Here is a 57,671-nt window from a genome sequence, read left to right on the forward strand (position 1 = left end):
TCAATCATGGGATCCTCACGACGACTAGCCCATACCGCATAGGCAGCTATCAGCATGACTCCAACCGTCCAGTAAGGCCATACAGACGAGAAGAACCATCCGGACTGAGGCCCCTTTGAGGCGCCGTAAGACAGTCCTGCCAAACCGATAGAGAGCAAAATGAACCCGGGTGCATCGAAGTGTGCCTTACCGCTCTCCTGATGGGCGAACGTGCCAGGCAAACGCTGTATTCCCATGATCGCCAGGATGCCAACGGGAACATTGACCAAAAAGATCGTTGACCAGCCTGCAACATGGACGAGAACGCCGCCTAGAGAGGGCCCAACCGCAGGCGCCAGGAAAAGGATCAGTCCGGCGGCAGCCGACATCTGATTCCCTACTGACCCCTTGCCTAGGAGCATGTTCATGGCCAAGGGTACGAGCGGAGCACCAAAGACACCCTGTACCACGCGGGCACCAATCAGCGTCCATATACTCGGTGCAACTGCACAGAGCACGGATGACACCGTGAATCCTATCAAACTCAGCAGATAAATCTGCTTCGTGCCGAACCGTTTGGCCAAGTATGCTGTGCCGGTGAGCGCCATGCCCAATGCCAGTAAGTAAGCGCTCGCGACCCACTGAACGGTTGCCAGGGAGCTGTGCAGCGCCTTGGCCATGTCTGGCAGAGCCACGTTCACGACACTGCTATCCAGCATGGACATAAAGGGACCGGCTAACAACCCGATCTGCACCATGACGCCAAGGCGTTCGGTCTCGGCGACGTGGGTATCCGCAATTTGGGTCTGGTTCATCCCTCGATCTCCCTTCCATGATTGTCGAAGCTCATTATTGACTGACCATACAGTCGATATTTGGGCAAATGAAACATCGGCTCGTCACAGGACTCGCGTCACCTAGTCTGAGTAAACAGCCGTACCAGGCTGTCGGCAGTGGACACAGACGGCAGGGGCATTGCCATGGCCTTGGCAACGGCCAATCCTTGGATGCATGACCCCAACAGAAATGCCAAGTGTTCCGGATCTCCCTGGACAATCTCCCCGTCTTTTTGTCCGTCGGCGATGAATTGCGCGGCGATGGACCCGATCTCGGCGGCCAACGTCGAGACAACATGACGCGCCTCCTGAGGCACAGCGTCACTCACAAACGCCTGAAGAACCACCATGAACACGTGCGGCTGCTCGGACAAACCGACGACCACCTGTTCAATTAACCATCGCAGCCGCTCGGCGGCGCTCCCAGGCAACCCAAACGCGTGCTGGTAGAGGTGAATGGTCCCCCGTACGGCCCTGTCGACAAGGGTGTTGAATATCTCTTCTTTCCCGCCGAAGTAGTGGTAGATCAGGCCCTTGCTCACCCCCGCCGCAGAAGCGATGTCATCGACTCGCGTCCCGACAAACCCGTTCCGAGCGAATACTTTTGCTGCCGCCGCGAGAATTTGTTCCTTCCGCTCATCGCGAATCTGTTGGTTGACCTTCTCGGTGCGCGGGATAAGAACCACCTCTTTGACTGAACGATAAGTCAACGATAACACAATGCCAGCTGCAGATCAACAAATCATTGTGCCCAACCGCTTGAGCCGGACCAAGAACCGGGTTCCCGTATGGATACGGTAAAAGCCCCGGACCGCCGGGGCTTTCGGAATGTCGGGTCAAGCCTGCGTGACGGGCGCCCCCAGCTTGTTCAACGTTTCGCGGATAAACGCCGGTTCGTCCGCTGGCATCCGCGACGAAACGTAGTTGCCGTCGACCACCACTTCTTGATCGACGTAGTGGGCGCCTGCGTTGATCAAATCATCTTTTAATGGAGGATAGCATGTCAATGTCTTGCCCTTCGCAAGGCCTGCGCTGATCAAAATTTGCGGCCCATGGCAGATGGCCGCAATCAGTTTGCCCTGACTGTCCATGTCCTTGACAAACTGCTGTATTTGTTTGTTCAGACGCAGGTTTTCCGGTGACGATCCGCCCGGAATGACGACCGCGTCAAACTGATCCGCCTTCACTTCGTCGATGGAAGCGTCGGTCGTGTACGTCGCCTGTTTGTTCTTGCCTGTCAGTTGTTCACCTTTTTTCAGCCCGATGATAACCGTTTCGTGGCCCGCTCCTTTAATGGCTTCGTACGGTGCTTTCATCTCCGAGTCCTCGAATTCGTTGGCCAGCAGGAAAGCGACTCGCTTCATCTCTGCTTAGCTCCTTTCAACAGTGATGATGTGAGGCCCATGCTGTACAGTACCCGTTTTTGGATTCCCTCAAACACACAAGCGGCCACGATCAGACTGCCATTCGCACTCCATCCAGCACGCCGTCCTTTGCGCAACCTGCGCTCCACAGATCTTATCTCACGGTTCAATCGGTCCACAGTCGCACCCTGGCGTGGCTGTGAAATGATACACTGAAGAAAACGACGGGGAGGAAATCCGAACCATGAGTAAACTGAGCTTTCGTGTGAACCTGTCTCCAGGTGAAGCCTACAACAGGGTCCGTGAGGAGGAGGAAGCGGATCTGGTGCATGAGGAGTTCCATGACTTAGGGGATGGACGCGCGATTGGAACGTTGGTCTTCGAACGGTATTATTTCCGTACCAGTAACCGGGCGGCGCTCGTCGTCATCATCGACAACCTGAATGGGCAGACCGAGCTGCGCTCCATCGCGACAGGAAGTTCGGAAGGGCTGTTCTTCAAATTCGACTGGGGGGCCGCCAGCAGTTTTGCCAGCACGGTCGAACGCATTCTCAAAGACCACATCCAGGAATAGACTCTCCGAAACACACCGACGAATACAGTCTGGAGGTGCAGAAGTTCAGTGAGCCACCTCACAACACCAGGTCCGTGTCCGGAGGTATGTATCCGAGGTGCCTGGTTATGGTCACAATTTGGCCCTTGTGGTGAAATTCGTGCGTGATGGTGTGCGTCAACAGCCCCAGCGGAGTTGTCGTGAACGGCTCGGCCTGCCAGCGCACATGGTTCGACACGGGCTCAGTCCACCGCCCTTCAAACGTGCGGAGAAAATCGTGCACAAGCTCGTCTGCGCGTGCAAACCGATCCCGCACGGCACCGAGATCCGCCCGCGCAATTTCCTCCTCCGGGACGAACGCTGGTTCCGTGCGCAGCCGTGCAAACGCCCCGAGCCAATACAAATAGCAGTCAGCCACGTGGAAGTGCGTGCGCAGGATGCTGCCGTAGCCGAAATTGGGCAGCTCGGTCCGGAGATGATGAAGAGGAATGCCATCCAAGAACTGAAACAAGGACTGCCTGGTCTTCTGAATGAGATCGTATTGCTGTTCCAACAGGCTTTTCATCGCCGTCCTCCCCCCTACCAGAACCCATCTCATCCCGTCGGTCGACGCGTACAAGCGTCTCAGCACATCCCTGACGGCCTGTGAAATTCCTCATGCCCCCCCGTCTATGCACGGGCTTCTCCGCCGCGCTCCGGCTGCCAGTCGTACTCCATCCGGCGTGCGGCCGTCTGCGCGACCTCCACTCCGCAGATCTTGGCCACAATGTGCAGCGCCATGTCGATCCCGGCGGAAATCCCGCCCGAAGTGATGATGCGCCCTTCGTCCACATAGCGGACATCCCGGCGCACGGTGACGCCCGGAAACTCCCTGGCGAACCGGTCTAAGCTTGCCCAATGTGTGGTTGCCTTCTTTCCATTGAGCAGCCCGGCCTTGGCGAGCAGGAAAGCACCCGTACATACGGATGCCAGGATAGACACCCGAGCCTCCCGTCCTTTTATCCATTCGATCACGCTTGGATTGTGCACCTCCCGTTCACGCGCTCCCGGCCCCCCAGGAATCACCAAGACATCGAACTCTGGTGCATTCCCAAACCCATAATCCGTTTGAACCTTCAATCCGTTACGGGCATGGATGAGTTGTCCGTTTTCCGAAACCGTGCTCACAAGAAATGGTCGAACAGAGCCATTCGGCAACTGGCTGACCGAAAACACCTCAAACGGTCCGGCAAAGTCCAGCACTTCCACCTCATCGAAAAGAAGTATTCCTACGGTAACTGACCGATCCATTGAAGCCTCTCCCGCTACCTCAGATGCTTTACAAAGTTCATTGCGATTGTACCAGCCCCTGCCCGCATCGAGGACTTCGCCATCTACAATTCCGTTCCACCATTCTGTCGGCTGGGTCCGAGCTGTAAAAGATATATCACGTAATCTGTCGGAACACCAGAGAAACCCTGTTGCCGTAACATGGCCGTGATATTACCGCGGTGGTACGTTCCGTGGTTTACGACGTGTTGCACGATATCGCAGTAACGAACTCTCATTGACCCGAGAGAAGGGTGGGCATACAGTGAAAAGTCCTCCATGTCCTGCATCTCAAAAAACGCCCGATACCGTTCCTGTACCGCATCGAACATTGCACTCATCGATTCAAGGTCTTGATCTTCGATTTGCTCCTTCAGCAATTTCCGTGACGCCATGATTTCCTCAGTACTTACGCCGGACATGGCCAGTAACCAGACATTGTCCACCACATACATATGTGCGATGGTCTCGGCGATGGAAGAGAACACGCTTTGCACTTCCTTGCGAAACACTTCGACAGGCAATTGCCGTAAGTGCTCGAACGTCCTATCATTCGCCCATACATGGTACTCGTACAATTGGACGGATGGATGCGTCATTTCTCCCATGCCTCCTTGGCCACATTTCACGCTTGAACGGTGGCCCACCGCACTTTCACCAACTTTACGGCTCAACACAATGGATCTGTCGTCCCCCCCACCTTGTCAGTGGATGGGAACCTCGCTCTGGACGGCCAACGTGTTGCCTTCCGAGTCGCGGAAAAAAGCCATCCACACCGCCACGTTGCCGAGACGGCCCACTTCGTGAGGCGCACCGAGCAGTTCTACACCGCGGGACGTCAGGGTGCCGCTAGCCTCATGGATGTCTCGGACCTGGAAGTAGATGACGGACGACGGGTGATCGAACTCTGGGCGTTCCGGAACACTCAGGTAAAGACGCAGATCGCCGCACGCGAAGAACGCCATGTTCGGCCCCTGCCAGATCAAGGGCAGTTCCAACGTGTCACGGTAAAAGACGACCGCACGTTGGAGATCGTGGACGTTGACGGAGATTTGGCCTACCTTTTCGATGTTCAATTCAGATGGCATACTTGGTCCTCCTCTGGTCGGGACTCATCTCATCATCCCTCGTCTGGCACCATGCCGTTGTGCCCGCTGGGCCCGTGACGCGAGCTGAAATGCCCGTGTTACAAAATCTTCACGTTTGCTCCCACGCCCGTGCTCTCGTTGAACAACAAGTCCACCATGATTCGATCCGGTCGGACGTTTTCGCCCCTTGCCACCATCTCCGCGACGGCGTCGACCAAGTCTTGCTGTGTCAGATGAACCCCATGACGCCCCCAAATCCGTGCGTCGGCCGCGAACACCCCCGGGTCCCGTTCGAACTGTAAATCGACGGCTACCTGCTGCGGGGTACACCCCTCCCGGCGCGCGATGAACTCACAACACGCATCCACCACGTCCTGCTCGGTCAGATTGACGTATCGCGGATCGGACGTTCCTCCCGGATGTACGATGATGGGCTCGTCGTACCTGCGACGACGCCGGCCGAATGCCCGGAACAAGCGGACCAGAAGCCAGATGACGAAGCCCAGCAACAGGATGTCGACGATGGTGCCCACAATGGACGTACCAGGGCTATAGCCGGGTCCACCCCATCCGGGTCCAGCGTATCCCGGACCTGCCGGGTAATAGCCTCCGCCGAAGCCCCATCCAAATGGATGGAGCATGCTTCCAAGTACGAATCCGCCGAGGAACGACCCAAAGTGACCACCGTAGGAGCGCGCGCCACTCCCGGTGTACACGGGGTTCGAACCGGATCGACTGCTGTAGGAAGGCGCCGTATACCCGGAGTGGTACGTCCCTGAACCGGATGACGGTGTGCCCGACCCTGAGCTCGGTGGCGATGCAGTGCCGCTCGACGACGAGGACCCAGAATAGGACTTCGGTCCTGAACTGTACGATCCGCTCGACGCTGACTTGGAACCCAAACTGGTACTATAGGACGGCGACAGTGCGCTACTGGATGACCCACTGGATGGCGATGGTTTGTACCCGGAATAGGACCCGGCCGACGATCCGAAGGACGCATGGTACGAGGAACTCGAGCTGCCTCGAATTGAACTACCGCCAAGCCCTTGTGCCAGCGCGGCGGTTGGCGTGGCTGTGACCATCGCCAAGGATACGAGGAACACCAGGATGCTCTTTTTCACGAGCTATTCTCCTTAACATAAAAATTCAAATGACATCGTTTGCGCCCAACCATGCCGGACGACCTGCATGATCATCATATATGACGCGGCAGTTGGCGAAAAGTTACATCTGTAACCTAGACAACTGTACTCCAGCCTTCTTTGAGTTGCTCGTTCATCCACTCAACACCGGTCACGGAAGTCTCCCTTCGTCACATGTGATTCGGTCCTTCCACCCGTTTATCCTCCGACCGCTTGGCAATACTGTGGACAATATGACTTGTGCACATCGGACCGGAGGGAAAAAGATGTCTCGTGACAAAAGGAAAGAGCCGATGATAGATTTCCTCCTTCGTCATGACCCTGGCATTTGTGGACGCTGTGAGAGACTTCGTAGTAGAATGGAATCGAGGAGGCGACTCCAATGCTGAACCTGAACAAGGCGCGCAACAAGGAGACGTCCGGCGGAGCCAAAGCGTTGTCCGGCAGTGTCCTCGGCCGAGTGGTCCTGAAGGACGTGAACGTCAAGCCCGCAAAACGAGGCCGCCTGATGTTCATTCACACAGATCGAGGCACGAAGAAAATTCGTATCCCCGAGTAAGTCAGTACTTGGTACAACCGATGGACGTCGGCTGTTCCTCAATAATCGTTTGCCCAGTCCAATCCGTGGTATAGTGACTACGAATCCCGCTCATGCCCCGGCCGTAAGCCGCCGTGACGGATTCCTCGTATCACCCATTCATGCCCGTAAGGAGAGGGTTTCCCATGTCTTCTCTGTTGGACCAGGTCACCGCGGCGCTCAAAGAATTGGACTGGCCATACACCTTGCTCGATTCCGGAAGAGGCGTCCGGCTGGCATTGCAAACAGAACGGGGCGTGTTGGAGGGCGTCGTCACCCTTTATGACGATCGCAAATTCATCGTGTTCTCCTGTCGATCCCCGGTTCGAGCACCTGCGGAGAAACAGGCGGCCGTAGCGGATCTCCTCAACCGGCTCAACTATGCCCTGCTCATCGGAAATTTCGAAATGGACCCGCGCGATGGCGAGATCTATACCCGGACCAGCGTCGACGTGGAGTTCGTGGAGGTCAATTCGAAATTTATCAACAACCTGATCATGGCCGGGTTTCGCATCATGGACATGCACTTGCCTGTCCTGATGAACGTCCTGTTCGGCGACCTATCGCCAGAGGAAGCCATTGCCCGTGCGCAGGCCCAGTCCCAGAACTGACCTCCGCGCGGTGCGGGGAACATCCCCCCTGCAGCCCCTGCCGGCCAGGATGGTGCCAGACGAGAGCCGCCCACCCGCCCGGGACACCGGGCCGAGTGGGCGGCTCCATCATGTTCCCGATCATCGGTTCAACAGCTTCAGGAACTCGCGCATAAAACCGGGCAGATCGGGCCATGCATGCCCGGACACCAGGTTTCCATCGACGTGCAGCGTCTCCGTGATGTACTTGGCGCCCATGCCCTCCACCGAAGGCCTGCACGCGATATAGGCGGTCATCTCGCGACCCTGCAGCACGTCGCGGACGACCTCCAGCACCTGCGCTGCATGGCAGATGGCGCCAACGGGTTTGCCGGCCTCAAAGAAATGCCGGACGATCCGCGGTACGTCCGGATTCAACCGGATGTACTCCGGCGCGCGGCCGCCGGGGATGATGAGGCCGTCGTACGTCTCCGGCTTGACGTCCGCGAACGCCAGATTCGCGTCAATGAGGTAACCTGGCTTCTCCGTATAGGTGTCCCATCCTGTGAAATCGTGGACCACGGTGTTCAACTTCTTTACCGACGGGGCAGCGATATCCGCAGCAATGCCTTCTTCCAGCAGGCGATAATATGGGTAATAGATCTCGAGCGCTTCCACCGCGTCGCCGGCCAACAACAGCACCTTTTTCGCCACGGTCCTTCCCCCTCCCGTGTGCTTGGATGGCTTCCCGCCTACTATCTTATCCCAGTTTTCACCGGGTTGCAAATGCGGTGGTGCGGCTCACGGCTCCGCTCTCACGACACAAGACCGATCGATCTCGCCGGCGGACCGGTACCCGGCCAACGCCATCTGCAGGTCCAGCTCCGCCAGGCTGTGTGCGATCCACTGGCGCACGCCTGCTTCGCCACCCACGGCCAGCGCGTAGATGTACGGCCGTCCGACCAGCACCGCCCGGGCGCCGAGCGCAAGCGCCTTCACCACGTCGGCTGCACAGCGGATACCACTGTCCATGAGCAAGGTCTGATCCGGCCCGAGCGCTTCGCGTACCTCCACCAGGGCGTCGAGCGCCGCCACGCCGCCGTCCACCTGCCGGCCGCCGTGATTGGAGATGACCACCGCGTCGGCGCCGAGATCGAAGGCGCGACGGGCGTCCTCCGGATGCGTGATGCCCTTGACCAAAAGCGGCAGGCGCGTCTGCCGCCGGATGGAGGTCAGATGTTCCCATGTGAACGCGGGGTTGACATACACAGCCAAGAAGTGCTGAATGGCTGCGGCCATGTCCTCCTCCGGAGGACGGGCCAGACGGCTGCGAAATACCGGGTCGGTGAGATAGTTGGCGAGTCCTTGGCCTTGCAAGAACGGCAGGTAGGCGTTGGCCAGGTCGTGCTCGCGCCAGCCGAGCATGGTGGTGTCCACGGTCACCACCAACGCGCTGTACCCGGATTGTTCCGCGCGGGAGATCATGCTGGCGACGACCTCCGGATCGCGCCCCGGATACAGCTGGAACCACCGCGGAGCATCCCCCATCGCTTCCGCCACCCGTTCCATGGGAACCGAGGAGACGGTGCTCAGGACGAATGGCACACCGTGTGCGGCTGCCGCCCGGCCAACGGCCAACTCCGCGTCCGGATGCACAATCGACTGCACCCCGACCGGTGCCAGCAGAAAGGGTGCAGGAAGCCTCCGCCCGAACAGCTCGATGGTGAGATCGCGGTCCTCCACATTTCGCAGCATCCTCGACCGGATCCGCCACCGGTAAAACGCCTCCCGGTTGGCGCGCATGGTCGACTCCTGTCCCGCGCCGCCCTCCACGTACCACCACGGCCCGTCGGCCAGCCGTTCGCGCGCCCGCCTCGCCCACTCGTCCACGGAAATCGGCCAGTCGTATCGGCCGCCGGGCTCCAACGCCGTCGCATAGATCTTCAGTTGCGCATCCAGTCCGTGAGTGGTCAATCCCACCGCCTCCTCCCGATTCAATCAATTCCAATCTATCACATTCCTCACGCAGACGATCCAAAGCACATCTGGACCTCATCCACGCGGACCACCGCCATTGAGACGATTGGCGCATGTGCGTCCCACCGTCTCTCGGGTACAGTATGGGTGTGAAGCGATGGAGGAGGGTTAGGTCGTGTGGGAGGAACGCATTCGCCATGCGAAGCTGCGGGAGCGGGTGGTGAGCGCCGACGAGGCAGCCGCCTGCATCCAGGACGGGATGACCGTTGGCATCAGCGGTTTCACACGGGCTGGGGACGCCAAGGTGGTCCCCTCGGCACTGGCCGAGAGAGTCAAGAAGACGGGCGAGAAGCTGCGCATCAACCTGTGGACTGGCGCCTCGGTGGCGGAAGAGGTGGACCGCACCCTGGTGGAAGCGGGTCTGGTGGCGCGCCGAATGCCGTTTCAGTCAGATAAACGCATGAGAGAGGCCATCAACCAGGGTGACGTGATGTATGTGGATCAACACCTGAGCCTGACGGTGGAGATGATCCGCGAGGGCCAATTGGGAAACCTGGACGTGGCCGTTCTCGAAGCCATCGCGATCACCGAGGACGGTTGGCTGATTCCCTCCACTTCCGTGGGCAACTCACCTACGTACGCCATGACGGCCGACCGGGTGATCGTCGAGTTGAACACCCATCAACCCCTCGATCTCGAGGGCATGCACGACATCTACGTCCCCGGGCCGCGGCCGCACCGGGACCCCATCCCGTTGATTGAGGTGAGCGATCGCATCGGCACCCCGGCCATTCCGGTGGACCCCGACAAAATCGCGGGCATCGTCATCACCGATCGGGATGACCACTTCTCCGATCTCGCCCCGCCGGACGGAGACACGGAGCGGATCGCCGGCCACCTGATCGAATTTCTCGAGCACGAGGTCCGCTCCGGACGCCTGACGGAGACCCTGCGCCCGCTGCAGTCGGGCGTCGGCGCTGTCTCCAACGCCGTCCTGTACGGACTGCGCGAATCCCGCTTCCACGACCTGCAGATGTACTCGGAGGTCTTGCAGGACGCGGCGTTCGATCTCCTCGACACCGGGCGCCTGCGCTTCGCCTCCGGGTGCGCGATCACGCTCTCGCCCGGCCGCGCCCGGGACGTCTTGGCCCGCCTCGGCGATTACCGGGCGCACGTCGTCCTGCGCCCACAGGAGATCTCCAACCACCCGGGCATCATCCGGCGGCTCGGCGTGATCGCCATGAACACAGCGCTGGAGGCCGACATCTACGGCAACGTCAACTCGACCCATGTGCTCGGCACGCACATGATGAACGGCATCGGCGGATCCGGCGACTTCGCCCGCAACGCCTACCTGTCCATATTCGTCACCAAGTCGACCGCCAAAGGCGGCCGCATCTCGAGCATCGTGCCGATGGTCTCCCACGTGGACCACACCGAGCACGACGTGCAGATCATCGTCACAGAACAGGGGTTGGCCGACCTGCGCGGACTCGCCCCGCGCGAGCGGGCGCGCCTCATCATCGAGCGCTGCGCTCACCCGGACTACCGGGACGCCCTGCGCGAGTACTACGAAGCCGCACTCCGCCTGGGCGGCCACACCCCGCACGTGCTGGAACAGGCGTTGTCGTGGCATGTGCGATTGCGGGATACCGGGTCGATGCACCCATAGGGCAAAGAGAGACGGAAAGAATGATGAGGGTACGTGAACCGGGCGCGAATGGTGGGGCGCACCTTCACCGCCCCACCGGTGCGACCGGCACCTCCACGGCCAACCCCGCCACCGGCGGTTGCCACAACACGTCCAGCGAGATCGTCCGCTTCGGATCGGCCTTGGCGAACACCAGCTCCCAGCCCTGGCCCGCCGGATCGGCCTGTATGCTCTGGCGCGGGACCTCCCGGCCGCCCTCCCCTTGGGGAACAGGCACCGACTCCGAGAGCGAGAAATCGACCAGCCGCTGCCCGGCAGCCGACAGAGCGGAAGACGGTACGTTGGCCTTGACGTGCACCACCGTCTTGTCCGGCAAGAACTGCACCCGGTCGACGGACACCGGCAACGCGTCCGCGTCTCCCGCCACCGTGTGAGATCCGCCGGTCCCACCGCCTCCCCCCGCGGACGTGCCCGCCTGCCCTGCTATGGCCCCGGCCAACGTCCCTGAGTTCAAGCGGATGGATCCCTCGTTCCACCCGGTCGGTACCACGGTCAAGGTACGAACGCCCGCCGGAAGTTTGCCGACGGCCATGACGATCCGATACTTTGCCCGCCCCGCAGGGTCCTGGCCTGCGTCCATCCATCCGAGGATCTGGCGGCCAAGCAGATGGCCTTTGTCATCCACCACAAAAGCGCTGCGGATGCCGCCGATGTCGAACGCCATGCCCGCGTCCTGACGCACGCCCGGCGGAGCCGTCACGGTGGCGAAGATCAACGTCTCGTCCGGCGCCGCATCCACCTCGTCGACGTCGAAGGTCACCCCGCTCGCCTCGCTGCGCACGTTCGGATGGAGGACGCGCGTGGCCGCCGCCATCTTGGCGCGCGACACCGGGATGGAAAAGTCCCACGTGCCCGCCACGTCTCCGATGTGCCGGACGTGCACGTGCAAAGTGAATTGTTCCGGCAGGGTCCAGAACGGCTGTTCGTTCTGCATCGGTTCGAACACCACCCCGGCGTAGCGTCCGTCATCCGTCGGCTGAAACTCTCCGCCCGAAAAGCCGCGGATGGGGCGGCCGTCGACGTCGATTTGGATGTCCTGATCTCGGATCACCGGCTTGGCCGGAGCGTCGGGGCCGAAGGATTCCACGAGATCGAACTCGAACCGCACCGGATCGGCGTACACGTTGCCAATCGTCAGCGTGATCCCGTGGCTCGTTACGCTCTGGCCGACCTTCTGCCCGTAGCCCTGCAGCTCCGGCGTGCGCACATCCGGCGGACTGACGGAGGTCCCGAGCAGATTGAAATCCCGTCCCAAGTGCAGAAGCTGAGGCGCCGCAAAGCCGCACGCCAGGATGACGCCAGCGGCCGCCAGCCCCCCGACCGCCCAACGCCGGCGGCGGATGCCTCCCGGCGTTCGTGGCGCGCCTTCGCCTTTCTCGGCCTTTGAGATCACGCCGACACGCTCAACTGCCTGTGCCCGACGCATCACCGCCCGCTCGTCCAGGGCGAGCGTGTGCTGCCACACCCGCTCGCGGCTTCGCATCAACCGTTCCTCCAGCGCGTCCATCCGTCATCCCTCCCTGTCCATCTGTTCCAACGCCTGTCGCAGCCGCTCCTTCGCCCGCCGGAGCCGCGTCTTGACCGTGTTGGACGAGACGCCGAGCACCGCCGCCGTCTCCTCCACGCTCATGTCGTGGTAGTACCGCATCACCAACACCTCCCGGTACTTGACCGGAAGCTGCATCACCTGCGCCAGCACCCCCGATTCGTCGAGGGCCGCGTAGTGATCCGGGCGGCCCGGCGCGTGGCGGCTCAAGCCCTCGCCATCCATCAGCACCCAGCGCCGCACCCGCCGGGCCCGCAGCATGCTCCGGGCCCGGTTGACGGTGCAGGTCGTCAGCCACGTGCGCACCGCCGCCGGAGGTTGCTGGGGATCCAATCGATGGAACGCCGTGATGAACACCTCCTGGACGCAGTCCTCCGCGCTCTGGATGCTCCCGAGGTACGACGCGGCCAGATGGATCAACCGGCTCTGGTGTTCCGCGATCAGCCGCTGCAGCCACGCCGTCTGGCCAGCGTCCACCTCTTCCCCGGTCACCGCTGGCGGCCAGCCGCAGGCTCGTTCGGGCCAATTCAGCGTATCCGTGGGGGTCACCTCCTGGTTTGAACATGGACACCCTACATACGCGCGGGAGGATGGCGAAGGGTTCAACGGGCGGGCGAATCGGAAGATATGAAGAGCAGAACCATGAGGGCCCGATGCCGGCATGGCAGGAGCATCGGACCCCTGGCTTCGAGTGGCAGAACAGCGGAGCCTGGGAAAGAGCGATGAAGTGCGGGTAGCCGGGTGGGGCACCCGATGCATCCGCGTCCCCACCCGGAAGCGAAGGGGGGTTCCCTGCGGGCGGGCGGACTCATCCCACGGGCCGGCGGTTACGGCACGAGCACAAGACGGTTGACCTCGCCCCGATCCAGGCGATCGAACCCCTCGTTCACCTCGTCCAGCCGAATGCGCCCGGAGAGCAGCTTGTTCACGGGCAGCCGCCCCCGCTTGTACAGTTCGATGAAGCGAGGGATGTCCCGCGCCGGTACACAACTGCCCACGTACGAACCTTTGAGCGTCCTCTCCTCCGCCGTCAACACCACCGGCGGCAGGGACATCCGGTGATCCGGATGCGGCAGGCCGGTCGTCACCGTGGTCCCGCCGCGGCGCGTGATCCGGAAGGCGGTCTCCAGCGCCGGCACCGAGCCCGCCGTCTCGATGGCGAACTCCACGCCCCCGCCGGTCGCCGCGCGAATGTGATCCATCACGTCCGGGTCCCGCGCATCAAACGTATCCGTCGCCCCCAACGCCTCCGCCTGCCGCAGTTTGGAAGGGTTGACGTCGATGGCGACGATCCGCCGGGCACCCGCCGCCAACGCCCCCAGGAGGGCGCTGAGCCCCACGCCGCCCAGCCCAACGATGGCGACGGAGCTGCCCGCGGACACGCGGGCAGTGTTGACGACCGCGCCGACACCGGTCATCACCGCGCATCCAAAGACCGCCAATTCGTCGAAGGGGACGTCCGGATCGACCCGGACGAGCGAGTGCTGGGATACGACGGCGTATTCGGCAAACGCGGAGACGCCCAGGTGATGGTGGATCTCCGCCCCGTCCTCGTGGTGCAGACGGCGGCCCCCGCCGAGCAGCGTTCCGGCCGTGTTCGCCGCGGCGCCCGTCTCGCACAGATTCGGCCGGCCCTCCTGGCACGGCACACAGTGGCCGCAACTGGGGACGAAGGAGCAGACCACGTGATCGCCGGGCCGGACCCCCACGACCCCCGGTCCCACCGCGACCACCTCGCCCGCCGCCTCGTGACCCAACACCATGGGTACGGGCCGCGGCCGGCTGCCGTTGATCACGGACAGGTCCGAATGGCACAGCCCGGCGGCGCGGATGCGGATCAACACTTCACCGAATTGCGGGTCGTCCAGGTGAACGGTGCAGATCTCCAACGGCCGGCTCTCCACATAAGGGGCCGGCTTGCCCATGGCGGTCAACACGGCAGCGCGCGTTTGCACACACAACGCCTCCCTGTCTTCGATGCTGTGATTCTTATGATTCTACCATGAATCTTTTCACTTCATCCCGACGGTTTGAGGCGCGGTCCCCATCTGCCGCCTGCGGACGTGGCGCAGCGACGAGACGCTGTACAGCACCAGGGCCGTCCAAATCAGCGCGAACGCCAACAGGTCCGTTTCCGTAAACGTCTCGTGATAGACGAACACCCCGAGCAGCAGCGTGATGGTGGGAGACAGATACTGGACGAATCCCAGGGTGACCATGCTCAGCGCTTTGGCCGCCATGCCGAACCACAAGAGCGGCAACGCCGTGGCGAGCCCGGAGAACAGCAACAGGATCAGGTGCGCGGGCGGCAGGCTCCAGGCGCCGTCCGTGCCCTGCACGTGCGTCACGGCCAGGTACAGCAACGACAACGGAAGAACCAGGGTGGTCTCCCACGTCAGGCTCTCCATGGCCTCCATGGGCACCTTCTTCTTGACCAATCCGTACAGACCGAAGGAGATCGCGAGGGCGATGGCGATCCATGGGAACCGGCCGTACGCCCACACCGACACGGCCACCCCGGCCGCCGCGACGGCGAGCGCCCCCCACTGCCATGCGTTCAGCCGCTCCCGCAAGAACACGATGCCGAGCAGGACGTTCACCAGCGGATTGATGTAATACCCGAGGCTCGCCTCCACCATGTGGTCCGAGTTGACCGCGTAGATGTAGGTCAACCAGTTGATGGTGATGAGCATCGCCCCGATGGTCGTCCAGGCCAAATACCGCGGGTTTTGCGCGATCCGCAGGCCATCCCGCAGGCGGCCCGTCACGTACAGGAGTCCCCACACGAACACGGCCGACCACAACACCCGGTGGGCGAGCACTTCTATCGCCGACAGGTTCGCGAACAGCTTCCAGTAGACCGGAAGCAGCCCCCAGCCACCGTAAGCCAGCACCGCGTAGACGATGCCCTTCTTGTTCACCCTCAACATCCCTCCTTCTCACACATCGCGTGTACGCCCGTCGAGCGTGGTGACGTTCTCATCATACCCCCGCCCGTTTGAATTGCAACAGCCTGGAAATCCGGCACGGGATTGAAAACCGGACGGGCAATCGGGGATGATGTCGTCAGGGAACCGAATGAGGAGGAGTACCGTTGTTTCGACGCATCGGGAAGCTGTGGCGCCTCTGGGAGATTTACTCTTTCATCCAATCCTTCACCCCGGCCGGCTATGCCGCGGACAAGGCGTGGAACTATGTCCTGGATCGCCTGCGCACGCGGGACTGGGTCTTCCTGATCCTCTCCGGGGTGCTCGCCGTCTTATGGGGATTGGAGGGCATCAATTGGGGGGTTCAACTGGTCCTGTCCATTCTGCGCGCCTTGGGGGTCTCCCGCACCGTGTGGCCCCAGGGCCCTGTGTCCGCCCTGGGGCACCCCACGGTGGATCGCTTGGTCTGGTGGCTCCTCGCGGGACTCCTGTGGGCGGTGTCCTTCCTGCGTTGGTTGCTTGCTCTCCTTCGCCACCTGTGTGTTTCCCGCACGGACGGGGGAGCCGGCGCATGGCGCAAGCACGCCACCGAAGGGCGCTTCTCCGGAGGCCGGGGCGGACGGGACCCCCTGAACACGGAACGAGGCGCGCGAAGCCTTCCGGTAGGTGAAATCCCTGCCGGATGGCTGTCGTTGTTCCTCGCTTGGGTCGCGGAGATCCTCATCTTCGCGTGATCCGGCACGGGTGCCGTGGCCGGCTTATACCCGCTCCACGGCGCCGGCCGGATCACCGAGGGAATCGAGGACGTCCGACAAGGAGAACTCCGCCGCCGCGATGGCCTCGTCGGCCACGCCATAATACATGCGGATGCGGTCACCCTCGAGCAGGGCCCCGCAGGAGAACACCACGCCGCCGAAGAAGCCGTTCATCTCGTAGGCGGTCTCCGGTGCCAGGATGGGTTCACGGGAGCGGGCGACCACGCGGCCGGGATCGTCCAGATCCAGCAGCGCCGCCCCCATGGCGTAGTGGTTGTCCGCATCCGCGCCGTGGTACAGCACCAACCATCCCTTGTCGGTCCGGATGGGCACCGCGCCGCCGCCGATGCGCTGCCCGTCCCACATCCCCGGCCGGCGCCCGAACAGATACCGGTGATTTCCCCAATGCTGCAAATCCGGAGAATCGGCGATCCAGATGTCAAGCGCGCCCATCCCCCGCGGCGCCGGCCGGTGCAGGGCGAAGTAACGGCCTCCGACGGCCTCCGGAAACAGCACCACATCCTTGTTCTCCGGGGGGAAGATCAATCCCAGGCGTTCAACCCTTTGAAAATCCCGGGTCACGGCCAGCCCCACGGCCACCCCGTAACCGGAGACCGCGGTGTACGTGATGTAATAGGCGTCGCCAATCCTCGCCACCCGCGGGTCTTCCACCCCGAAGGCCTCGTACGGGGTCTCCGGCTGCACCAACGGCTTTTCATCCACGGTGAAGTGGCGGCCGTCGCGGCTTCGCGCCACGCGCAGGTGGGACATGGACGTCAACCACACCGTCTCCAGCGTGTCCGCACGCCGGACCGCGCGTGGATCGCTAAAATCATACGCCGTGTCCGACCGGTCCAGCTTCCGCACGGTCGTCTGTCCAGAGTCGGGATCGTACACGGGCACGCCCACGGTTTCCGACGTGGCCGCTGCCTGCTCTGCGACCCGGAGCAGGAGGATCACCTCGTCCCCGTAGCGCGCCACACCGGCGTTGAAGGCCCCGATGACCTTCAGATCCGGCCGTGATGGCGGTACGTCCTTCGGCGTGAGCAGAGGATTCTCCGGAAAGCGAATGGCCTGCAACTGTATCCCTCCGTGCCAACCGTCTGAGACGGTGCATTTGGATCCTGATCCTAATGTGTCCCATCCGGTTTGGCAATCCTCGGGTTCGTCCAGGTTTGTCCCTTCATCTTGACAAGGGGACGCCAAAGGTCTATGTTTCATTCCGGACAAACCGAAAGGGTTGCGAGACCTCTCGGTGCCACAAACGTCATCCTGTGAGGGAGTAGCTGCCGCGGCCCGGCCGCGGGTGAAGCGCGCCGTCAATACGGTGAAAGCAGGTCTGGCACCCGCTTTGCCCGGCGCCTTCCATGGCACCCATTCGACATCAGGGACCATGAGCGAGACTTGCAGTCCATACGGGGGAATGGGAGAGAATGGACCCCCGCCGCGGACTGGGTCTCGCTCATTGCGTTTATGACGCGTACGACGCGCCTGCCGGCTGTCCTCGTTCACATTCTGGAGGTGTCCTGATTGGATTGGATCTTGCTCGTCGCCAACGTCGCTCTGGTCAACATCATCCTGTCCGGAGACAATGCGCTCGCCATCTCCATGGCGGCAAACCGGCTGCCGGAAGCCATGCGGAAGCGGGCCATCACGCTCGGCAGCACCATCGCCATCCTGCTCTTGATCCTTTTTACCGCCGCCGGGACGTTCCTCATTCGCCTGCCCGTGCTCAAGACCATCGCCGGGGTGATGCTGTGGTGGATCGCCGTCCGGCTGGTCCTGGAGCATGTGCGTCCGGCCACCGAAGAGGCACCGACCGTGTCCGCCCAGCCCAACGAGCTCTGGAGAGCCATCGGCGCGATTGTCGTCGCCGACCTCGGCATGGAGCTTGACAACGCGATGGCCATGCTCGGCGCGGCCAACGGCCGCTTGAGCGTGCTGATGGTGGGCTTTCTCTTCACCATCCCGTTCCTCATCTTCGGAAGCCGGTTCATCTCCAGGGTGTTTGATCGACTGCCGTGGATTGTGTATCTGGCAGCAGCCTACATCACCTGGATCGCCGGACGCATGGCCGCCGACGACCCCATCTTGCTCCGCACCCCTTGGCATCCCTTCTTGCACTGGGCGGTGCCGGTGACCTTCGTCGCCGTCTTCGTGGCCGCCACGATCCTGCTCGTCCTGTGGTTCCGGCATCGACGCGCAGAACCGGTGGCGCACCCCGGGACCGCAGCCGCGGCCAGCACGCAAGGCGCCGACCGCCCGTGAGGGGACACCCTGCATAAGGCCGGCCTCCGCGTGCATCCTATCGGATATCCGCAGGAGGGGGACATGGAGATGCATCGAGATCGAACGGATCGGCGAGAGACGGAGCGCCATCCAGTCGCACGCGCGGAAGAAGACGATCTTCACCACCTCATCTCGTCTCTCGACGAACACCAACGGCGGCAGGTGCGCGCGTACATCGAACGGTTGAAGCTCGGCCAAATCCGGTACAGCGGGCCCCAGAACGGTCTGTACACCGGCGAATTTCCGGATCGCATCGGGGGTTTTGTGCAGGACCCGTGAAGGCGCACCCGTTCGCCGGAGGGCCGGGGTCAGGACAAAGTGAACGGAAACACCCAGGTCCCCGGGACCTCCCCCACGCGGTGAACGATGAGCTCGTAGCGGTGCCCCGGTTGCAGCGGCGCTGTCATGACCTTCATCTCCACCGTCCGTCCCTGTGAGACCGTCCCGGCGGACAGCATCGGATACCGCTCCCCGGTGTCCACGCAGACCAGCTCCGGCCGATCATCATTCCGCGCAACCACGTCTTCCCCCGTGGGCACCGACCGTACACCGGACAGACGAAACTCCGCGCTGCCCGGGGTGAGGAGGATGGTGTCGAGCCGCAGGGTCACCCCTCCATCCGAGGCGCTCCGGTTGACCGTGACGGTACGTTCGGAACCCGACGGGTTCTGCACCCAAGTGAATCCCCAGTGGCCTGACCGTTGCTTTTGCTGGGACCCGTCCACCGACAGCCATTCCATCCCGTCGATGCGCAACGTCAGGCGCAGGCCGAGGGCCAACTTCCACGCCGGCACGCCATCGAACGTCAACTCCCCCGCTCCGGTGTCGGTGTCCCAGGTGCCGCTCGAAACCCGGTACACGTGGCCGAACTGATCCGTGACGACGACCCTGGAAGAATCGGGATGCCACAAGGCACTGTCGATCCGCAGGAACAGGACCATCCTGGCGCTGTCCACATACGCTCCCGACAGATGCACGGTCAGCCCGTTGTCCGTCGCGGACACATCCAACGTCTGGATGCCTCCCTCGCGGGCGAGGCGCGCGAGACCCCGGTCCTGCGGCAGAATCAACCATTGCGCGCCGGGAATGCCGTCGACGGCGGCGTAGACGGTCTCTGCCCAATTGGGGGCGTAATACAACGCCCCCCTTGCCCCCGCCACGATGGCGGCGCAGGCGGCCAGCCCGACGACGCCCCGGCGGAACCACCGGATCGCACGCGGCTCCCCGGCCTGCCGTCCTGCCGCTGAAGAACGTACCGCCTCGCGCACCATCTCCGGCACATCCGCCGCCACCTGGGGTGCTGTGTCCGCAAAATAGCGCCGCACAGCCTCTTCGACTTCCGCGATCCGTGCATCCACCGGCTGTCTGTCTCCCGTCATCGGCCTCATCCTCCGTCCGTCTCGCCGCATCCCCATCTCCCGGCGGCGCTCGGGCCGCCGGCCCCTTCGCCCATCTCGCGCAGCCGCCGCAGGGCACGGCTGAGGCGAGCCTTCACGGTCCCTTCGCGCATCCCCGTAATGGCCGCGATTTGCTGCACGGTGAGATCCTCGCCGTAACGCATGGCCAACAACTGTCGATCCCGCTCCGGGAGCAGTGCCAGCAGCTCGCCAATCCACATGCGATCCAGCGCACGCTCCTGCGGGATCCCCTGCGCAGCCGCGCCGCCGTGCACATCCCAAGGAAGGTCCTCTGGCCTGGACCGGCGCCGCTCGTTCAGGAACAAGCGCCACAAAATCCGGAGCATCCACGCCTCCGGCGAGGTCCGAATGCGATGTCGCGTTTGCCACGTGCGGGTCAGCGCCTCCTGCACCAGGTCCTCCGCCAACTGCACGTCGCCGGTCCATCGGGCCGCCAGCCGCAGCGCCCGCGGCACGACCGCCTCCGCGAAGCGGGAAAACCCATGGACATCCTGAATGTCTTCCGGCCGTGTGTCTGTTTTGGGACCATCCACGAACTCTGCCTCCTCGCACCCTTCACCCGTATGACACACGAGTCCGCAGAAACGTTGCAGGCCGCCGGAACATACCGGCGGCCCGATGTGGCGGGACGATGGAGCGACGTGCCACGGTGCAAGGTCCAGAGCCTCCCGGACCTTCCCGGCGACGACTCACTTCACCCGAAGCACAATTTTCCCCTGCAGATGGCGGTGCTCGCTCAGCTCATGCGCCTTGGCCGCCTCGGCCAGGGGGAACACCGCCCCCACCACCGGCTTCACCCGGCCCTCCTCGATGAGGCGGCCGATCTTCGCGAGCTTCTCGCCGTCAGGTTCCAGGAAAAACCAGGCGCCTCGGATACCTCTCGCCTCGCATGCCTCCTGTTGGGGTGGCGACACGATGGAGATCAGGAGTCCGCCGGGTTTGACCACGTCCAGGCTCTTTTCCTGCACGTCCGCCCCGACGGTGTCGAAGACGATGTCATACACCCGCCCGTCCTTCGTGAAATCTTCCGCGGTGTAGTCGATCACGCGGTCCGCCCCGAGCTCTTGCGCCAACGGCGCATTCCGCGCGCTCACGGTGGTCGTGACCTCGGCGCCGAAGTGTTTCGCGAACTGGATAGCGTACACGCCCACGCCGCCAGCGCCGGCATGAATGAGGACCCGTTGCCCCGCCTGCACACCTGCCCGGTCCACCAAAGCTTCCCAGGCGGTCAACGCCGCGAGCGGCACGGCGGCCGCCTCCTCGAACGACAGATTGGAAGGTTTCTTGGCCACGAGACGCTCGTCGACCGCGATGTGCTCTGCGTAAGCGCCGTTGCGGGCGATGTCAGGCCGGGAGAACACCTCGTCTCCCACGCGGAAGCGGGTGACCTCCGGTCCTGTCCTCACCACCACCCCCGCCACGTCCCAGCCGAGAATGAGCGGAAACGCGTACTGCAACCGCTGCTGCAGCCACCCGTTGCGGATCTTCCAATCCACCGGATTGACCGCGGCCGCGTGCACCTCAATCAACACATCCCGGGGACCCACCTGTGGCTCCGGCAGTTCGCCGTAGCGAAGTTGATCCCGGCCCCCGTACGCCTCAATATAGACGGCCTTCATCGCATCATCCCCCTCACGATTCCATGGTAAGTGATGCACCACCATTGTACATCGAACGCCTGGTTCGCATCGTGATACAATCCTCTCAGCACCCGTTGCACCGTGTCTGCATCGACACCATTCATGAGGAGTGAAACGCATGACCCAGCCCACGAAGGCCCTGCCCGACATCCGCCACACCATCGTTCTCCGTGCGCCCATCGAACGGGTATGGAAAGCCGTGGCCACCGCCGAAGGCCTGGCCGGATGGTGGATGCCGAACACGTTCGAGCCCGTTGCCGGCCGTGACTTCGTCCTGCACGCCGGACCGTACGGGGACTCGGCGTGCCGGGTGACCGAGATCCATCCGCCCCACCGCCTCGCCTTCCACTGGGACACGGACTGGCATGTGGTGTTCGAACTCCGCGAACGCCCGGACGGCGAGACGGAACTCACCCTCCTGCACGGCGGTTGGGCCGCCGACAAAGCGACGCGATTCGGACAACCCCACACCGCCGTGCGAGACATCATGGACGGGGGTTGGGACAAACTCATCCACGAGAAGCTGCCGGCGTACGTGCAGCAGATGTCGTCCTGAAGCCGGTTCCTCTCGCCCTCGGCCGGTGGGTGTTCCTCCTGGTCGTCCTGTACGTGATGTGGAGTCCTCTGCTGTTCGGCGGCTGGTCCATTCGCGAAGCCACGGCCGGCATCTGCGCCGCCTACTACCTCGCCCTCATGGGGATACGCCGGGAACAGTGGCCGGCCGGATGGCGCACCGCCATCGGGATGGCCTGCATCGCCGCCATGGTGGGGTTGGCCATCGGCGTCCACGAACAATCACTCGGCATGGTCGGGCTGTACTTTCTTGCCGGCGTGACAGCGGTGCGACTGCGGGGAGCCTGGTCATGGATATTGGCCGCTGCTGTCCTGGCCGGGTTTCTCCTTCTCATCGCCGACCGCTCCCTGCTCGGCCACGTGCCGGTCACTGCGTACGCGGGCCATCTCATCGGCCTCGCGGGCGCCTACGCGGCCGGGTGGAGCGTCGGCGTCCGGCGGCGGGCCCGGGAATTGCAGGAGCAGCACCTGGCGGCGTTGGAGCGCGCCCACCGCGAACTCCAGGAGGCGTCCATCCAGTCCATGCAGCTGGCCGTCCTCGAGGAGCACAACCGCATCGCCCGCGACATCCACGACAGCGTCGGACACACGCTGACGACGCTGGTGATCCAGTTGCAGGCCTTGCGCCTGCGTCTCCGCGAGGACAGGGAGGGCGCCGCATCGCAGCTCGACGCGCTCGTCGCCGTCGCCCGCCGCAGCCTGCAGGACGTGCGCAGTGCCGTGCGGGAGATGGCCGCTGAACCCGTGACCGGGCCGCAGGTCATGACCGCGCTCATCCGCCAGGTCGAGCGGAGCAGCGGTCTGCCCATCTCGTTCGAGTGGCCTACCGACCAGGACGATTGGCCGCAGGACGCCACGGCCGTCCTCCACCGGGTGCTCCAGGAGGCATTGACCAACGTCGTCCGCCACAGCAGGGCGGCACGCGCGACCGTGCGGGTGGAGCGAACGGACCACGCCGGTTCCCCCGCCCTCCGTCTCGTCGTGGAGGACGACGGCATCGCCCGCCCCGGTGCGCCGCTCGAGGAGGGATTCGGCATCCAGAGCATGCGATCCCGCTGCGAGGAGGCGGGCGGCCGCTTCTCCTGGGAGGCCCGCTCACCGCACGGCCTTCGCATCGAAGCGGTCGTCCCGTGGAACATCGCGAGCAAGGACGCCGCCCATGAATGCGACGCCGCCTGCGCCTTCGGAAACGCGGATCCGCGTCCTCATCGCGGACGATCAACGCCGACGGCTTGTGGGCGACCGGCGATATCGTCCGCCAATTGCCCCGGACCAAAGTGCTCCTGCTCACCACCTTCGATGTCCCCGAGTACGTGCACGACGGCATCCGCGCCGGCGCCGTGGGTTATCTGCTCAAGGACGAGGAGGCGGGTGCGCTGATGGACGCCATCCGCGCCGTGCACCGCATCCTGCATAAGTTGGGCGTGGAGGACCGAACCCAGGCGGTCGTCATCGCGCTGCGCCGCGGGATCGTCCGATGACCGTCTATCCGGGGATAGAGCCAAGTCAACGCACAGGCGGGCAAACATCCACCGCGCGACAGACGACCGCACGCAACCGATTGCGGTATCCTCCCATCAGCCCCCGATGACGGGGCGACGCTCCGGCCCGTTTGCCAGCGGCCAGGGGCGCACAGGAGGAATCCGCACATGCCGTATGCGAAGGATGTCATCATCGGCGTCATCCTGCTCCTCTGGATGGCCCAACGTCAACTTCGACCCCGGCCGCTCAGCGGCAGGCTCTTGGTCTGGCCTGTCATCGTGGGGCTGTACGCGACATACGAGGCCATTCAATCGCCGCATGTCGATCCCGCCGGTTGGATCTCCCTCATCGTCACCCTGCTGGTGAGCCTCGCCGTCGGCTTGGTGCGCGGCCACCTCACCCGGCTGTACCAGGAAAACGGCCAGTGGATGATTGCCGGCTCCTGGAAGAGCTTGTTGTTTTGGTTGGTCACCATCCCCATCCGCTGGGGCCTTCGCCTGGTGTTGGTCCCGCTGCTCGGCCCTGGGGCAGCGCTTCACGGCCCGGCCAGCGCCCTGCCGTATTTGTTCGCCATCACGGGTCTGCTGGCCGGCCGCGCCATCGCCATTACGCTGCGCCATCCCGACGCGGTTCGACAGGCCCGGATGCGCCTGGCGCGCAGGCGCAGCCTGTAACCGCCTTATGCCTGCCCGGCCGTCCGTCGCCGCTTCACCATTCGATACCACGACCACAGGCCGGCGGTGAACGCGGCGCTGACGGCCAAGTACGCCACGCCAATGCCCCGCAGCAGGGCGTCCTCATCCTGTTCCGTCACCCGCAGCGAACGCCCGGCCAGCACGAACCCGCCGTCCGCGCCGCCATAGGGTTCCACCACGGCCGCGATGCGCACGCCCGGCTGCGGTTCCCACGTCAACACATCCCGCCCGTGCGCCTTCGCGTAACCGAGAACGCCCGGAGAAAGGACAGGCGTCTTGCCATCCAGTTGAGCGTTCGAGTACCGCACTTGGCCATGCGCGTCGTAGACGATGACGAACGGATCGAGACTGGTCTTCACGTGCACGACCGGCCGGCCTGCCACCGATTGGATGGCCGCCCCTTCCCCCAGACGTTCTGCGATGGCCCCCACCATCTCCAACTGGGGCTGATTGGCCGCGGCACGCATCGTGTGCTGGATCACCCCGTAGGTCACCATGGCCAGGAAGGAGAGGACGAGCACTCCGGACACGTACCGGAACCACCACAGCCCCGGCCGCTCCCACGTGAAGCGTGCCACCACGGCACCGATGCCGAGATCCAACAGCGTCCGCCACGTCACCCGGTGTTGCTCCAACACGGCGTGCGGTTCATCCTCGTATCGCGCGCGCCAACTGCGGGGATAACACCGAATCGTCAATCCGGAGACGTCCCGACTCTGCCCGCCTCCAAGAAGGGCGGATGTGATACACTGACCAAAAGCGCGAAGGGAGCCGTGCGCCGTGAGCGAGCTCGCCTTTCAAGTGAATCTCACCCCCGCCGACGCGTATCAGAAGGTGCGCGACGAACAGGACGCCGATCTGGTGCATGAAGAGTTTCACGACCTCGGCGAGGGCCGATGCCTCGGAACGTTGATCTTCGAACGCTACTACTTCCGCACAAAAAACCGGGCAGCTTTGGTCGTCCTCGTCGACAACCTGCAGGGGGTGACGGAGGTTCGCGCCATTGCGACGGGCAGTTCGGAGGGCCTGTTCTTCAACATCGACTGGGGTGCCAGCGAGAACTTCGTCCGATCCGTCGAACGGATTCTGCGGGACTTCATCCGCTAGAAATCCGCCTTGACTCTCCCGTAAGGGGAGCCCTCACGATGGGAACAGGGTGGAACGAAGGCATGAGGGACCTGCTGGCGCGCGCGGAGGCCTGTTGGCGACAAGGACTGTCCCCCGCCAGCAGCGAGGTGCAGGCGTTGGTGGACGAATGGGTGTCGCACTTTGCGAATGCCATGCAGACCGAGGTGACGCCGGCCTTTCTAACCCGCTTCACGGAGTACGTCCGCCAGGTGGAACGGGAACCCAACCAGCGCCTGTGGGACATCTTCTGCCGGCTGAACCCGGAGCGGATGCGGCCCGCGTACGAAGCTCAGCAGCTCCTGTTGGCCGGCTTTCGGGTCAAGTTCGGGCTCGGGTAAGGCCGTCCCCCTGAGCGTAGGGCACCCCGGTACGCAGAGCGCCCGTCTCCGACGGTCAGGCAGGCCCACGCCGTAACCGCCCGTTCCGCCAGCACCTCCGACACCACGGGGTCTGGTCCGAGCGGCGGCGCCACCACCCAGGCCGGGGCCCCGTCGGGGGGCCCCCCTGCCCCCACGACGCTCGTGCGTGCAGGGGACTGGGGACCGCCGCCCTTGGACGCGCCATCCGCTCCTGCATCCCACGCTGCCCGAAGGCGATCCGGCAGCGTGCGCATCAGATACCCGTCAAACAGCAAGTACGGCACGACCACCACCCGGTTCGGCCGCTCGGCCGCCAACCGCCGCGCGGCCAGCTCCACCGGCGTCCCATCCCCGGCGAGCACGCCCGCGGCGAACCGCTCGGCGCCGCACATCTGCCCAATGACCGCCGCCGTTCGCAGGAACGCCTCGTGCGCCTCCACGTCCCGATTCCCCCGCCCCACCACCAGCAGGGCATCCCCGGGCGCAATCCCACCTGCCGTGCGACACCGCTCGGCGGCCAACGCCGCAAGCCGGTGATCCTCCCCCAACACCGGACCGAGACAGACCTCGGCATCCGGATGCGTGCGCGTGAACGCCTCCACTTGGGCCGGCAGGTCGGTCTTCCAGTGCCCGGCCGCGAACAGGAGCGCCGGGATCAGCGCCACCTGCCGGATGCCCCGCGCGTACAGGGCCGCGAGGGCAGTTGGAACCCCGGGATCGCGCAACTCCAAATACGCCGTCTCCACCACGGCCGACCGCGCCACCGCCGCCGGGAGCCTCTCCGCCGCCTGGCGCACCGTTCGCAGGAACATCCCGGTGCCCGCGTCGCTACGCGTGCCGTGACCGACGAACAACAGGGCCCCGGTTCGTGCCCGGCGCCGGTCCATCCGCGCCGTCACCGTCCCGCCTCCCACGCGCCGATGACGCTTTCGGTCCCCGCGCATCCGCCGTCCGCCAGCCGCCGCAGGACGTCCTCCTGACCGCCCACGCACACCGGCACCGCCGCGCCGTCCCCGAGCCACGTGCGGCACACCATGCGCCACACCGCCGCGGACACCGGCGAGAGGGCCCAAACGAGATCGATCCCGCCGGATCCCCCAGACACACCGGATGCGCCTGGGGCTCCGGACGATCCACCGTCCGCGTGCTCCACGTTCGCCAGCATGCGCTGCAGGCGCAGCCGAATCGCCGCCACATCCGCCTGCCATAGCCGCAGGCGCCGGGGCGCCGGCAGATCCGGTGCCTGGTGGCGACGCCGGATCGACGCCGCAGGATGCGGCAGGCCATCCACCGCCTCCAGCCACACGGCTGCGGCATTCTCCGGCAGGACCCCTTCCCCGTCCGCGCCGTGCTCGAGGGTCACGTCCGGGTTCAGCCCGATGCCTGCCAGCGCCGCGGCAGCGTCCGGCCCTTCCGCGACCAGGTACACCCGGGCGAGCGCGCGCGCGTCCGCCCCCGCGGACCGGAGCGCCTGCCAGACCGCCTGGACCCCGGCGGCCGTCCGGAGCCACCAGACCACGGGACCAACGCGCCCTTCGCGCTCCGCCTCGGAAGACCCCATCGCGCTGGCGGCCCACTCGGCCGCCGCTTCGCGGTGGACCACCACTGCCGAGTCCAAGGGAAGGTCGACCGCCTCCGCCCCGAGTGCCTCGAGAGATTCTGCGCCTTCCAGCGTGATCGTAGCGGACTCCCCGACGACGAGGATCCGCCGGCCGAACAGCGGTTGGCGTTCGAACCAGGCCAGGGACGGCGGGTGTGCAGCGGCCTCACCGATGACGATGACGGCGGGATTCCGCAGCCCCGCCGCCCGTACCGCCGCCGGAAGATCGATGAGCCGCGCGCGCACGGTCCGCTGGGCGGCGCGGGTCCCCCAGCGAATGACGGCGGCCGGCGTATCCGGCGAACGGCCCGCCGCGACCAGCCGATCCACAATGGTTTGCAGCGCTCCCATCCCCATCAGGATGATGAGCGTGCCGGGCGATTGAGCGAGTCCCGCCCAGTCGATCCCGCTGGAACCCTGGCACTCGTGCCCCGTGACGACGGTGAAACCCGACGCCACGCCACGCCCCGTCACCGGGATGCCCGCGCACGCGGGCACGGCGAGCGCCGAGGTGACCCCCGGAATCACCTGCCACGGGACGCCCGCCGCCTCCAGCGCCAGCGCCTCTTCACTGCCGCGGCCGAAGACGAACGGATCGCCCCCCTTCAGTCGGACGACCGTCTTGCCCGCCTTCGCCAGGCGGATCAACAACGCCTCAATGTCTCGTTGCGGCACCCGGTGATGCCCGGCCTGCTTGCCGACGTCATACACCTCCGCGTCCGGGCGAGCGTAGCGCAACAGCCGCACGGGCGCCAGGTGATCCACCACGATGGCGTCCGCCTCGGCCAGCGCGCGCCGGCCGCGCAGGGTGAGGAGACCGGCGTCCCCCGGGCCGGCGCCGACGAGAAACACGGTGCCGGCGGTCGCGTTCCTTCCCCTGCGCCGCGCCATCATCACAACGCCTCCTGCACCGCGCTGCGGAAGCGATGGAGGCCGACGCGCCGGCAGAAATCGCCAAACGGCTCGCCCGGTTCGCGCTCTTTCGCGTACGCCTCGAGCACGGGCCGCACTGCGTCCACCAGGTTGTCCAGAGGGACCACTTCCTGGAACCTCTCGTTCAGCGCCGTCCCCACATCGCTGCCGCCGAGAAAGACGTCGTATTTGCCCAGCGTCCGCCCGACGAACGCGATGTTCGCGTTGTACGGACGCGCGCACCCATTCGGGCACCCGGTCATGCGCAGGGTAATGCCCGCATCCTCAATCCCGAGTTCCTCGAACAGCCGCTCGAATTGCGCCACGACCTCCGGCAGCACCCGCTCGGATTCCGCCACCGCCAACCCGCACGTCGGCAGCGCCACGCACGCCATCGCGCGTTTGCGCGCCAGGGACCACGCGCCCGGTAGCGGTATCCCCGCTTCGCGCAGGCACTGCTCCACCGCCGCCTTCTGGTCGTCCGGGATGCCGCTGAGGATCACGTTCTGCTGGGGCGTCAGCCGGACCGTCGGCCGAAACCGCTCCACCACCTGCCGCAGGCCGGACTTCAACGGCAGGGTCTCCGTATCCGTGACGCGGCCCTGCGGGATGAACAAGCCCAGATAGCTCACGCCGTCGCCTTCGCGGTGCCAGCCGAAGTGATCATCCCCGCTGTCCCAGGCCAGCGTCCGCGGCGGTGCCAGGGTGCGGCCGAGGCGCTGCTCCACCTCGCCGCGAAACCAGTCGAATCCGCCCCGGTCGATGGTGTACTTCAACCGGGCAAACCGGCGATTCGACCGATCCCCGAAGTCGCGCTGGACGGTCACGATGGCGGTCACGACGTCCACGACCTCCTCGCGGGGCACATAGGCCATCGGAGTCGCGAGCCGCGGATATGTGTTCGGATCCGAGGCCGTCCGGCCCATGCCGCCGCCGACCAGCACCGTGTATCCCGCCACGTGCCCGTCCTCCACATGGGCGACGAGGCCGACGTCGTTGTCGTACACGTCGATGCAGTTGTCCCCCTCCGGTGCGAGAGCAATCTTGAACTTGCGGGGCAGGTACACGTCGCCGTAGATGGGCTCTTCCGTCTCGCCCGGCCCCACCTCCACCGGCTCGCCGTCCAGCCAGATCTCGTGGTACGCGTGGGTCTTGGCCCCCAGCCGATCCACCAGGGCCAGCACATCCTCGCGCATCTGCGCACGGAACGGTTCGTCGCCCGGTGCCGGGCAGCAGGTGATGTTGCGCACCTGGTCGCCGCACCCGCCGAGCGTCGTGATCAACACCTCGTTGATCTCGCGGATGGTCTCTTTCAACCGGTCCTTGACGACGCCGTGGAGCTGGATGGTCTGCCGGGTGGTGATTCGGATGGATCCGTACTCGGTCAAGGTGCTCGCGATCCGGTCGAACGCCAGGTACTGGTCCGCCGTCAACACCCCGCCCGGAATCCGGGCTCGCACCATCATGATCCAATGGCGGTCCTTGCCTTCTTTTTTGAGCTGCGCACGCAGATCGCGATCATCCTGCTGATACACACCGTGGAACTTGAGGACCTGCACATTCTCCTCGGAGAACTTGGCCTCGCCGTCCACCAGCGCCTCTTTCAAGGTCCCGCGCAGATACCGACTCTCCCGCTTGATGACCTCGACCTTCGACTCGTTTTGCCGTTCAGTCGCCACGCACACCCACCTCCTCCGTCAAACCTGCAATCAGCACATCGGCCACCTCGGGCCGCGTGAACTTCGGCGAAGGCCGCTCGCCGCGCCGCAGGATCTCGCGCACCTTCGTGCCCGACAGAATGTACCGGTACGCCTCTTCGTGCGGACAGGTCTTCTCCGACGCCATGCCGTCGCACTTCTCGCAGTAGAAGCTGTTTTCGAAGAACAGCGGCGTGATGCCGATCTCCTCCGGCCGGAAGTGCGAGAAGATCTTCTGCGCGTCGTAGGTGCCGTAATAATGTCCGACGCCGGCGTGATCGCGCCCCACGATGAAGTGCGTGCACCCGTAGTTCTTGCGCACCAGGGCGTGCATGACGGCCTCCCGCGGCCCGGCGTACCGCATGGCGGCCGGGTAGACCGCCAACAGGACACGGTCCTTCGGATAATACGCGTCCAACAGGACCTGATAGCTTCGCATCCGCACCCCGGCCGGGATGTCATCCGCTTTCGTCTCCCCGACCAGCGGGTGAAGAAGCAAGCCGTCGACCACCTCGAGGGCGCACTTCTGGATGTACTCATGGGCGCGATGCACCGGATTTCGCGTCTGGAAGCCGACGACGGTGCGCCAACAGCGCTGTTGGAATGCCAGCCTTGTCTCCGCCGGATCGAGCGAGAACGCAGAAAACTGCGCCGGCTTCCGGCGGTTCAGCACCCACACCGGGCCGGCCACGTACGTCTCCGGCCGCTGGTACAGCTTGCGCACCCCCGGGTGCGCTTCGTCGGTGGTGCGGTACACGAACTCCGCCTCCCGGCGCTTCTCGTACGGGTACACCTGGGTGACCTCGAGGATGCCGTAGACGACGTCATCCGCCTGACCGACCAGGGCCACCCGCTGACCGGGGCGCAGCCGCCGGGCCAAGGTCGGTTCGACCGGCAGCGTGATGGGAATCGGCCACACCAGGCCGTTCGACAGGTGCATGGATTCGAGCACAGCGTCGTAGTCCTCGCGGGTCATGAAGCCCCTCAAGGGCGAGAACGCCCCGATGCCAATCAGTTCGAGGTCGGAGAGAGACCAGTCCGTCAGCGGAATGCGTGGCAACTCCCGGCTCTGCGCCAGCGCTTCCCGGCGCGCCTCGCCGGTCAGCAGGCGATTCACCAGGACGCCGCCGTGGGCGGGGATGGTGTCCGTCATCGTCAGCGCCTCCTTGTGTCATGTCACGGTTCCGTCCGCTCGGTCCCTGCGGACGGAGACGCGTCACTTGAGCAGGTTGAAGCTCGACCAGGACAGCAGGGTCATCAAACCGACGCGCACCACCGGTTCCGGCACACGGACGATGAGCCGGCTGCCCATGAGGATGCCGGGCACGGAGCCTGCGAGCAGGCTGACGACCATCCGCAGATCCACGTTGCCGAAAGCCAGGTGGGCGAGCCCCGCCACACCGGTCACAAGGACACCGGCGGCGATGTCGGTGCCCACCAGGCGGGCGGCCGGCAGGGAGGAGATCATCGCCAGGACCGAGACGAACAGCGCGCCCGATCCCACCGAGGTCAGACCCACCAAAAACCCGGCGACGAGGCCGAGGACAGAGAGCGCCACGCGCGGCAACCGCCCGGCGCCGCTGGACACAGGGCTGTGCCGCGATTGCCACCAACGCCACGCCATCGCCAGCACGATGAGGATGTACATCCCGCCGAGCATCTGCCCAATCACGCGGTCCGCGGTGTCCATCGCCACCTCATGCTCCAGGTATCCAACCACGAGCGATCCCATCAGCGCCCCGGGAACGGACCCGAGGGACACCCAGCCGAGGATCCTGAAATCCACCGTCCGCTGCCGGATGTGTTGGAGGGTACCGGCGACCTTCGTGATGGACGAGTACACCAGGTCGGTCCCCACCGCCAATGCGGGGTGCATGTGAAAGATGAAAATCATCATCGGCGTCATGACCGAGCCGCCGCCCATGCCGGTCAACCCGATCAACAGACCGACGACCCATCCGCCCAGGGCCACCTTCCAATCCATCGGCCGGATCCCCCGCTCCTTTGCTCTGCTGTCCGCTCACCGGTGCAGGCCGCACTCGGTCTTCTCGAACCCGGCCCAGCGTCCCGCGCGCAGATCCTCGCCGGGGCGCACGGGGCGCGTGCAGTGGACGCAGCCAATGCTCGGATATCCCTCGTCTTGCAGGGCGTTGTACGGCACCTCGTGTTCGCGGATGTACGCCCAAACCTGGTCCCATGTCCAAAACGCCAGTGGATTGACCTTGACGAGCCCGAACTTCTGATCTACCTCAAACACCTGGGTGTTGGCGCGCGTCGGCGCCTGGTCCCGCCGAATTCCCGTGATCCACCCGTCCAAGCCCGCCAACACCGTGGTCAGCGACTGCACCTTGCGCAAGTTGCAGCACAGATTCGGATCGCGCTCCCACAGCGCGTCGCCGTACTGTTCCGCCTGCTCGGCCACCGTCAACGAAGGGCGAATCTGGCGGAGATTCGGAATCCCGTAGCGAGCCTTGGCCTGTTCTATGAGCGCGTAGGTCTCCGGAAACAACAGGTCGGTGTCCAAATAGAACACCTCGGTTTCCGGATTCAACTTCATCAGCATGTCGAGCAGCACCATGTCCTCCGCGCCGAAGCTGCACGCGAGTGCGATGCTAGGGACCCGTTCCAGCGCGATGCGCAGGATGTCCTCCGGGCGCCCATGCTGCCACTCGGCGGCCAATCCCTCAATTTCCGTCGACTGCAAGGCCAAGTTCGCCACGCTCACACCCCATTATTCCAACCAAAGTGATATGTTATATATTATTGGTTTCAATTGTACTGTCCACGTCCACCGTCGTCAACGTAAAAATTGTTGCCGCCGGTGAGCCTGCCGAGGTGAAGCGCACTTCCTTCGTCCGCGTCTGGCGGTGGCCGCCTGATTTCCCCTCTTGACGCGCGTTTCCCGCCCGCCCTACAATGCGATCGTGACCACATGGTCACAGCCCTGACGACACGTAAGAAAAGGGGTGTCCGCTTGCCCTCCCGGCAATTCTTCAATCTCCCTGCGGAAAAACAAGAAGACATTCTTCGCGCCTGTCTGCGTGAGTTCGCTCTGAACGGGTATGACGGGGCGTCTACCAACCGGATCGTCGAGGATTCCGGCATCTCCAAAGGCGTGCTGTTCAAATACTTCGAGGACAAGGAATCTCTCTTTCTGTATGTGGTGGATCGCGCGCTGCACACGTACGCCGACGCCTTCCCCACGCGGGACGTGCTCTCGTACGACAGCCCGTTTGCGTGGATCAAGGACGTCACGCTTCGCAAGCTCCGCTTCAGCAAGGAGCACCCGCTGACCTACCAACTGCTGATGCGGATCGCGAAGGAGCCGGCCCATCCGGTGTACGCCAAGGCGATGGGAAGCGTCGCGCGGGTGTCGGAACAGTACCTTTCCGAGGTCGCGTCCTGGCTGCCCAACGACGGCCTGCGCGACGGAGTGACGTGGCACCATGTGTTCACACTCGTCAAGGGGATCACGCTCGGCATGATGGATCAGTACGTCGCCCGGCTGCCCGAGGTCGTCGACGAGGACTTCGAATCGGCGTTCGAACAGGTGCACGCCGATCTCGATCTCTACTTGGACATCATCCGGCGCGGCGTGTACAAGGAGGAAAGACCATGATTCACCTGCATCAGGTGACCAAGCGCTTCGCCAACGGCCGCGGGATTGCGGACCTCACCCTGGAGGTCCGTCAGGGGGAGACCCTCGGCTACCTGGGCCCCAACGGAGCCGGCAAGTCCACCACTCTGCGCATCCTGATGGGCTTTCTCAAGCCGGATGCCGGCCAGGCCACCATCGCCGGTCTGGACTGCTGGAGAGACGCACCGCGCATCCAGGCGCGGACCGGGTACCTCCCGGGCGAAATCAGCTTTCCAGAGGGCCTCAACGGCCTTGAGTTTCTGGACCTGGTGGCCGGCATGCGCCACCTTCGCGGCACAGCGCGCCGGGACGAACTCATCCATCGGTTCGAGTTCAACGCCCGCACCCCCATCCGCAAGATGTCCAAAGGCATGAAGCAAAAGCTCGCCATCGTCGCCGCCTTCATGCACGAGCCCGAGGTGTTAATCCTGGACGAACCGACCTCCGGCCTCGATCCCCTGATGCAACAGCGCTTCCTCGAATTGTTGGAGGAGGAGCGGCAACGCGGGGCCACCATTCTCATGTCGTCCCATCAGTTTCCCGAGGTGGAGCGCGTGTGCGATCGCGTCGGCATCCTCAAGGACGGCCGCCTGATGGCGTTGGAAGACGTCCAGGACCTGCGCTCGGCACAGCGGCGGGTGTTCACCGTGGTGTTCAAGGACCCGCACGATGTGAGCCGTGTGGAACGCGCAGGCTTTCACGTCACGAAGGCCCGCGGGAACGAGGTCGACGTGGAGGTGCGCGGAGACTATAACGCGTTTCTGCGGACGCTCGCCCAGTGCGACGTCGCCAACCTGTCCACCCGGGAACTGGACTTGGAAGAGGTCTTCATGCACTACTACGCGGAAACCCGAACGGAGGTGCGTTCATGAGCGCCGCCTTGTTTCGAACCTCCATCAAAATGCACGCCCAGACCCTGCTCAGTTTCGCCGTGGGGACCGCCGCGTACCTGTGGCTGTTCATCTGGGCGTATCCCTTTCTGGCCAAATCGTCGGCACTGAACAATCTGCTCAAGGACCTGCCGCAGGGGTTCCTCCAGATCATCGGCTACCAGGCGGGCGTGTCGCAGATGAACGAGTACCTCGCCGGCGAGTTTTACGGACTGGTGTACATCGTCATCCTGTCCATCTACGTGATCACCACCTCCACCCGGCTCATGGCGCACCCGATTGACCGCGGTTGGATGTCCTGCCTCCTGTCCACGCCTGTGTCCAGAGTTCAAGTCGCGCTCACCCAGACCGCCGTCCTCATCTTGGGCGTCGTCCTGGTCGTGGCCCTGACGACGGTCGCCGGCATTCTCGGCGTGCATTGGCTCGCGCCCGACGCGCCTTTCGACGTGCGGCGGTTCGTGGAGATGAACGCCGTCGCCGGCCTGATGTTCCTCACGGTGGGAGGGTACGGTTTTGCGCTCTCGTGCGTCTGCCCGGACGAACGCACCGCCGTGGGCATCTCCGCCGCCCTCACCGTGGTCTTTTTCGCGACGAAGACGGTCAGCGCGCTCGATGACCATGTGTCGTGGATGAAGTACCTGTCCCTGTTCACCGCCTTTGATCCGCAGGGCATCACGCACGGCCACGCCCATCTGTCTGTCATCTGCCCGGCCCTCATCGCGGCCGCGGCGCTGTTGTTCGCGTTCGCCGCGCTTGCGTTCAGACGGCGTCAAATGGCTCTGTGAGGCAGCATCGGGGTGGACTGGACGATGGAGCGGGCAGGATGGAGCGAACCCTGCCCGTTCCTGACGTCAATCCCCGTGGGGGCTCATGGCAGCAGCCACTTCCCGGATGTACGCGATGTCTCCCGTACGGCAAAGCTGGAGCCACGCTTCCACGCAAGCGGGATCGAACTGCGAACCCGCCCCTTCGGCAATCACCTGCAGAGCGCGCTCGTGCGGCCACGGTGCGCGGTAGGCGCGCGTCGACGTCAACGCGTCGTATACGTCGGCCACGGCCAAAATCCGGGCCAACAGGGGGATGTCCGTCCCACTCAGGCCATCGGGGTACCCGGTCCCGTCCCATCGTTCGTGGTGATGGCGGATGACGGCCAGTTCCTCCGTCATGAAGCCGATGTACCGGCACATGTCGTAGCCGGTGACGGGATGCTGCTCAATGATGGCGCGTTCCTCCGGAGTCAACGGGCCAGGCTTGTTCAGGATGGCGTCGGGTACCTCGAGCTTGCCGACGTCGTGCACCACGCCCCCGCGCAAGAGCGCCCGCATCCCTTCCCTGGAAACCCCCATCATTCGCGCCAATTGCAACGCGAACAACGCGACGCGGACGTTGTGCCCGGCGGTGTACGGGTCTTTGCGCTCGGTCGCCAGGATGAGGTTGTACACGCTTTCGGAAATGCCGACGCGCAAGAGGTGCACCGATTGCGCGTGAAGAATCTCCTGGAAAGTGCCCTTGACCGTGGTGTTCGATTTGTTTTGGACGAGGATCCCGTACAGCAGCGTGACCATCGCCGCAATCAAGACCAGGTGATACAACCACCATGCGAGCGTCCACATCATGGTGGTCACCATGATGAACTCCGTGATCGCCAACAGAGCGTCACCCACGACGACCGCCGCGTGAACCGGGAAACGGGCCATCTTGAACTGGCGGAAATAGCGGGCCATGGCCCACACGTAAAGTCCGATGGTGACCACCGCGACGACACCTTGCGCAAGCACGCTGTTCAATGGGACGAATTCGGCGAGCGTCGGATCGACGAGCAGCGCCACATGCACTGCCGCAATGACCCCGAGCGCAATGGCGACAAACACCCGCCGGCGCCGGGTGAGGCGCCGGATCAACGGGTGATCCGAAGGAAGACTCGACAGATACATCCACACGGCGCACACCGTCAGTCCCAACTGGGATGCCACCACGGGAACCTGATTCGCTCTGGAGATGATAAACCCCGGTGTGGACAGACCGTGGACCAGAAAGGACCCGGCCAAGGACTGAAGGGCCACGAACACCATCATCACGTTCACATCGCGTGCGCGAATGCCTGACCACCCGAGGATAGACGATGCCACCACCGCCGCGATGAAGGCCGCGGATACGACATAAAAATGGAACCCTGGTGCCGGCTGCATCCAGGTCCGGATCGGTGACGCCTGGAGGATGCCGTACAGCACCAGGGGAAGGGTGACTGACACCAGGAGGAACTTGAGCAGCGACGAAGGGGTTCGGGGCATGGGCAGGGCAGACCTCCACACAACGCGTACGAAACGACAGGTTTCGCCATTACCCACATTTCGATGGGCGTGGAGGAAATTCCTTCAGTCGCTGCCGCTGCCGTGCCGCCCACAGCGGTGGCGGACCGTCATCCGAGCCTCATCGAAGAGGCAACCCATCGCCCTAGACCCGCGCATCGTTCCCGTGCGCAATGACCTCCTTCGCGAACTCCGCGCACGGGCCGCAGATGGCCACACCCGGGCCCGGCGCCAACGGGCCCACCTCGTCCATTCCGCGTCCGCAGAAGGAACACACGCGCCCTCCTGCCGGCGTGCGTTGCGCCTGTTCCGCGGAAGCTCGTAGCGCCTCCGCCCGCTGCATGCCGGTGTACAGGTGGTTCACCACCTCTTCCTCCACATACTCGAATCTGCCCTTCAGTTTCTGCGACACCAGATAGTAGGCGACGGACATCCCCTCATAGAATCGCCGTTTCAACGGATCGTCCGCTTGAATGGCGGTGCGTTCGCAGCTTTGGGACAGGTCATCCAAATCGTGAATCAGGTCTTCGACCTTCGCGCCCCGGAACAACTTTTTCCGAAATTCGGTCACCGGGCATTCCCCCTTCGACAGATTCTGCCTGCATCATACCGCAGAGGGCGGTCTTTGTAAACATGTGTTTACACAGCACCCCCCCACTTCAATGACCACGAATCAGTCCATACCTTTGCGCGCGTACGCTCGTTCGTGTAGAATGCAGGCGACAGGCTGTGCCATGCGGAACAAAAACCTTGAAAAAAATCGAAGGAGTCGGTGCACGTTGGCAGTCACGTTGACCCCCTATTTGATCATGAACGGAAACGCCGGTGAAGCCATTGCCTTTTACGAACAGGCGCTGGACGCCAAAATCATCTTCAAGCAAACGTTCGGCGAAATGCCGGAACACCCGGAATTCCCACTGCCCGCGGAGGCAAGGGACCGCATTTCGCATGCGACCCTGCAAATCGGCGAGGGCGCACTCATGCTGTCCGACACGTTTCCCGGTCAGCCTTTTCAGTCCGGGAATCAAGTCACCATCTGTATTTCGACCAACGACAAAGAGCAGTCGCGACGCTTCTTTGAAGCCCTGCAGCAGGGGGGCTCGGTGAGCATGCCCCTTCAAGAGACGTTTTTCAGTCCCGCCTACGCCGTAGTGACCGACAAGTTCGGAGTCACATGGCAGATCCACACCGAGGGCCAGCACTGACCAAGAAAATGGCCCGAGGAGACAGGCATCCGGCGTGACCCGCACGCGAAGCCTTCTCCCTCGGGCCTTTTCACCCCTGCTCATTCTGCGGCGTATTGACCGAATCGATCCGCGACCGCGTGAAATGCTTCCTTGCGTTCCCACGACGAATGCCGAGAAGCCGAATCGTTGCCGGCGGGCCAGGTGCGTACCAGGCTGTAGCTGGCGGTGTCCAAGTCGTATATCGGGTCGTCACTGGAAGGATAGCTGGGGCTGACAAAGGTGTAGATGAAGGCACCGTCGACGCCTTCACCCTCGAACAGATCCAGCATCTCGGTCAGGTATCGTGCCTGCACGCTCTCATCACGCACGAGCGGTTTGCTCAGCCGCCAAGGTGTGGCAGCGCGATCGACCACCATCCACCCCATCCCCCCGAGGTTTTCTGCGCCGACATACGTGCAGCAGCCAAATTCGGTCACGATGACCGGCTTGCCGAACCTCCGGTAGTTGCGGATGATGTCGCGGAAACGGTCCGCATTGCTCCCATCGCGGTACGCGTCGATGCCGACGAAGTCGAAGGGGTCCCAGTCGACGTCTTCCCAGAGCCCCGACGCGTAGGTCACTGGCCCGCCGAAGTGGCGACGCGCTTCCTTCGCGGTACGGGCCAAGAACGCATTCAAGCGTTCCTCCGGCGATCCGTTTGCGAACAAGTCAGCGGTCCAACGCGACGGATCGAACAACACCCCCAAACGGTCCAGCATGCTGTCTCCCGGGATCACACCGGACATGAAGACGCTGAGTTCGCATCCGACGACCAGCACCACCTGGTTGCCCGACTTGCGCAGTTCCTCACAGACGGAGGCAGCTTCCGTCGTGTGACGGAATGTCTCTTGCTCATCCGCATTGTGAAGCACCGGTGAGAGCCAAACGGCCAATCCCTGTCGGGACGCCGCGTCGGCTGCCAACTTCAGCCGCCCGATGTCCTGACCGGTGATTCGAACGGCATTGCAGTGCAATTCCTCGGCAATCACCCGCATCTCCCGTTCCACCACATCGAGCGGCAGATTCTCGCGGGTCAGCCCGCCGTTGATGACGGGTGTTCCAACGTCGTAGGTCACACCTCGGATACGCATGTTCATCTGCTCACGTCCTTTCTGCATTCTGGACCTTGCTGTTCCGGAACACCCGTTCACAGGGACAGTTCCCAGATTTCCCCAATCAGATCATGACCAAAACTATGGTGCGGCTCCTCCTTGACGAGTTGAAATCCAGCCTGCCGATAGATGTGCCTCGCTGCCGCGAGCACGCTGTTGGTCCACAACACCAACTTCTTGTATCCCTTGCATCTCGCAAAGCGAATGCATTCGTCGACCAAGCGCTTCCCCAATCCCAGTCCGCGAGCCCTCGGGTCCACCAACAAGAGACGAAGTTTGGCGACTTCCTCACTGCCTCGCACGACAAACACGGAACCGACAATCTGTCCATCCATTTCCGCAATCCAGCAACGTTCCCTGTCGGCATTGTAATGCTTGAGGAAGTCGGCACAAATCTGGGCGACCAAGGCCTCAAACTCTTCATTCCAGCCGTACTCCTGTGCATACAGCCGACCGTGCATGTGAATGACCCAGCCCATGTCGCCCGGTTCGTGTTGGCGCAAAACATAAGGTTGCGCGTATTTGAACCCTTCACCCAACAACTGCTCGATGGTATTCATGGCTTGAATGAGGCGGACCTGATCGGGCTCCGAGAGGTGGTTCAACATCTCCGAAATCTCTTCTCGTGATCTGGTGTCCAACAGGGAGAACACGTCTTCTCCCGCCGCCGTCAGACGAAGCAGGCGCTGCCGTCCATCCGATGTGGAAGGGAGCCGTTGAATCAATCCCTGTTGTTCCAGACGGTCCAACACGCGGCTGAGATACCCGGGATCCAGTCCCAATTCCCTGGACAAGTCCGCGGCAATCACGTTGTCCCGATTTGCGATTTCATAGATGATCCTCGACTCGGTCACGGAGTACGGTGTGTGCAACAAACCCTCCCTCAAGACACCGAGCTGCCTCGTGATGAACCGGTTAAAGCGCCGAACTGCGGCAACCCGGTCCTCAAGACTCGTCTCTGACACGCTCAACCCTCCGAACGAATTCGTAATATCTGCTCTTGTCAATAATATATATGACTATGGCAACTTTTCGCAACGATCCAACCCGTCCAGGCGCCCCATTCAAACACCTACATCCGCGGAGCCAATGCGCTGCCTTCCACGATCACGGTGTGCAACCGTTTCGCTCCCGCGCGCACGCTCCAGATGGCCAACGGAATCCCCACCGTCACCACCGCAAGCACAAGCCAACCGTACCCGTGCGGCCATTGTCCCGTGTCCACGTCGGGGAGCACGCCAACTTTGAGCACCCAGGTACTGGCCGGAAACAGGAGCAGGATGCCGCCGTACTCGAACAACATCAGCATGCGCCAAGCCCCCCGCAGGGCAAAGGAAGACCCGAGCGGGACGAGCCAGGTCAGGGGCACCGCCAGAATCACCAGCAGCCCGCTGCGGAGACTCGCCAGCAGCGACCACTGGAACAGCCGTTCCGGTAATGAATGGGTCACGGCGTGTGCAACCAGCCCAACCAACAACCCCATCTCCAGTAACAACCACCACCCCACCATGCGCACCACATCGGCCAACGCGAACATCCACAGGAGGATTTCGCGCCGAACCGGTACGGCAAGCAGCCAGCCTGAACTCTCACGCAGGATTCGGCGCGTGTGGCCGAGAAATCCCCACGTCCACAGGACACTGCCCAGAAGGATCGCTGTGGCGGGGTCCTGCACCACCTGCCGGACCGGAAGAAACCAAACCGCGACGGCCACGACGACCGGCAACACGATGACCGCCACCGACATCCTCCCATGGGCTGTATCGCCAAACCACCTGTCTCGCTGAAAAAACAGCACAGCCAGCGACAGCCAAGCCGGAGCCGGCCGCCCGATGACACGTTCCATCCAGCGAAGCGCCCTCGGCACTTCGCCTCGCGATTGGGGCAGAGTGTTCGTCCGACGGTTTTCCATTCGATTGTTCGCTAAGGCCTTCGCCCGCTGCAGCCCACGCCTGGATGAACCACCGCTCTCCGCGTACCCCCGCCCATGGGCCAGGCCAGGCAGCCGCGCACTCACCACCAGGAGGGATAACAAACCTAAGGCCCAGACGATCCCAGCCGTTATCCACTGGTACAGCCAAGTCCCTGTCGCCCAGCCGCCTGCCCCAAGTTCGCGTCCCTCGAGCATGCCCCATCCCAGCACGCCCCATTGCAGAACCGGTGCCACCCAACGAAACCACCGGCCCCAACCGCCCTCGAACGCCAAGGGGAGCAGCGCAAATGCGGAACCTGCCGGCAAGACCACGAGTGCCAACACGAACCTGTGCAGGAAGATTGCCGTGGCACCCGCCACTCTCGTCTCGAGATCCGGTTGCACGTGCAAGGCCCCGACCCAAACCGCCGCCGCCAGCGCTGTGACGCCCAGCAGCCACGTCAGCCCCGACCACACGATGGCCAACCACTTCGCGAGAACCAATTGCCAGCGCGGGAACGGCAACGCCAGCCAGTGATCCACACTCCTGCGGTGGACAATCCCAGGACCCATGGACACCCCAATCGACATCAGCCCCACGTACCACATGCTCCACGCGCCCGACACCAGCGTCTCGGCGCTCCCCACGGTGTGCGCCAACCCATAGACCGCCAAGAGCAGCACCAACAAGGTGTACACCCATCCCAAGGACCTCTGCCCGTCCTTCTTCGACAGTGGCCGGCGTGCGAACCGGCGACTGAGTTCCAATCCCAGCAGGGCGCCGAATCCTGTTCGCGGCGGCTCCCCTGTTCGCGGATCCGCGGGCTCCACGCACCCGTTCATGCCCCGAACACCTCCCTGTAGCGCTGTTCCACAGAGATACCCCTGGCCCTCAACGCTTCCACCGATTCCTCCGTCATCACCCGCCCCCGGTCCAACAGGACGATGCGGTCAAACAGCTGTTCCAGTTCTCGCACATCATGCGTGGCAATCAGACATGCGCGCTCACCCGAGGCCAGTTCCCGCACCACCGAGGTGGCGATGCGCTCCCGGGATACCAGGTCCACACCCGCAAACGGCTCATCCAACAGCACCACGCGCGCCCTCCGCGCCAGACAGGTCAACATCTGCAGCCGGGCGTCCTGCCCACGTGAAAGGGTGGATATGCGAGATTCCAGCGGCACCTGCAGGTGGTCGACCAGCTCCGCCGCGCGATCCGGATCCCAATCCGGATATATCCGCGCCGCAAACCCAAGCCACTCGCGCACGGTGAGCCACCCCGGCAGCCTTGACCGGTCGGGCAGAAGCGCGGTGTCTGACAGCGTTCCGACGCCAGCCGGACGGCCGAACAATCGCACCCAACCTGCGTCCGGAGGCACAATGCCTGAGAGAATTCGGAACAAAGTCGACTTGCCCGCGCCATTCGGCCCCAACACCCCGGCAATCTCCCCGGGTTGGACGGTCAGGCTGACCCCGCTCAAGATCTCTTTCGTCCCGGCGCGAAACCGGACATCACGGCACACCACTGCCGCTTCGCCTGCCGCTTCAGCATACCGTTCTGCGACCCTCGTCACGCGCTATCGCCTCCTTCGTCCTCCCCTTTGGCGAGCCGGATGAGCGCTTCGACAGACATCCCCATCGACTCGGCAATCCGCTCCACATACGACACCGCCTCCCGCGCGAGCGCACGCCGGCTGGCGGTCACCACACTCGGATCCCGCGAAACGAACGTGCCCTGCCCCCGAAACGTCTGAATCAATCCGTCCCGCTCCAACTCCACGTAGGCGCGCATGACCGTATTCGGGGTGACGCGCAAGTGCACGGCCAACTCCCGCACCGGCGGGAGCCTTGTTCCAGGCGCCAGGCGGCCACACGCCAACTCGGTACGGATCAGGCGGGAAATCTGTTCGTACAGCGGCCGGCTCGGATCAAGCGACCAGGCCGGCGGCTGCCAAGGGGGATCCAACGTCACCTGACTCACCTCTGTTGAAATTGTATTAAGTCATTTGATACAAAGTCAAGCCGCTCCTGTCCTTGTTTCCGTGGCCACATTCGAGCCGACGAGGGCGGTGTGGCGACGCTCTGGTTCAATCCCCTTCCCGCCCCGAAAGACCGCGGTGGCGTTGGATGAGTTTCCTCTGACGAGGACCGACCGCCTGGCGATGATGGGTTCGCAGGATGATGGTATGAATGTGCCCATCTCGCCCCTTGTTGTTGTCCGCAAGTCAAAGGTGCAGAAGAATGCGGTGTGACAATTTGCAGAAATACATCTCCATCCGCGCTCCTGGTGCCGTGCTGGACATCAAGTCACTGCGAATGGATTCTGCGCGTATCAAGACAAAGATCGCCGCTCTCCTTCCGACAAAGGAAGAATGCGGCGTAAGGAGATGATACTTCGACATGACCGAGTACTGGGCTTGGCGTGAGGAACAGGCGAAGAAGGCGAAGGAGAAGGCCAACATCAGGAAAATTGATTGACATAACTCATCCTAAAGGGAGGGACGAATTTACACCACATTATCGACCTGACCCAGTTGCCCGACTCGCGCCTTTCCCTCGCGGCAACTGGCCGCCCCTTATTCGCATGTACGATCGCACGGCCAAGGCGGTCTCGGATCCGCAGACCACGCCTTCTCGCGGTGACGAGACACGGGCGCCCGTCACGCCCCGGACATCATCACCCGTCCCGCTGGTGTAACAAGTCTGCGAGGATCTGCCCAATCCATACCTCATCATGACTCCTATGCGTTTCCGACTCATGGACTCGGTGTCTGAAGTCCGTGTAACGCATCACCAAGTCGTCGATGTCTCGCCGAGTGATGGGTTTGGTCAAGAAATGGTGCGCACCGTTCTGATAGGCCAACGTTTGATAGAGATCCCGGCCTTCCACGGAACACATGGTGATAAACACCTCAGGATAGTACTCGTGCACATGAGCACAAAGTTGAAATCCACTGCCAAAGCGCAACTGGATATCAATCGATACCAGTTCAACAGCCTTCTCTTTCAAAAATCCCACGGCCTCCGACACAGTGTGAACCGCTCCCACCACTTCAAATTGTGGATGTGATGCGTACATCAGAGACAGGGTCTCCAATGTCTCAGGCGAATCGTCCACCAGCAGTGTTCGGATCTTCATTTCGTTCCTCCAGCAACACGGTGTTGTATTCCACTACTAAATTCCGATGTCGGGTGTCACCCACCTGCAACAACGTGTTCGGATGTCGAATTCGAATCCGAATCCTGCCGGACGGATTTTCCACTTTGGCGCTGCTCTCAGTCCCGAATGGCGTACCCAACTCCTGAATGTCGATCAAACGTCTCGCTGTAAGAAATCCCCCTCGCACGCTACCGTGTACGACAATGGCATTCCCAGCCTCCAAAGAACTCGCATAGGAACCAGCCCCCGAAATTACAATGCTCCCGGAAGCCCTCACCGAACTCGATGTAACACTGGATGCTTTCACCATCGCCGATTCAGCCTGCTGCATCGATTCGATATGGGAGACGTAATTCACCAACATTTGGTGCAGGGCCTTCACATTCTGTTCCGTGATGTTCGTCCGGCCAATGCCCAACCACTTTGTGCGTATCTCCGCGACAATCTGCCGATATCGACCATCTGTCTTGAGCAGTCCATCCGGATCATCACAGATCGCTTGCAGAAGACGTTCCAAATCCGGATGACGGGCGGTGAGCAGTGCGTTTGCCAATAGCCTCAGGCGTTTCTGCTGATCGATCCGTTTCTTGGCGTGTTCCAGCAATACTCGGTATTCCGCTTGGAACTTCTCGTACGCTGTCAAACATTGTCTCAGTCTCGAATGAAGCGTTGTGTACACCATGCTCGAGGGGCCCGCCACGACCTGGGCGCCCACGATGGCCTCCCGCACGAACACACCACGTTCGCCCATCACCGTGGAACCCATCACGCCACCGTACACCTGAACTCTTCCGGAAGCCTTGATGTAACTTCCATCGAGTACCGACCCAAGCACGACCACGTCCCCGTCGAATTCAACCTTCCCGTCGGTGCTCGACAGGTCATGGGGAATCACCAACTCCGGAATGACGTCGATGTAATTCTTCGTAAAGACCACTCGCCCACTTCGACCTGCCACCAGCCGATCATTGAGTTCAATCACACCGTCGCCGAGAGCCGGCAATGCGCGATGTACCGGACATGGAATTTCCCGGCCGAACACATCCCGCCCGGGCGTACCTGGTATTTCCGGTTCCAACACGGCGATTGTGGTACCAATGGCAACCGTTGCGACGCGCATCCGACGCTGCAGGGGATCGTATACCTTCGGAAGTTCAACCTGCCTGTAATGAGCCGCCCGGCCTGGAACGGGGGGCGTTCCCCGCAACACGATACACTCCACCGTCTCCTTTGCCTGAGCAATGGTTTCGATGGCTTTCTTGTCCAGTACGCCCACATATCCCGCCGACTCCAACTGCGCGATGATCTCTCCAACGTTCAACGGATTGGGAAGCACTTTTCTCGTTTCGATTTCAAGTACCGCGCGATGAACCCGCTCCAGATCACGGAGACGATGCTCTTCACCAGGGGTTACATCCGTCCTCCCGATGACTGCCATGTTGTCTTTGAGCACTCTCGTCGAAAACCGGACGGCCGGTGGAGATTTGGCCAGCGATACTTCGATGTGTTGATTGGCATGAACGACAACTTCCCCGACGCATTTCTCTCCGTCAATCACAACGTTCAGCCGCGGGTCGTCGGGGATGACGACAGTCGCAAATGAACCTTCCTCGTCAGGGTCGGTGACGAGAAGTCGATTATTCACCACAGTGACCGTCCCATGCTGCACGCTTCGTATCTCTTCATCGACGTGCAAGGAGTCGACGGGATGTATCTCCAGTTCCGAAGAACTTGACATGCCAGGTTTGAAAAGCCAATGTTTTACCTTCTCCAGGAAGGAGCACATTCTCTCGCCCCCCATGACCATGAAGTGCCGCTCCGCCGACACAACGCGACTTTGGTGAAGTCTGTCATTTCCTTCTCAGAAGTCGGTGGTACAGGTTTACCAGAACATCGAGTTCTTGACTCTTCTTTAGAAGCGCCTCATCGGTCAATGAGCCATTCCCACGCCGGGCACAATCCACCAACTCGGCCCTCTTTCTCTCAATTTCACCAAGAAGGTCCGACAGATCATTCACCGACAACGGGCGTGACCAATAGTATCCCTGGCTCACGTTGACGCCAGCTTCCCGAATGGCAGCAAGATCTTGGTCGTTGTCAACGCCTTCAGCGATGACTGAATTGCCGGACTCCATAAACCTCACTAGACGGGATAGAAATCGCTGCTTCGCACAAGATGTGGAAATCCCTTGAACCCATGCACGGTCCACTTTGACGTAATCGGGTTCGAAGGCCAGCAGCGCCATCAGACTGGTGTTGCCGGCACCGACGTCGTCCAGGGCAATCCGAACACCGAGCGACGTCAGAGGTTTCATTCTTTTCGACAGCAAACCGGGATCGTATGATATGTACTCGACGATTTCGATGACCAGTTGACGCGGATCAAAAAGTCCCTCCGTAAACAAATACTGGATCCCTTCGACAAAAGACTCCTGAACGAGGCTGCTCGGCATGACATTGACGAAGAGGGGTATGGATCTGATTTCATGAGGTAGCGCTCTGAGGAGACGTACGCTGGTGGTGAGAGCCAACAAATCGGCCTCTGCCGAGCGGTTGCATGCATATGCAGCACGAAACCACGCATCCGGCAGAATGGCTTGTCCGCCGGACCGAGGTCTGCTGAGTGCCTCGTGAGCAAACAGCACGCCCTCGGCATGATTCACGATGGGCTGATACACCACGTCAAGGGTTTCGTGTTGGAGAACCTCATCTACACTCCGCCGGACGTCATTGTCATTATATGGGTTAGTAGGGGATTTATACCCCCCCCCCCCCCCCGGAGGGGTTATTTTACTTTTGTTAAAGATATAACCATTTGCCTTCTCCATGTCGTTCACCCTCACCCGTAATGATGCACAAAGCCCCCTTTACTTGCAGGGCGCCCTATTCCATTCGAGTGGCAATCCGGCGATCATAGGCACCTGTGCCCGTAGACCCGTAATTTTGCGTCCTAGCGTTTCCACTAGTTTGCCTTGGTTAACTCAATATGAATTTGTTTTTTCTAACATAATCCTATATCATTTAACATTCGTCAATCTCCCCATTATAGGGAGTGAAACGAGCTGGGCGCACACCGCCCTTTCCTTCACAAACGCGGTTCAAGCACGCCGAGCCGCCTCGCCACCCAAGGCTTCGTGCTGGCCTGTACCACCAGAGTGGCAAGAATGAGAACGAACACCGCAGCGGACAAGAGACTGCCGTATTCCGGCACGGATCCTTCCACAATGCCGACAAGCGCCGCCGGTACAACCCCGGTTTCCCGAGTCCAGAACAAGAACAGTACCTCGTTACGCTTCTACTTTGCCGGGCGATCGGGCAGGAGCGAAACCAACACGGTCAATGGCCGGGCGACAAACATGAACACGACGGCCACCAACAGGGCTGGTCCCGCGATCCGCGCCAGCGCGGCGACGTCGACCTGGCTGTCCAATATTACAAAGATGGGCCTACATGCGAAACTTTAGACCGACCGCTTCGATGAACTCGTGCGCCGTCCGAGCCTCTTTCTCCAAAATGGTCAACCTGAAGACCTGGGCATTCCCCAAGACGAGACCCGCCGTAAATACGCTCATAAATCCGCTGGCATGAATCCATTCTGCCACCACGTAGCTCGTCAAGACGCAGACCACCGCCACCATGGGCGTGAATTCGCGAAGGAGACCGCGATCGTTCTCAGAAATCAGGAACGCGGCCACCCATCCGCTCACCCCGCCCACAAGGATGCCACCGAAGGCCAATTGAATGAACTGAACGCCGAGCGACAAGGTCCCCACGTGATGTGCAGACCAAAACCCGAGCACCACCGTCGTCAAAATGGCTCCGGTGGCGTCCGTGAAGGCCGACTCCGAAATCACGGTATGGGCCACCTTTGCGCGAACAGGAACCTTTTGAAAGATCGGCACCAAGGCGGCGGGATCCGTCGAAGCGACGATGGCCCCCAGCAACGACCCAATCACCATCGGGATCTGAAAAGCCACCTTTGCCGCCAGACCCACGATCACGCTGATCACCAACACCCCGATGGTGGACAGCAGCACGATGCTCCGCCACACGTTCCTGAGGATCGCGAGTTGAGTCACCAAACCGCCGTGAAACAGGATGAAGGACGCGCCACTGATGAGAATGACCTGATAGACAACCGATCCAGATGGGATGCTTACAAGGCCAAGTACAGGCGGACCGATGAGAATGCCAACCACCACGTACACGACCACATCCGGGATGCCCAACCGCTGAGCAAGTTTTCCACCCAGGGTACCAAACACGAAGATAAGAAGGATGGTCTTCAAAAACGCTTGCGCCAGTACAACTTCCGCCGAATGCATGTCAACCCCCTTTCCCTGCCCAAACAAAGGAGGAGCCCGGGTGACAGGCTCCTCCTCAAATGTGCGTTGTTCAGTTGATAACCATGCATCGGATGACAATAATACCCCGTCGGGGCGACTCCATCAAGGACTAGAACGCTGGCCAGCCTCGAACCTCTCGCTCCTCACAGAAGTTGACACTTCACGACCACCGTCACCCCTCCGCTGTCGCCTGTCCATCCACACGCTGCGCAATCTGCATGAACACATCTTCCGGCACGTCTCCCGTCAGGAGAATCACCCACGGTCCTCGACTCCATGTCAAATACCGCTGTGTCGCGTGCCCATTGGTGAACGTGACGTACGTCGCATCCTGGCCGTTCAGTTTCACCTCGCGCTTCGCGTTTCCAGGCGCCGACGTGTCCCCGTTTATCTGGAACGATCCCGCTTGATTGTGATAGAGCACCATCCGGATGGCGTGGCGCAAGCCGTTGACCGGAATCACGCCTGTGACGTCCAGGTCAAATTGCCCGGCCGTTTTGTCTTTCATGTTGGCCTCCAGCCAGCTCACCTCTGCGCCGTCCATGTCCAATTTCGGGAACCGGTCTGTCCCGAGGAAATCGTTGAGCGCCGCACTGTAGTGATTGTCCGTGAAATGCTTGCCATCCGCGGACACGCCGGGCGTCTGTTTCTGCGCGTGCATGGGCACCGGCCCCGGCCCCCCAGGATGGGTTCCCGTTCCAGGCGTCGGCACCGACGCCGCCGCATCGTCGGTTTGGGGTCGCGATCCGCCACCTCCCACCGGCGGCTGATCGGCCGTCGGAGAGGTCCCTCCCGCCGGGATGAACGTCCAACCCGAGATCATGCCGTCACCGGCGGCGATACGATGGGTCTGCACAATGACATCCAGGAGGCTTCGCCCCGTCGCAGCCCACACCGCGGTATTGGCACCAGTCAGCAGGACGCCGGCCAGCCCGGTGCCGATGACAATCTTGCGCCACCTGCCCTGTGGCTCGTCCCGTTTCGCCAACGCCTCGCCGATCCGCTCCGCCATTCGCCGTTTCGTTGCCCCATCGACCGCGATGCGCATCGCATCCCGTTGGAGCGCCCACCGAACGCCATCCTCAAAATCCATGTTCCTCCACCCCGCCTTCCGATCCTCGGTGTCCGTGTTTCCTGCGCAGGATGCCCAGCGCCAGCCGGAGCCGTGAAGCGACCGTGCCAGGCGGAATCCCCAGCATCTCCGCGATTTCACCGCGTGTGTAATCGTGCAGGTAATGCAGGACGATCACCGTTTTCAATTTGGGCGGCAGGCTGCGGATGGACTGGACCAGCGCTTCACATTCGACAGACCGCGTAACATCCTCCGCGATGTCGGGCTCAAATCCGCCGACCTGCGCACCCGCACGGCGAACCAAAGCATCTTTCAGCTTGCCCAACCGCCACTGTCTTCGCCGATGTGCGCTGACCTGGCGAAGGACAATCCCCGTGAGCCAGGGGCCGAACGGCCGGGCCGGATCGAACTGCGGTAAAGAACGGTACACCGCGACGTAGATGTCCTGGACAACGTCTTCGAGTTCAGACGGATTTTCCAGAAGATAGTGCACCAGCCTGGCGACATCCGTCACGGTTCGTCCATACAGCTCCCAAAACGCCGTGTCGTCCTGTGCCTGCAGCCGCTGAATGAGTTCGGGTTCTACATGAATGGCCGTTGCGCAAACCTCCCTTCCCGCGTTTGCCCCATATTGGTCCGCACGTGGGATTCGGATCACCTGTGATGGCGTCGAAGTCTCACCTACCGGAACTTGACACGGAATCAGAAAAAGGGCCGCCCGGGAACGGGCGGCGCGCTCTTTTTGAACTTCTTGAACTTGGGCGGTGTTCCCGTGGCGCACAGCTTCGCCACAGTCACGACTCCACGCGGGCAACACCCTCCGCGGTCGCGAGGCGTCGTGGTTGGATCGGCTCCACCTTGCCGAGCCAGAACAGGTAAGTCAGCGCGCCCGCCACCGTCATGATCCCGGACACCACGAGGGCTGGGATAAAGGAGTGGGTGCGCGCCACAAGTGCTCCCGTCACAATGGGTCCGAGGATGCCGGCGATGTTGGAAGCGCAGTTCTGGATGCCGCCGACCGTGGAAGTCATATTCCTCGGTGCCACGTCGCCTGGCAACGACCAAATGGCGCAGGCCGCGAACTCCAGCCCGCCGTACGAGACCGCCAGCAGGGCAACGGCCAAAACCGCGGAGTGTACCAAGCCGGCCAGCGCGATCGAAGAGGCGACCACCATGCCCCCGACCAGGTGGGTCTTGCGCACGACGGTCAGGGAAAACCCTCTGGTGAACAGCGCGTCCATGGTCCACCCGGCGATGAGCTCGGCGACGAGTCCCACCAGCGGCGGGATCATCGCGACAAACCCCATGGTCATCATCTTCATGCCGCGTTCATTGACCAAGTAGGCCGGGAACCAGGTGATGAAGAAATAGATGGCGTAGTTCAGTGTGAAGAAGCCCACGCACATCGCCCAGATGTTGCGGTACCGGAATAGCTCGTACCACTTCAGATGAAGGGCACCTGCCAGCCGAATCGGGACATGAGAAACACGATGAGCGGCATGGCGACAGCCGTCCCGACCTTGGACCCGCTGTCGAACAGCCCCGAGACCCGCGCCCGTTCCTTGTCCGGAAACCACTTGGCCGTGACGCCGGCGTTGCTCGGATACGCGCCCGCCTCTCCGAGACCCAACAGCAGGCGGATCCCGATGAGGGATCCGAAACCGCGCGCCGCCGCCGTCAAGGCGGTCATGAGGGACCACCAGGCCACGGAGAAAGCGAGACTGACCCGGTGCCCGACGCGGTCCGCGAACCAACCGGACGGAATTTGGAAGAAAGCGTAGGTCCAGAAAAATGAGGACATGACAATACCCATTTCAACGGTGCTGATGTGCAATTGTTGTTGAATCACAGGTGCCGCGGCCGACAGGTTCGTGCGATCGATATAGTTGATCGCGATGGCCGCCCACATCAGCACCGCGATGACCCAACGCGCGTTTGTCCGCCGTTGCATGGTTGTTCCCGTTGGCTGCATACAGGATCCACTCCTCCCTCAGATGTTGAACTCCAGATGACCGGAGTGTCCACGCCCGCTTGCTGGCGACCTCACCGTTTCATACCCCTGGTCCTGAATGCGCATACATGAATGCCACCCCCGATGCCTGAAATCGCGCAATTCCATAAAGAGGCCCCCTTGTTCTTCCTGTAGCAAAATACGTGCCATCGCGTGTCCCGAAGGGAAGCACATACTTCTCAAGCAGAATCCTTGGGGCGTTCAGCATGTTCCAAAATGAAATCACAACTGTTTCAACAGAAAGTAACATAGATTTACGATTTTAACTTATTGATTGAATTTTCATCATCAAAGTGGGCGCGAAAGATCCCTCCTTCCTTCGGTGGAGGGATGCAGGGCATAAGCCCGAGACGCTTTTGTCCCGAAGGCGATGACAAGCCATTTTGGTCCATTGTCATTCCATACGGAGGAAGGGAACGCGGAAAAGACGGTCCGGGGACCACCGATGGGTCCCCGTGCCGCGGTCTGCGGTGACTTCCGAAAGGAGGTGAGCTGCTGGGCGGATAGCGTATTGGCATGCACCGCAGACTTGTCCCATCCTATTCGTCGCCGTCGTACACGGGAACGGTTGGATGTCCAATAAACAAACGCGGACCTTCTCATCGGATGAATGCCGCTTCTGTCCTCGCAAGGGCATCAGATAACCACGTCGGGTGCATAGGGAGTAAGTCTTTCGGCAAGTGACAGGGGGCAAAAAACTGCACATCAAGCGTTTCTGGTGAGGCGGTGGACAACACGCCTCCTACCGTGCGCATCTCAAAGCAGAGCGTCACAAAATGAACGACTCGCCCATTGGGATACGTGAACACCTGTGACGCTGGATCGGAATACACGCCAATGAACCTCTTGACCGTTGTGTGAAGACCCGTTTCCTCGCGGACCTCCCTGATCGCCGCCTCCATCGCGGTTTCTCCAGGCTCAATGTGACCGGACGGAATTCCCCACAACCCGACATCCGAACGTTTTTGCAACAGCACGTTGCCCTGTTCGTCAAAAATGATCATCGCTACCCCTGGGCGAATTTCGTCGATTCGGTGCAAATTGCATACCTCCCATACGAAAAACAGCCCGAGGAGGAGAACAGCGCACGACAGTGCGCTGAACCTTCCCCCTCGGGCCTTTTGTGCCAATAGGTGCATCCGACCAAAGGCCGGACTGTAGCCCTCGGTCACAGACCTTCGCGCCCACGGCACGAAGCGGAACCCTAGCTACCCAATCCCGGTTCAGGTGCGTGATCAGAAATTATACCTTGCCCCCCCATTCTACACCAGAGTGCGCGAGTGAAAAAAGCGCCTTCCGCGTGGAACGAGTGGCTTGCCGGCCGTTCTGCTCAACGCGTTCTCCATCCGTCCAACGACCATCTCCCTTGGCCACTGCAGGAGCATCCGCCCAGGAGACACGCCGTCATTTCAAGCCGTCAACTGCACCACCAAAGCGGCCTTCGAAAACCATGTTTGCCAGCGGGCGCCTGTCGGTTGGCTTTTCCCGTTCCTGGAACTCTTCCGGCAGGTCGTTTGCGTCACCTCGATAACCGATGGCAATCACAATCTGTGGTTCATACTCGTCGGGAATGCCCAACAACGCGCGGGCCTTCTCTGCGTCAAAGGCGCCCATCGCGCGCGTCGCCAGTCCCAATTCCGTCGCTGCCAGTGCCAGCGATGCCCAAGCGGCTCCAGCGTCAACGGCGTGCTTGCGGTTCGGGAGCCCATCCTTCAAGCGTGTGTGCGATACAAGCAGGGCCAATACCGGTGCCTTTTGACACCAGATGACATTCCGCGGGTGAATGAACTCGCAGAACAATCTCCGGTCTTCCTCCGTGCGCGCAATGATGAAACGCCACGGTTGTTCATTGTAGCTCGACGGAGCCCAGCGCGCCGCCTCGAGAACCTGAAACAGCAACTCGTCGGCCACGGGGCGTTCAGCATACGCGCGTGGTGACCACCGGTTCAGAAAGAGAGGAGGAACTTCATAGGATGGCTTGCGATGTTGAGCAATCTCTTCTGTCAGACCAGCCAATACTTTCTGCATCAGTCATGCCTCCTTGTGAACAAGCATCGCTCGGCTCGGCCGAGCAGTCGACACAACCTCCATCATACACACAATGGACCGTTGCGCTAAAGAGCACGATGAGGAAATTTTCCATGTAACTCTACCACACTCTTATCCTGATTGACCCGCGCAGTTAAAGGCACAGGTCGTGATGTAAATTCGCTACTTGAATGGACGAGAAGGCCACCGAGTGCCAGTCAACGTAAGTGACACAAAATTCTTCGTAGAGGAGGCACTGGTGGCTTCTATGAACACGAGTGCACTTTAAACTGTCTTTCCAAGATCTGCATCAAAGAAGATCAAGCCGATTTCCTACGTGAGGGCCTATGAGGGCCTAAAGGTATTGCACGAGGCCGCAATGGATGTCGAAGCAAGTCATCCCATTGTTCTGTGCAACTGGCTGCGTACGGACCATCCCCATCCTTGCACTTCTAGGAATCCCTTTGATATGTACATCCGACGTCGTGGCACTCATCCATGTGCTGAGAACAGCGCCCTGTATCTGCCCCACCCTGCGTGAGGGCTCATCAACACGAGCGCCCCATATGAAGGTTCATTGACAATGGGGCAAGTCGGCGTTATCATATCCACAAACATCGATATCGATGGTGATGAATATGGATGTGAATACGGTACTCGCTCGGCTCAGCGCGCTGGCCGACAAAAGTCGCTTTACCATTCTGCAAATCATGGCGAAGGGGGCGATTGGAACCTGTTGCGACCGGATCGAAGCGTATGAGAACGGCTGTTGTGTCGCGGACGTTGTTGCGGTGACCGGCCTCTCCCAACCGACCGTTTCACATCATCTCAAGGTTTTGGAGAAAGCGGGATGGGTCCGGAAGGAGATACGAGGTCCTTGGACCTGTTACTTTCCGAACCCCGAGGCCCTGGACGAACTCGTCGATGCATTGAGAACCGAACTGTATCCATCGGCAGACAATGATTCCGGTGTCCAAGGAGGATGTTGCCCATGCCAGCCTTGAAGCCGCATGTCGCCATCAACGTGCGCAACCTCGACCGGTCACTTCTGTTCTACCGCAACCTGTTCGGTGTCGATCCTGTTCGAGTGCGCCCCGGCTACGCAAAGTTCGACGTGGACCAGCCGCCGCTGAATTTCACCATCAACGAGTACCCGTACGAAGACGCGGGTGCGCTGAACCACCTCGGCCTTCAGGTCAGTTCGACCGAAGATGTCCTTGCCGCCAAACAGCGGCTTGAAACCGCTGGGCTTGCCACTTTCGATGAGATGAACACCACATGCTGCTATGCGCTGCAGGACAAGGTCTGGGTCACCGATCCGGACGGCAACCGCTGGGAGGTATTTGTCGTCCTGGACCAGGAAGATGACCGGAAGGGATACGACTCGAACCGGGTGCAACCTCCCGTAAAGTCAACATGCTGCACACCAGCCGGAAGTTCTTCTTCCTGTTGCGCAAGCTGATCCCAGATGCCGCGGGCGCCGTCCGGCGCCCCACCTGCTCCCAAATACGAAGGAGACACAGCATGACGTATCTTGCGATCGCGTTGTTTGTCCTCACACTGGTCTTCGTCATCTGGCAACCCAAAGGACTCTCTATCGGATGGAGCGCTCTGGGAGGCGCCCTGCTCGCGCTCTCATTCCACGTGGTCACGTTCCAAGACGTGCTCGCAGTGGCCAAAATTGTCTGGGACGCCACGTTTGCGTTTGTGGCCATCCTCGTCATCTCCACCATCCTGGACAAGGCTGGCTTTTTCGAATGGGCCGCTTTGAAAATGGCGAAAGCGGCGCACGGCAACGGGCGCAGGCTGTTTCTTTATGTGACCCTTCTTGGTGCCATCATGGCTGCTTTCTTCGCCAACGACGGCGCGGCGTTAATTCTGACCCCGGTTGTCCTGGAGAAGATGAAGCTCCTGAAGTTCGATGCAAAACGGATGCTGCCGTTCGTCATGGCCAGCGGTTTCATCGCTGACACCACGTCGCTCCCGCTGGTTGTCAGCAATCTGGTGAACATCGTCTCTGCGGACGATTTTCATATCGGGTTCGTGAGCTACCTGGCGCACATGGTCGTGCCGAACCTGTTTTCGCTGGCCGCGAGCATCCTCGTGCTGTATCTCTTCTTCCGGTCCGACATTCCTGAAACGTACGACCCGTTGAACCTGCCGGACCCCGCTGGTGCCATTGTGCATGAAGGAATGTTCAGGCTCTCCTGGGTCATCCTCTCGGCCCTCATGCTGGGTTACATCCTGACGGAAACGCTGCACTTCCCCGTCTCGTTGGTAGCGTGCACCATTGCAGGGGTGTTTCTTATTGTGGGTGCACGGACACGGGTGATTCAACCTTGGCCGGTGATTCGTGACGCGCCATGGGCTATTGTGGTCTTTTCCATCGGGATGTACGTCGTGGTCTACGGGTTACGAAACGCGGGGTTGACAAGCCTGCTGGGCCACGTGATTCAGGCAACGACCCACGACGGGGTCTTTGCGGCGACCATGGCGACGGGCTTCATCGCCGCCATCCTGTCCAGCATCATGAACAACATGCCGACCGTGATGATTGACGCCTTGGCCATCCACGGGGCTCATGCGACTGGAACCATGCAGCAGGCGTTGGTTTACGCCAACGTCATCGGCTGCGATCTCGGCCCCAAAATCACACCCATCGGCTCGCTCGCGACCCTGCTGTGGCTGCACGTCTTGAACAAGAAGGGCATTTCCATCACCTGGGGAAGATATGTTCGAACCGGTGTCGTCCTAACGCTCCCCACCCTGTTTGTGACGTTGTGCGGATTGTACCTATGGACAGTAGGATTGTCATAACGAGGAGGAGTGCACATGTCGCGCAAACGCATCTACTTTCTTTGCACAGGCAATTCTTGCCGTAGTCAGATGGCAGAAGGATGGGCACGCCACCTTGGCGGCGACAGGGTCGAGGTACACAGCGCTGGCGTCGAAGCCCATGGCTTGAATCCGCGGGCTGTTGAGGTCATGCGCGAGGTAGGCATCGACATCTCGCGTCATCAGTCCAAGGTGATTGACCCGGAGCTGCTGCGACAGGCGGACTACGTGATCACGCTGTGCGGCGACGCGAACGATCGCTGTCCCGTGACGCCGCCACACGTGAAGCGGCTGCACTGGGGATTTCCGGATCCGGCAAGGGCCACAGGCACGGAGGCCGAGGTTTTGGACAAATTTCGCGAAGTGCGCGATGCGATTGGTGACCGCGTACGGGCGTTTCTCCAAGATGAACTCGGCAGAGGTAAAGTGGTGAATCCCACCGTGCACTTCGCAGTAAAAGATGATCTCCCGTCGATCTTGGCCATTTATAATCAGGGCATCGAGGATCGGATTGCCACCTTGGAGCAAGACCCCAAAGATACCGCCTACATCGAGGATTGGTTCCACAAACACACGGGTCGCTACAGGGTTTTTGTTGCAGAGCACGGCCATGAGGTCATCGGCTGGGCCGACTTGCATCCGTATTCTCACCGGTGCGCGTATGCAGGCGTGGGGGAACTGTCAATATACATTCATCGGGCATGGCGCGTGGACAGGGCGTGGGACAAGCACTCCTCCGCGAATTAGAGGTATTCGCCCGTGAGAACGGCTTTCATAAGTTGGTGCTTGGCACCTTTCCATTCAATACCGCCGGACAAGCGCTGTACCGGAAAATGGGGCTTCGCGAGGTGGGCGTATTTCGGAACCACGGGAAATTGGACGGAAAATGGGTGGATGTCATGTGGATGGAGAAGCTGCTGATGTAAGCGGGCGGATGAGTGATAACTTTCCCTGTCCTTCTCCCGGCACGCACCGCCGGGATCATCAGCGACTTCCCGCGTATGC

General features: G+C 62.1%; 60 protein-coding genes, 5 pseudogenes and 1 riboswitch (1 of these 66 only partly in view). Of the genes and pseudogenes, 23 read left to right on the forward strand and 42 right to left on the reverse strand.

Annotated elements, in window-relative coordinates:
* The 3 genes from BM357_RS05115 to BM357_RS05125 form a co-directional block, all read right to left on the reverse strand.
* Positions 1–794, reverse strand: partial view of an MDR family MFS transporter gene (locus BM357_RS05115; protein WP_074950289.1) — the 5' portion only. Its footprint begins 742 nt before the window's first position; the window shows 794 of its 1,536 coding nt (coding positions 1–794); it begins with the start codon at positions 792–794; the stop codon falls past the left edge of the window.
* Positions 795–892: 98 nt separating this feature from the next.
* On the reverse strand, positions 893–1,525 hold the full coding sequence (locus BM357_RS05120; protein WP_175511445.1) for a TetR/AcrR family transcriptional regulator: 633 nt from the start codon (positions 1,523–1,525) through the stop codon (positions 893–895).
* 126 nt (positions 1,526–1,651) lie between these two features.
* Positions 1,652–2,179: a type 1 glutamine amidotransferase domain-containing protein gene (locus BM357_RS05125; RefSeq protein WP_029420655.1), complete on the reverse strand. Its 528-nt coding sequence runs from the start codon at positions 2,177–2,179 to the stop codon at positions 1,652–1,654.
* Between the two features lie 244 nt (positions 2,180–2,423).
* Between BM357_RS05125 and BM357_RS05130 the strand changes: the two genes are divergently transcribed.
* Positions 2,424–2,753: a DUF6054 family protein gene (locus BM357_RS05130; RefSeq protein WP_074950293.1), complete on the forward strand. Its 330-nt coding sequence runs from the start codon at positions 2,424–2,426 to the stop codon at positions 2,751–2,753.
* Positions 2,754–2,811: 58 nt separating this feature from the next.
* On the opposite strand, the gene BM357_RS05135 is transcribed toward BM357_RS05130, so the two are convergent.
* The 5 genes from BM357_RS05135 to BM357_RS19715 form a co-directional block, all read right to left on the reverse strand.
* Positions 2,812–3,297 (reverse strand): DinB family protein, encoded by a 486-nt coding sequence (locus BM357_RS05135; protein ID WP_074950295.1) that lies wholly within the window; start codon positions 3,295–3,297, stop codon positions 2,812–2,814.
* Between the two features lie 104 nt (positions 3,298–3,401).
* Entirely contained in the window at positions 3,402–4,022 is a 621-nt protein-coding gene (locus tag BM357_RS05140) for a DJ-1/PfpI family protein (RefSeq protein WP_074950297.1), read from the reverse strand.
* Between the two features lie 83 nt (positions 4,023–4,105).
* Complete coding sequence (locus tag BM357_RS05145; protein ID WP_245783848.1) at positions 4,106–4,648, reverse strand: DinB family protein; 543 nt, start codon at positions 4,646–4,648, stop codon at positions 4,106–4,108.
* 96 nt (positions 4,649–4,744) lie between these two features.
* A complete protein-coding gene (locus BM357_RS05150; RefSeq protein ID WP_074950301.1) occupies positions 4,745–5,128 on the reverse strand; it encodes a VOC family protein in 384 nt (127 codons plus the stop codon).
* A 98-nt stretch (positions 5,129–5,226) separates the two neighbouring features.
* Entirely contained in the window at positions 5,227–5,661 is a 435-nt protein-coding gene (locus BM357_RS19715; protein ID WP_029420661.1) for a DUF2653 family protein, read from the reverse strand.
* A 994-nt stretch (positions 5,662–6,655) separates the two neighbouring features.
* On the opposite strand from BM357_RS19715, the gene BM357_RS19720 reads away from it, so the two are divergent.
* Complete coding sequence (locus BM357_RS19720; protein ID WP_156040026.1) at positions 6,656–6,832, forward strand: hypothetical protein; 177 nt, start codon at positions 6,656–6,658, stop codon at positions 6,830–6,832.
* A gap of 164 nt (positions 6,833–6,996) precedes the next feature.
* Positions 6,997–7,461 carry a YbjN domain-containing protein gene (locus tag BM357_RS05160; protein WP_051662932.1) on the forward strand — a complete coding sequence of 155 codons (465 nt, stop codon included), beginning with the start codon at positions 6,997–6,999 and terminating at the stop codon, positions 7,459–7,461.
* Positions 7,462–7,581: 120 nt separating this feature from the next.
* Here BM357_RS05160 and BM357_RS05165 read toward each other — a convergent pair whose 3' ends face one another.
* Positions 7,582–8,133, reverse strand: coding sequence for a DJ-1/PfpI family protein (locus BM357_RS05165; RefSeq protein ID WP_029420663.1), 552 nt, complete (start codon positions 8,131–8,133; stop codon positions 7,582–7,584).
* An 87-nt stretch (positions 8,134–8,220) separates the two neighbouring features.
* Complete coding sequence (locus BM357_RS05170) at positions 8,221–9,393, reverse strand: lactate 2-monooxygenase (RefSeq protein WP_074950303.1); 1,173 nt, start codon at positions 9,391–9,393, stop codon at positions 8,221–8,223.
* Positions 9,394–9,571: 178 nt separating this feature from the next.
* On the opposite strand from BM357_RS05170, the gene scpC reads away from it, so the two are divergent.
* Entirely contained in the window at positions 9,572–11,068 is a 1,497-nt protein-coding gene (gene scpC, locus BM357_RS05175; RefSeq protein ID WP_074950305.1) for a succinyl-CoA:acetate CoA-transferase ScpC, read from the forward strand.
* A gap of 64 nt (positions 11,069–11,132) precedes the next feature.
* Here the strand turns inward: scpC and BM357_RS05180 are convergent, their stop codons facing one another.
* From BM357_RS05180 to rarD, 4 genes are all read right to left on the reverse strand, one after another.
* Entirely contained in the window at positions 11,133–12,614 is a 1,482-nt protein-coding gene (locus BM357_RS05180; RefSeq protein ID WP_074950307.1) for a DUF4179 domain-containing protein, read from the reverse strand.
* Between the two features lie 3 nt (positions 12,615–12,617).
* Complete coding sequence (locus BM357_RS05185; RefSeq protein ID WP_074950309.1) at positions 12,618–13,145, reverse strand: RNA polymerase sigma factor; 528 nt, start codon at positions 13,143–13,145, stop codon at positions 12,618–12,620.
* A gap of 335 nt (positions 13,146–13,480) precedes the next feature.
* Complete coding sequence (locus BM357_RS05190) at positions 13,481–14,608, reverse strand: zinc-dependent alcohol dehydrogenase family protein (protein ID WP_074950311.1); 1,128 nt, start codon at positions 14,606–14,608, stop codon at positions 13,481–13,483.
* A 57-nt stretch (positions 14,609–14,665) separates the two neighbouring features.
* On the reverse strand, positions 14,666–15,574 hold the full coding sequence (rarD, locus tag BM357_RS05195; RefSeq protein ID WP_245783849.1) for an EamA family transporter RarD: 909 nt from the start codon (positions 15,572–15,574) through the stop codon (positions 14,666–14,668).
* Positions 15,575–15,747: 173 nt separating this feature from the next.
* Here rarD and BM357_RS05200 point away from each other — a divergent pair, with 173 nt between their 5' ends.
* The gene (locus BM357_RS05200; protein ID WP_074950315.1) at positions 15,748–16,314 is read left to right on the forward strand and encodes a hypothetical protein; all 567 of its coding nucleotides are present in this window, start codon (positions 15,748–15,750) and stop codon (positions 16,312–16,314) included.
* 24 nt (positions 16,315–16,338) lie between these two features.
* Here BM357_RS05200 and BM357_RS05205 read toward each other — a convergent pair whose 3' ends face one another.
* Positions 16,339–17,415, reverse strand: a complete 1,077-nt coding sequence (locus BM357_RS05205; RefSeq protein WP_074950317.1) for a glycoside hydrolase family 130 protein — start codon at positions 17,413–17,415, stop codon at positions 16,339–16,341.
* 450 nt (positions 17,416–17,865) lie between these two features.
* Between BM357_RS05205 and BM357_RS05210 the strand changes: the two genes are divergently transcribed.
* Together BM357_RS05210 and BM357_RS05215 are read left to right on the forward strand one after the other, a co-directional pair.
* Entirely contained in the window at positions 17,866–18,603 is a 738-nt protein-coding gene (locus BM357_RS05210; RefSeq protein WP_074950319.1) for a YjbE family putative metal transport protein, read from the forward strand.
* A gap of 63 nt (positions 18,604–18,666) precedes the next feature.
* Positions 18,667–18,903, forward strand: a complete 237-nt coding sequence (locus BM357_RS05215; RefSeq protein WP_074950321.1) for a hypothetical protein — start codon at positions 18,667–18,669, stop codon at positions 18,901–18,903.
* A gap of 29 nt (positions 18,904–18,932) precedes the next feature.
* Here the strand turns inward: BM357_RS05215 and BM357_RS05220 are convergent, their stop codons facing one another.
* The 3 genes from BM357_RS05220 to BM357_RS05230 form a co-directional block, all read right to left on the reverse strand.
* Positions 18,933–20,003, reverse strand: coding sequence for a DUF4179 domain-containing protein (locus BM357_RS05220; protein WP_074950323.1), 1,071 nt, complete (start codon positions 20,001–20,003; stop codon positions 18,933–18,935).
* Positions 20,004–20,008: 5 nt separating this feature from the next.
* The gene (locus BM357_RS05225) at positions 20,009–20,575 is read right to left on the reverse strand and encodes an RNA polymerase sigma factor (RefSeq protein WP_074950325.1); all 567 of its coding nucleotides are present in this window, start codon (positions 20,573–20,575) and stop codon (positions 20,009–20,011) included.
* 156 nt (positions 20,576–20,731) lie between these two features.
* Positions 20,732–21,661 carry an NADP-dependent oxidoreductase gene (locus BM357_RS05230; protein WP_074950327.1) on the reverse strand — a complete coding sequence of 310 codons (930 nt, stop codon included), beginning with the start codon at positions 21,659–21,661 and terminating at the stop codon, positions 20,732–20,734.
* Positions 21,662–21,800: 139 nt separating this feature from the next.
* On the opposite strand from BM357_RS05230, the gene BM357_RS05235 reads away from it, so the two are divergent.
* The 5 genes and pseudogenes from BM357_RS05235 to BM357_RS05250 all read left to right on the forward strand — a co-directional run bounded on the left by BM357_RS05235 (position 21,801) and on the right by BM357_RS05250 (position 24,411).
* On the forward strand, positions 21,801–22,238 hold the full coding sequence (locus BM357_RS05235; protein WP_074950329.1) for an SRPBCC family protein: 438 nt from the start codon (positions 21,801–21,803) through the stop codon (positions 22,236–22,238).
* A gap of 539 nt (positions 22,239–22,777) precedes the next feature.
* Positions 22,778–23,374 (forward strand): annotated as a pseudogene (locus BM357_RS20565) (sensor histidine kinase); the annotation flags it as partial.
* A 110-nt stretch (positions 23,375–23,484) separates the two neighbouring features.
* A pseudogene (locus tag BM357_RS20185) lies at positions 23,485–23,661 on the forward strand (response regulator); the annotation flags it as partial.
* Positions 23,635–23,736 (forward strand): response regulator transcription factor, encoded by a 102-nt coding sequence (locus tag BM357_RS20640; RefSeq protein WP_175511446.1) that lies wholly within the window; start codon positions 23,635–23,637, stop codon positions 23,734–23,736. The pseudogene BM357_RS20185 and the gene BM357_RS20640, both read left to right, overlap by 27 nt.
* A 168-nt stretch (positions 23,737–23,904) precedes the next feature.
* On the forward strand, positions 23,905–24,411 hold the full coding sequence (locus BM357_RS05250) for a DUF1453 family protein (RefSeq protein ID WP_074950335.1): 507 nt from the start codon (positions 23,905–23,907) through the stop codon (positions 24,409–24,411).
* A 5-nt stretch (positions 24,412–24,416) separates the two neighbouring features.
* Here the strand turns inward: BM357_RS05250 and BM357_RS05255 are convergent, their stop codons facing one another.
* A complete protein-coding gene (locus BM357_RS05255) occupies positions 24,417–25,130 on the reverse strand; it encodes a hypothetical protein (protein ID WP_074950337.1) in 714 nt (237 codons plus the stop codon).
* 82 nt (positions 25,131–25,212) lie between these two features.
* Here BM357_RS05255 and BM357_RS05260 point away from each other — a divergent pair, with 82 nt between their 5' ends.
* Positions 25,213–25,539: a DUF6054 family protein gene (locus BM357_RS05260; protein WP_074950339.1), complete on the forward strand. Its 327-nt coding sequence runs from the start codon at positions 25,213–25,215 to the stop codon at positions 25,537–25,539.
* A gap of 38 nt (positions 25,540–25,577) precedes the next feature.
* A complete protein-coding gene (locus tag BM357_RS05265) occupies positions 25,578–25,898 on the forward strand; it encodes a TipAS antibiotic-recognition domain-containing protein (RefSeq protein ID WP_139234572.1) in 321 nt (106 codons plus the stop codon).
* Here BM357_RS05265 and BM357_RS05270 read toward each other — a convergent pair.
* The 6 genes from BM357_RS05270 to BM357_RS05295 form a co-directional block, all read right to left on the reverse strand.
* Positions 25,850–26,818, reverse strand: coding sequence for a sirohydrochlorin chelatase (locus tag BM357_RS05270; protein WP_175511447.1), 969 nt, complete (start codon positions 26,816–26,818; stop codon positions 25,850–25,852). The genes BM357_RS05265 and BM357_RS05270 overlap by 49 nt on opposite strands.
* A complete protein-coding gene (gene cobA, locus BM357_RS05275; protein ID WP_217647668.1) occupies positions 26,815–28,410 on the reverse strand; it encodes a uroporphyrinogen-III C-methyltransferase in 1,596 nt (531 codons plus the stop codon). The genes BM357_RS05270 and cobA overlap by 4 nt, the downstream gene beginning before the upstream one ends.
* Positions 28,411–28,412: 2 nt before the next feature.
* A complete protein-coding gene (locus BM357_RS05280; protein ID WP_074950347.1) occupies positions 28,413–30,110 on the reverse strand; it encodes an NADPH-dependent assimilatory sulfite reductase hemoprotein subunit in 1,698 nt (565 codons plus the stop codon).
* The gene (gene sat / locus BM357_RS05285; protein WP_074950349.1) at positions 30,100–31,281 is read right to left on the reverse strand and encodes a sulfate adenylyltransferase; all 1,182 of its coding nucleotides are present in this window, start codon (positions 31,279–31,281) and stop codon (positions 30,100–30,102) included. The genes BM357_RS05280 and sat overlap by 11 nt, the downstream gene beginning before the upstream one ends.
* A 63-nt stretch (positions 31,282–31,344) precedes the next feature.
* A complete protein-coding gene (locus tag BM357_RS05290) occupies positions 31,345–32,112 on the reverse strand; it encodes a sulfite exporter TauE/SafE family protein (protein ID WP_074950351.1) in 768 nt (255 codons plus the stop codon).
* Positions 32,113–32,148: 36 nt separating this feature from the next.
* Positions 32,149–32,838 carry a phosphoadenylyl-sulfate reductase gene (locus BM357_RS05295; protein ID WP_074950475.1) on the reverse strand — a complete coding sequence of 230 codons (690 nt, stop codon included), beginning with the start codon at positions 32,836–32,838 and terminating at the stop codon, positions 32,149–32,151.
* Positions 32,839–33,102: 264 nt separating this feature from the next.
* Between BM357_RS05295 and BM357_RS05300 the strand changes: the two genes are divergently transcribed.
* Genes BM357_RS05300 through BM357_RS05310 form a run of 3 tightly spaced genes read left to right on the forward strand, consistent with a single transcriptional unit; the run spans position 33,103 to position 35,440 of the window.
* The gene (locus BM357_RS05300) at positions 33,103–33,747 is read left to right on the forward strand and encodes a TetR/AcrR family transcriptional regulator (protein ID WP_074950353.1); all 645 of its coding nucleotides are present in this window, start codon (positions 33,103–33,105) and stop codon (positions 33,745–33,747) included.
* Positions 33,744–34,637 carry an ABC transporter ATP-binding protein gene (locus BM357_RS05305; RefSeq protein ID WP_074950356.1) on the forward strand — a complete coding sequence of 298 codons (894 nt, stop codon included), beginning with the start codon at positions 33,744–33,746 and terminating at the stop codon, positions 34,635–34,637. Before BM357_RS05300 ends, BM357_RS05305 begins: the two co-directional genes overlap by 4 nt.
* Positions 34,634–35,440: an ABC transporter permease gene (locus BM357_RS05310; protein WP_074950358.1), complete on the forward strand. Its 807-nt coding sequence runs from the start codon at positions 34,634–34,636 to the stop codon at positions 35,438–35,440. Before BM357_RS05305 ends, BM357_RS05310 begins: the two co-directional genes overlap by 4 nt.
* Before the next feature lie 66 nt (positions 35,441–35,506).
* Here BM357_RS05310 and BM357_RS05315 read toward each other — a convergent pair whose 3' ends face one another.
* Both BM357_RS05315 and BM357_RS05320 read right to left on the reverse strand, forming a co-directional pair.
* A complete protein-coding gene (locus BM357_RS05315; protein ID WP_074950360.1) occupies positions 35,507–36,946 on the reverse strand; it encodes an HD-GYP domain-containing protein in 1,440 nt (479 codons plus the stop codon).
* A 163-nt stretch (positions 36,947–37,109) separates the two neighbouring features.
* Positions 37,110–37,535 (reverse strand): ClpX C4-type zinc finger protein, encoded by a 426-nt coding sequence (locus tag BM357_RS05320; RefSeq protein ID WP_074950362.1) that lies wholly within the window; start codon positions 37,533–37,535, stop codon positions 37,110–37,112.
* Positions 37,536–37,743: 208 nt separating this feature from the next.
* On the opposite strand from BM357_RS05320, the gene BM357_RS05325 reads away from it, so the two are divergent.
* Positions 37,744–38,169 carry a VOC family protein gene (locus BM357_RS05325; RefSeq protein WP_074950364.1) on the forward strand — a complete coding sequence of 142 codons (426 nt, stop codon included), beginning with the start codon at positions 37,744–37,746 and terminating at the stop codon, positions 38,167–38,169.
* Positions 38,170–38,249: 80 nt separating this feature from the next.
* Here the strand turns inward: BM357_RS05325 and BM357_RS05330 are convergent, their stop codons facing one another.
* The 15 genes and pseudogenes from BM357_RS05330 to BM357_RS05400 form a co-directional block, all read right to left on the reverse strand.
* Positions 38,250–39,287, reverse strand: a complete 1,038-nt coding sequence (locus tag BM357_RS05330; protein ID WP_217647669.1) for a glycoside hydrolase family 113 protein — start codon at positions 39,285–39,287, stop codon at positions 38,250–38,252.
* A 50-nt stretch (positions 39,288–39,337) separates the two neighbouring features.
* Positions 39,338–40,174: a bifunctional helix-turn-helix transcriptional regulator/GNAT family N-acetyltransferase gene (locus BM357_RS05335; protein ID WP_245783850.1), complete on the reverse strand. Its 837-nt coding sequence runs from the start codon at positions 40,172–40,174 to the stop codon at positions 39,338–39,340.
* A gap of 200 nt (positions 40,175–40,374) precedes the next feature.
* On the reverse strand, positions 40,375–42,057 hold the full coding sequence (locus tag BM357_RS05340) for a hypothetical protein (RefSeq protein ID WP_074950368.1): 1,683 nt from the start codon (positions 42,055–42,057) through the stop codon (positions 40,375–40,377).
* Entirely contained in the window at positions 42,054–42,788 is a 735-nt protein-coding gene (locus tag BM357_RS05345) for an ABC transporter ATP-binding protein (protein ID WP_074950370.1), read from the reverse strand. The genes BM357_RS05340 and BM357_RS05345 overlap by 4 nt, the downstream gene beginning before the upstream one ends.
* Positions 42,785–43,186 (reverse strand): GntR family transcriptional regulator, encoded by a 402-nt coding sequence (locus tag BM357_RS05350; protein ID WP_074950372.1) that lies wholly within the window; start codon positions 43,184–43,186, stop codon positions 42,785–42,787. The genes BM357_RS05345 and BM357_RS05350 overlap by 4 nt, the downstream gene beginning before the upstream one ends.
* A gap of 705 nt (positions 43,187–43,891) precedes the next feature.
* Positions 43,892–44,353, reverse strand: coding sequence for a response regulator (locus BM357_RS05360; RefSeq protein ID WP_074950377.1), 462 nt, complete (start codon positions 44,351–44,353; stop codon positions 43,892–43,894).
* Entirely contained in the window at positions 44,316–46,043 is a 1,728-nt protein-coding gene (locus BM357_RS05365) for a FapA family protein (protein WP_175511448.1), read from the reverse strand. Before BM357_RS05365 ends, BM357_RS05360 begins: the two co-directional genes overlap by 38 nt.
* Positions 46,044–46,224: 181 nt before the next feature.
* Positions 46,225–47,202, reverse strand: coding sequence for an EAL domain-containing protein (locus BM357_RS05370; protein ID WP_074950479.1), 978 nt, complete (start codon positions 47,200–47,202; stop codon positions 46,225–46,227).
* Between the two features lie 67 nt (positions 47,203–47,269).
* Positions 47,270–47,356: riboswitch (cyclic di-GMP riboswitch) on the reverse strand.
* 103 nt (positions 47,357–47,459) lie between these two features.
* Positions 47,460–47,648: a hypothetical protein gene (locus BM357_RS18920; RefSeq protein WP_083430211.1), complete on the reverse strand. Its 189-nt coding sequence runs from the start codon at positions 47,646–47,648 to the stop codon at positions 47,460–47,462.
* A gap of 172 nt (positions 47,649–47,820) precedes the next feature.
* On the reverse strand, positions 47,821–48,699 hold the full coding sequence (locus BM357_RS05375; protein WP_139234574.1) for a cation:proton antiporter domain-containing protein: 879 nt from the start codon (positions 48,697–48,699) through the stop codon (positions 47,821–47,823).
* 193 nt (positions 48,700–48,892) lie between these two features.
* The gene (locus tag BM357_RS05380) at positions 48,893–49,813 is read right to left on the reverse strand and encodes a hypothetical protein (RefSeq protein ID WP_074950381.1); all 921 of its coding nucleotides are present in this window, start codon (positions 49,811–49,813) and stop codon (positions 48,893–48,895) included.
* A complete protein-coding gene (locus BM357_RS05385) occupies positions 49,803–50,609 on the reverse strand; it encodes a sigma-70 family RNA polymerase sigma factor (RefSeq protein ID WP_083430213.1) in 807 nt (268 codons plus the stop codon). Before BM357_RS05385 ends, BM357_RS05380 begins: the two co-directional genes overlap by 11 nt.
* Positions 50,587–51,764 (reverse strand): annotated as a pseudogene (locus BM357_RS05390) (MFS transporter). The gene BM357_RS05385 and the pseudogene BM357_RS05390 overlap by 23 nt, the downstream one beginning before the upstream one ends.
* 638 nt (positions 51,765–52,402) lie before the next feature.
* Complete coding sequence (locus BM357_RS05395; RefSeq protein WP_074950383.1) at positions 52,403–52,843, reverse strand: NUDIX domain-containing protein; 441 nt, start codon at positions 52,841–52,843, stop codon at positions 52,403–52,405.
* 364 nt (positions 52,844–53,207) lie between these two features.
* On the reverse strand, positions 53,208–53,831 hold the full coding sequence (locus BM357_RS05400) for a nitroreductase family protein (protein ID WP_074950385.1): 624 nt from the start codon (positions 53,829–53,831) through the stop codon (positions 53,208–53,210).
* A 710-nt stretch (positions 53,832–54,541) separates the two neighbouring features.
* Between BM357_RS05400 and BM357_RS20570 the strand changes: the two genes are divergently transcribed.
* From BM357_RS20570 to BM357_RS05425, 5 genes and pseudogenes are all read left to right on the forward strand, one after another.
* Positions 54,542–54,835 (forward strand): ArsR/SmtB family transcription factor, encoded by a 294-nt coding sequence (locus BM357_RS20570; protein WP_425426515.1) that lies wholly within the window; start codon positions 54,542–54,544, stop codon positions 54,833–54,835.
* Positions 54,823–55,293, forward strand: a complete 471-nt coding sequence (locus BM357_RS05410; protein WP_074950389.1) for an ArsI/CadI family heavy metal resistance metalloenzyme — start codon at positions 54,823–54,825, stop codon at positions 55,291–55,293. Before BM357_RS20570 ends, BM357_RS05410 begins: the two co-directional genes overlap by 13 nt.
* Before the next feature lie 62 nt (positions 55,294–55,355).
* Positions 55,356–56,648, forward strand: coding sequence for an arsenic transporter (locus BM357_RS05415; protein ID WP_074950391.1), 1,293 nt, complete (start codon positions 55,356–55,358; stop codon positions 56,646–56,648).
* Positions 56,649–56,663: 15 nt separating this feature from the next.
* Positions 56,664–57,071 (forward strand): annotated as a pseudogene (gene arsC / locus BM357_RS05420) (arsenate reductase (thioredoxin)); the annotation flags it as partial.
* A gap of 21 nt (positions 57,072–57,092) precedes the next feature.
* Positions 57,093–57,592, forward strand: a pseudogene (locus BM357_RS05425) (arsinothricin resistance N-acetyltransferase ArsN1 family A).
* Positions 57,593–57,671 lie beyond the last annotated feature (79 nt).

The sequence above is a fragment of the Paenalicyclobacillus macrosporangiidus genome, from assembly GCF_900116805.1.
GTDB lineage: Bacteria > Bacillota > Bacilli > Alicyclobacillales > Alicyclobacillaceae > Alicyclobacillus_H > Alicyclobacillus_H macrosporangiidus.

Coding starts and splice junctions, on each gene's coding strand:
- BM357_RS05125 (WP_029420655.1), bottom strand. CDS start 2,179: ATGAAGCGAGTCGCTTTCCTGCTGGCCAACGAATTCGAGGACTCGGAG.
- BM357_RS05130 (WP_074950293.1), top strand. CDS start 2,424: ATGAGTAAACTGAGCTTTCGTGTGAACCTGTCTCCAGGTGAAGCCTAC.
- BM357_RS05135 (WP_074950295.1), bottom strand. CDS start 3,297: ATGAAAAGCCTGTTGGAACAGCAATACGATCTCATTCAGAAGACCAGG.
- BM357_RS05140 (WP_074950297.1), bottom strand. CDS start 4,022: ATGGATCGGTCAGTTACCGTAGGAATACTTCTTTTCGATGAGGTGGAA.
- BM357_RS05145 (WP_245783848.1), bottom strand. CDS start 4,648: ATGGGAGAAATGACGCATCCATCCGTCCAATTGTACGAGTACCATGTA.
- BM357_RS05150 (WP_074950301.1), bottom strand. CDS start 5,128: ATGCCATCTGAATTGAACATCGAAAAGGTAGGCCAAATCTCCGTCAAC.
- BM357_RS19720 (WP_156040026.1), top strand. CDS start 6,656: ATGCTGAACCTGAACAAGGCGCGCAACAAGGAGACGTCCGGCGGAGCC.
- BM357_RS05160 (WP_051662932.1), top strand. CDS start 6,997: ATGTCTTCTCTGTTGGACCAGGTCACCGCGGCGCTCAAAGAATTGGAC.
- BM357_RS05180 (WP_074950307.1), bottom strand. CDS start 12,614: ATGGACGCGCTGGAGGAACGGTTGATGCGAAGCCGCGAGCGGGTGTGG.
- BM357_RS05215 (WP_074950321.1), top strand. CDS start 18,667: ATGGAGATGCATCGAGATCGAACGGATCGGCGAGAGACGGAGCGCCAT.
- BM357_RS05220 (WP_074950323.1), bottom strand. CDS start 20,003: ATGACGGGAGACAGACAGCCGGTGGATGCACGGATCGCGGAAGTCGAA.
- BM357_RS05230 (WP_074950327.1), bottom strand. CDS start 21,661: ATGAAGGCCGTCTATATTGAGGCGTACGGGGGCCGGGATCAACTTCGC.
- BM357_RS05235 (WP_074950329.1), top strand. CDS start 21,801: ATGACCCAGCCCACGAAGGCCCTGCCCGACATCCGCCACACCATCGTT.
- BM357_RS20640 (WP_175511446.1), top strand. CDS start 23,635: ATGGACGCCATCCGCGCCGTGCACCGCATCCTGCATAAGTTGGGCGTG.
- BM357_RS05250 (WP_074950335.1), top strand. CDS start 23,905: ATGCCGTATGCGAAGGATGTCATCATCGGCGTCATCCTGCTCCTCTGG.
- BM357_RS05265 (WP_139234572.1), top strand. CDS start 25,578: ATGGGAACAGGGTGGAACGAAGGCATGAGGGACCTGCTGGCGCGCGCG.
- cobA (WP_217647668.1), bottom strand. CDS start 28,410: ATGGCGCGGCGCAGGGGAAGGAACGCGACCGCCGGCACCGTGTTTCTC.
- sat (WP_074950349.1), bottom strand. CDS start 31,281: ATGACGGACACCATCCCCGCCCACGGCGGCGTCCTGGTGAATCGCCTG.
- BM357_RS05290 (WP_074950351.1), bottom strand. CDS start 32,112: ATGGATTGGAAGGTGGCCCTGGGCGGATGGGTCGTCGGTCTGTTGATC.
- BM357_RS05305 (WP_074950356.1), top strand. CDS start 33,744: ATGATTCACCTGCATCAGGTGACCAAGCGCTTCGCCAACGGCCGCGGG.
- BM357_RS05310 (WP_074950358.1), top strand. CDS start 34,634: ATGAGCGCCGCCTTGTTTCGAACCTCCATCAAAATGCACGCCCAGACC.
- BM357_RS05315 (WP_074950360.1), bottom strand. CDS start 36,946: ATGCCCCGAACCCCTTCGTCGCTGCTCAAGTTCCTCCTGGTGTCAGTC.
- BM357_RS05330 (WP_217647669.1), bottom strand. CDS start 39,287: ATGAACATGCGTATCCGAGGTGTGACCTACGACGTTGGAACACCCGTC.
- BM357_RS05340 (WP_074950368.1), bottom strand. CDS start 42,057: ATGAACGGGTGCGTGGAGCCCGCGGATCCGCGAACAGGGGAGCCGCCG.
- BM357_RS05360 (WP_074950377.1), bottom strand. CDS start 44,353: ATGAAGATCCGAACACTGCTGGTGGACGATTCGCCTGAGACATTGGAG.
- BM357_RS05370 (WP_074950479.1), bottom strand. CDS start 47,202: ATGGAGAAGGCAAATGGTTATATCTTTAACAAAAGTAAAATAACCCCT.
- BM357_RS05375 (WP_139234574.1), bottom strand. CDS start 48,699: ATGCATTCGGCGGAAGTTGTACTGGCGCAAGCGTTTTTGAAGACCATC.
- BM357_RS05380 (WP_074950381.1), bottom strand. CDS start 49,813: ATGGATTTTGAGGATGGCGTTCGGTGGGCGCTCCAACGGGATGCGATG.
- BM357_RS05400 (WP_074950385.1), bottom strand. CDS start 53,831: ATGCAGAAAGTATTGGCTGGTCTGACAGAAGAGATTGCTCAACATCGC.
- BM357_RS20570 (WP_425426515.1), top strand. CDS start 54,542: ATGGCGAAGGGGGCGATTGGAACCTGTTGCGACCGGATCGAAGCGTAT.
- BM357_RS05410 (WP_074950389.1), top strand. CDS start 54,823: ATGCCAGCCTTGAAGCCGCATGTCGCCATCAACGTGCGCAACCTCGAC.
- BM357_RS05415 (WP_074950391.1), top strand. CDS start 55,356: ATGACGTATCTTGCGATCGCGTTGTTTGTCCTCACACTGGTCTTCGTC.